This is a genomic window from Flavihumibacter fluminis, assembly GCF_021491375.1.
GTDB classification, from domain to species: domain Bacteria; phylum Bacteroidota; class Bacteroidia; order Chitinophagales; family Chitinophagaceae; genus Flavihumibacter; species Flavihumibacter fluminis.
In genome coordinates, this window is the sequence record NZ_JAKEVY010000001.1 from 172,724 (window position 1) to 230,394 (window position 57,671).

The 57,671-nt window shown below is 45.0% G+C and carries 45 protein-coding genes and 3 tRNA genes (1 of these 48 cut by a window edge); 23 read left to right on the forward strand and 25 right to left on the reverse strand.

Annotated elements, in window-relative coordinates:
• Window positions 1–76 precede the first annotated feature (76 nt).
• The 3 genes from L0U88_RS00775 to galK all read right to left on the reverse strand — a co-directional run bounded on the left by L0U88_RS00775 (window position 77) and on the right by galK (window position 3,786).
• The gene (locus L0U88_RS00775; RefSeq protein WP_234863597.1) at window positions 77–1,933 is read right to left on the reverse strand and encodes an assimilatory sulfite reductase (NADPH) flavoprotein subunit; all 1,857 of its coding nucleotides are present in this window, start codon (window positions 1,931–1,933) and stop codon (window positions 77–79) included.
• Window positions 1,934–2,108: 175 nt separating this feature from the next.
• Window positions 2,109–2,555, reverse strand: a complete 447-nt coding sequence (locus L0U88_RS00780) for an RrF2 family transcriptional regulator (protein ID WP_234863598.1) — start codon at window positions 2,553–2,555, stop codon at window positions 2,109–2,111.
• Between the two features lie 31 nt (window positions 2,556–2,586).
• Window positions 2,587–3,786, reverse strand: coding sequence for a galactokinase (gene galK / locus L0U88_RS00785; protein WP_234863599.1), 1,200 nt, complete (start codon window positions 3,784–3,786; stop codon window positions 2,587–2,589).
• Between the two features lie 180 nt (window positions 3,787–3,966).
• Here galK and L0U88_RS21200 point away from each other — a divergent pair, with 180 nt between their 5' ends.
• Entirely contained in the window at window positions 3,967–4,857 is an 891-nt protein-coding gene (locus L0U88_RS21200; RefSeq protein ID WP_234863602.1) for an AraC family transcriptional regulator, read from the forward strand.
• 31 nt (window positions 4,858–4,888) lie between these two features.
• Here L0U88_RS21200 and L0U88_RS00795 read toward each other — a convergent pair whose 3' ends face one another.
• The 3 genes from L0U88_RS00795 to L0U88_RS00805 all read right to left on the reverse strand — a co-directional run bounded on the left by L0U88_RS00795 (window position 4,889) and on the right by L0U88_RS00805 (window position 7,027).
• A complete protein-coding gene (locus tag L0U88_RS00795; RefSeq protein ID WP_234863603.1) occupies window positions 4,889–5,716 on the reverse strand; it encodes a hypothetical protein in 828 nt (275 codons plus the stop codon).
• A gap of 692 nt (window positions 5,717–6,408) precedes the next feature.
• On the reverse strand, window positions 6,409–6,771 hold the full coding sequence (locus tag L0U88_RS00800) for a type II toxin-antitoxin system HicB family antitoxin (RefSeq protein ID WP_234863605.1): 363 nt from the start codon (window positions 6,769–6,771) through the stop codon (window positions 6,409–6,411).
• On the reverse strand, window positions 6,764–7,027 hold the full coding sequence (locus L0U88_RS00805) for a type II toxin-antitoxin system HicA family toxin (protein ID WP_234863607.1): 264 nt from the start codon (window positions 7,025–7,027) through the stop codon (window positions 6,764–6,766). Before L0U88_RS00805 ends, L0U88_RS00800 begins: the two co-directional genes overlap by 8 nt.
• A gap of 159 nt (window positions 7,028–7,186) precedes the next feature.
• Between L0U88_RS00805 and L0U88_RS00810 the strand changes: the two genes are divergently transcribed.
• From L0U88_RS00810 to L0U88_RS00830, 5 genes are read left to right on the forward strand one after another with little or no spacing between them, the layout of a single operon-like run.
• On the forward strand, window positions 7,187–7,540 hold the full coding sequence (locus L0U88_RS00810; RefSeq protein WP_234863609.1) for a dihydrofolate reductase family protein: 354 nt from the start codon (window positions 7,187–7,189) through the stop codon (window positions 7,538–7,540).
• A 25-nt stretch (window positions 7,541–7,565) separates the two neighbouring features.
• Window positions 7,566–8,162, forward strand: coding sequence for a TetR/AcrR family transcriptional regulator (locus L0U88_RS00815; RefSeq protein WP_234863611.1), 597 nt, complete (start codon window positions 7,566–7,568; stop codon window positions 8,160–8,162).
• 13 nt (window positions 8,163–8,175) lie between these two features.
• The gene (locus tag L0U88_RS00820) at window positions 8,176–9,501 is read left to right on the forward strand and encodes a TolC family protein (protein WP_234863613.1); all 1,326 of its coding nucleotides are present in this window, start codon (window positions 8,176–8,178) and stop codon (window positions 9,499–9,501) included.
• A 27-nt stretch (window positions 9,502–9,528) separates the two neighbouring features.
• Window positions 9,529–10,584: an efflux RND transporter periplasmic adaptor subunit gene (locus L0U88_RS00825; RefSeq protein WP_234863615.1), complete on the forward strand. Its 1,056-nt coding sequence runs from the start codon at window positions 9,529–9,531 to the stop codon at window positions 10,582–10,584.
• Between the two features lie 11 nt (window positions 10,585–10,595).
• Window positions 10,596–13,709, forward strand: a complete 3,114-nt coding sequence (locus L0U88_RS00830; RefSeq protein ID WP_234863618.1) for an efflux RND transporter permease subunit — start codon at window positions 10,596–10,598, stop codon at window positions 13,707–13,709.
• Between the two features lie 11 nt (window positions 13,710–13,720).
• On the opposite strand, the gene L0U88_RS00835 is transcribed toward L0U88_RS00830, so the two are convergent.
• From L0U88_RS00835 to L0U88_RS00865, 7 genes are all read right to left on the reverse strand, one after another.
• On the reverse strand, window positions 13,721–14,404 hold the full coding sequence (locus L0U88_RS00835; RefSeq protein ID WP_234863620.1) for a M48 family metallopeptidase: 684 nt from the start codon (window positions 14,402–14,404) through the stop codon (window positions 13,721–13,723).
• Window positions 14,397–17,567, reverse strand: coding sequence for a type I restriction endonuclease subunit R (locus L0U88_RS00840; protein ID WP_234863621.1), 3,171 nt, complete (start codon window positions 17,565–17,567; stop codon window positions 14,397–14,399). The genes L0U88_RS00835 and L0U88_RS00840 overlap by 8 nt, the downstream gene beginning before the upstream one ends.
• Window positions 17,551–18,174, reverse strand: coding sequence for a hypothetical protein (locus tag L0U88_RS00845; RefSeq protein WP_234863622.1), 624 nt, complete (start codon window positions 18,172–18,174; stop codon window positions 17,551–17,553). Before L0U88_RS00845 ends, L0U88_RS00840 begins: the two co-directional genes overlap by 17 nt.
• Window positions 18,137–19,378, reverse strand: a complete 1,242-nt coding sequence (locus L0U88_RS00850; RefSeq protein ID WP_234863623.1) for a restriction endonuclease subunit S — start codon at window positions 19,376–19,378, stop codon at window positions 18,137–18,139. The genes L0U88_RS00845 and L0U88_RS00850 overlap by 38 nt, the downstream gene beginning before the upstream one ends.
• The gene (locus L0U88_RS00855; RefSeq protein WP_234863624.1) at window positions 19,375–20,952 is read right to left on the reverse strand and encodes a type I restriction-modification system subunit M; all 1,578 of its coding nucleotides are present in this window, start codon (window positions 20,950–20,952) and stop codon (window positions 19,375–19,377) included. Before L0U88_RS00855 ends, L0U88_RS00850 begins: the two co-directional genes overlap by 4 nt.
• Window positions 20,953–20,987: 35 nt before the next feature.
• Window positions 20,988–22,862: a DUF8451 domain-containing protein gene (locus L0U88_RS00860; protein WP_234863625.1), complete on the reverse strand. Its 1,875-nt coding sequence runs from the start codon at window positions 22,860–22,862 to the stop codon at window positions 20,988–20,990.
• Between the two features lie 134 nt (window positions 22,863–22,996).
• Window positions 22,997–23,069 (reverse strand) — tRNA-Lys (locus L0U88_RS00865).
• Window positions 23,070–23,257: 188 nt separating this feature from the next.
• Between L0U88_RS00865 and L0U88_RS00870 the strand changes: the two genes are divergently transcribed.
• From L0U88_RS00870 to L0U88_RS00890, 5 genes are all read left to right on the forward strand, one after another.
• The gene (locus L0U88_RS00870) at window positions 23,258–24,067 is read left to right on the forward strand and encodes an SDR family oxidoreductase (RefSeq protein WP_234863626.1); all 810 of its coding nucleotides are present in this window, start codon (window positions 23,258–23,260) and stop codon (window positions 24,065–24,067) included.
• 18 nt (window positions 24,068–24,085) lie between these two features.
• Window positions 24,086–24,907 carry an SAM hydrolase/SAM-dependent halogenase family protein gene (locus L0U88_RS00875; RefSeq protein ID WP_234863628.1) on the forward strand — a complete coding sequence of 274 codons (822 nt, stop codon included), beginning with the start codon at window positions 24,086–24,088 and terminating at the stop codon, window positions 24,905–24,907.
• A gap of 85 nt (window positions 24,908–24,992) precedes the next feature.
• Window positions 24,993–28,031 (forward strand): glycosyltransferase family 117 protein, encoded by a 3,039-nt coding sequence (locus L0U88_RS00880; RefSeq protein ID WP_234863630.1) that lies wholly within the window; start codon window positions 24,993–24,995, stop codon window positions 28,029–28,031.
• Between the two features lie 120 nt (window positions 28,032–28,151).
• Window positions 28,152–29,249, forward strand: a complete 1,098-nt coding sequence (locus tag L0U88_RS00885; protein ID WP_234863631.1) for a vWA domain-containing protein — start codon at window positions 28,152–28,154, stop codon at window positions 29,247–29,249.
• 63 nt (window positions 29,250–29,312) lie between these two features.
• The gene (locus L0U88_RS00890) at window positions 29,313–30,851 is read left to right on the forward strand and encodes a sigma 54-interacting transcriptional regulator (protein ID WP_234863633.1); all 1,539 of its coding nucleotides are present in this window, start codon (window positions 29,313–29,315) and stop codon (window positions 30,849–30,851) included.
• Here L0U88_RS00890 and L0U88_RS00895 read toward each other — a convergent pair.
• Window positions 30,812–31,723, reverse strand: coding sequence for a hypothetical protein (locus L0U88_RS00895; RefSeq protein ID WP_234863635.1), 912 nt, complete (start codon window positions 31,721–31,723; stop codon window positions 30,812–30,814). The genes L0U88_RS00890 and L0U88_RS00895 overlap by 40 nt on opposite strands.
• Window positions 31,724–31,771: 48 nt before the next feature.
• On the reverse strand, window positions 31,772–32,797 hold the full coding sequence (murB, locus tag L0U88_RS00900; protein ID WP_234863637.1) for a UDP-N-acetylmuramate dehydrogenase: 1,026 nt from the start codon (window positions 32,795–32,797) through the stop codon (window positions 31,772–31,774).
• A 22-nt stretch (window positions 32,798–32,819) separates the two neighbouring features.
• Between murB and L0U88_RS00905 the strand changes: the two genes are divergently transcribed.
• Window positions 32,820–33,503, forward strand: a complete 684-nt coding sequence (locus L0U88_RS00905) for an NAD(P)H-binding protein (protein WP_234863639.1) — start codon at window positions 32,820–32,822, stop codon at window positions 33,501–33,503.
• Here L0U88_RS00905 and priA read toward each other — a convergent pair.
• From priA to L0U88_RS00920, 3 genes are read right to left on the reverse strand one after another with little or no spacing between them, the layout of a single operon-like run.
• Window positions 33,478–35,970 carry a replication restart helicase PriA gene (priA, locus tag L0U88_RS00910; RefSeq protein WP_234863641.1) on the reverse strand — a complete coding sequence of 831 codons (2,493 nt, stop codon included), beginning with the start codon at window positions 35,968–35,970 and terminating at the stop codon, window positions 33,478–33,480. The genes L0U88_RS00905 and priA overlap by 26 nt on opposite strands.
• Window positions 35,970–36,719, reverse strand: coding sequence for a lysophospholipid acyltransferase family protein (locus L0U88_RS00915; protein WP_234863642.1), 750 nt, complete (start codon window positions 36,717–36,719; stop codon window positions 35,970–35,972). The genes priA and L0U88_RS00915 overlap by 1 nt, the downstream gene beginning before the upstream one ends.
• Before the next feature lie 12 nt (window positions 36,720–36,731).
• Window positions 36,732–37,115 carry a DUF4258 domain-containing protein gene (locus L0U88_RS00920; RefSeq protein ID WP_234863643.1) on the reverse strand — a complete coding sequence of 128 codons (384 nt, stop codon included), beginning with the start codon at window positions 37,113–37,115 and terminating at the stop codon, window positions 36,732–36,734.
• A gap of 30 nt (window positions 37,116–37,145) precedes the next feature.
• Here L0U88_RS00920 and mtaB point away from each other — a divergent pair, with 30 nt between their 5' ends.
• From mtaB to aat, 5 genes are all read left to right on the forward strand, one after another.
• A complete protein-coding gene (gene mtaB, locus L0U88_RS00925; RefSeq protein WP_234863644.1) occupies window positions 37,146–38,420 on the forward strand; it encodes a tRNA (N(6)-L-threonylcarbamoyladenosine(37)-C(2))-methylthiotransferase MtaB in 1,275 nt (424 codons plus the stop codon).
• Between the two features lie 89 nt (window positions 38,421–38,509).
• Window positions 38,510–38,584, forward strand: a tRNA-Val gene (locus tag L0U88_RS00930).
• Window positions 38,585–38,594: 10 nt separating this feature from the next.
• Window positions 38,595–38,669 (forward strand) — tRNA-Val (locus L0U88_RS00935).
• Window positions 38,670–38,727: 58 nt separating this feature from the next.
• Window positions 38,728–39,027 (forward strand): ATP-dependent Clp protease adaptor ClpS, encoded by a 300-nt coding sequence (locus tag L0U88_RS00940; protein ID WP_234863645.1) that lies wholly within the window; start codon window positions 38,728–38,730, stop codon window positions 39,025–39,027.
• Between the two features lies 1 nt (window position 39,028).
• Complete coding sequence (aat, locus tag L0U88_RS00945; RefSeq protein ID WP_234863646.1) at window positions 39,029–39,679, forward strand: leucyl/phenylalanyl-tRNA--protein transferase; 651 nt, start codon at window positions 39,029–39,031, stop codon at window positions 39,677–39,679.
• 1 nt (window position 39,680) lies between these two features.
• On the opposite strand, the gene L0U88_RS00950 is transcribed toward aat, so the two are convergent.
• Together L0U88_RS00950 and L0U88_RS00955 are read right to left on the reverse strand one after the other, a co-directional pair.
• Window positions 39,681–40,412: an esterase family protein gene (locus L0U88_RS00950; protein WP_234863648.1), complete on the reverse strand. Its 732-nt coding sequence runs from the start codon at window positions 40,410–40,412 to the stop codon at window positions 39,681–39,683.
• 297 nt (window positions 40,413–40,709) lie between these two features.
• Window positions 40,710–42,020 (reverse strand): exonuclease domain-containing protein, encoded by a 1,311-nt coding sequence (locus L0U88_RS00955; RefSeq protein WP_234863650.1) that lies wholly within the window; start codon window positions 42,018–42,020, stop codon window positions 40,710–40,712.
• Between the two features lie 191 nt (window positions 42,021–42,211).
• On the opposite strand from L0U88_RS00955, the gene L0U88_RS00960 reads away from it, so the two are divergent.
• Both L0U88_RS00960 and L0U88_RS20980 read left to right on the forward strand, forming a co-directional pair.
• A complete protein-coding gene (locus tag L0U88_RS00960; RefSeq protein ID WP_234863651.1) occupies window positions 42,212–44,914 on the forward strand; it encodes a valine--tRNA ligase in 2,703 nt (900 codons plus the stop codon).
• 31 nt (window positions 44,915–44,945) lie between these two features.
• The gene (locus L0U88_RS20980) at window positions 44,946–45,581 is read left to right on the forward strand and encodes a phosphatase PAP2 family protein (protein WP_289623297.1); all 636 of its coding nucleotides are present in this window, start codon (window positions 44,946–44,948) and stop codon (window positions 45,579–45,581) included.
• Between the two features lie 2 nt (window positions 45,582–45,583).
• Here L0U88_RS20980 and L0U88_RS00970 read toward each other — a convergent pair whose 3' ends face one another.
• Window positions 45,584–47,353, reverse strand: coding sequence for a glycoside hydrolase family 9 protein (locus L0U88_RS00970; protein WP_234863653.1), 1,770 nt, complete (start codon window positions 47,351–47,353; stop codon window positions 45,584–45,586).
• Window positions 47,354–47,387: 34 nt separating this feature from the next.
• Complete coding sequence (locus tag L0U88_RS00975) at window positions 47,388–50,189, reverse strand: TolB-like translocation protein (protein WP_234863655.1); 2,802 nt, start codon at window positions 50,187–50,189, stop codon at window positions 47,388–47,390.
• 56 nt (window positions 50,190–50,245) lie between these two features.
• Here L0U88_RS00975 and L0U88_RS00980 point away from each other — a divergent pair, with 56 nt between their 5' ends.
• Together L0U88_RS00980 and L0U88_RS00985 are read left to right on the forward strand one after the other, a co-directional pair.
• On the forward strand, window positions 50,246–50,953 hold the full coding sequence (locus L0U88_RS00980; protein ID WP_234863656.1) for a PrsW family glutamic-type intramembrane protease: 708 nt from the start codon (window positions 50,246–50,248) through the stop codon (window positions 50,951–50,953).
• Window positions 50,946–51,446, forward strand: coding sequence for a GNAT family N-acetyltransferase (locus tag L0U88_RS00985; RefSeq protein ID WP_234863658.1), 501 nt, complete (start codon window positions 50,946–50,948; stop codon window positions 51,444–51,446). Before L0U88_RS00980 ends, L0U88_RS00985 begins: the two co-directional genes overlap by 8 nt.
• Here L0U88_RS00985 and L0U88_RS00990 read toward each other — a convergent pair.
• The 3 genes from L0U88_RS00990 to L0U88_RS01000 form a co-directional block, all read right to left on the reverse strand.
• Complete coding sequence (locus L0U88_RS00990) at window positions 51,443–53,773, reverse strand: hypothetical protein (RefSeq protein ID WP_234864729.1); 2,331 nt, start codon at window positions 53,771–53,773, stop codon at window positions 51,443–51,445. The genes L0U88_RS00985 and L0U88_RS00990 overlap by 4 nt on opposite strands.
• Before the next feature lie 87 nt (window positions 53,774–53,860).
• Complete coding sequence (locus tag L0U88_RS00995) at window positions 53,861–54,634, reverse strand: queuosine precursor transporter (RefSeq protein ID WP_234863659.1); 774 nt, start codon at window positions 54,632–54,634, stop codon at window positions 53,861–53,863.
• The gene (locus L0U88_RS01000) at window positions 54,631–54,903 is read right to left on the reverse strand and encodes a hypothetical protein (protein WP_234863660.1); all 273 of its coding nucleotides are present in this window, start codon (window positions 54,901–54,903) and stop codon (window positions 54,631–54,633) included. The genes L0U88_RS00995 and L0U88_RS01000 overlap by 4 nt, the downstream gene beginning before the upstream one ends.
• A 29-nt stretch (window positions 54,904–54,932) precedes the next feature.
• On the opposite strand from L0U88_RS01000, the gene L0U88_RS01005 reads away from it, so the two are divergent.
• Both L0U88_RS01005 and L0U88_RS01010 read left to right on the forward strand, forming a co-directional pair.
• Window positions 54,933–55,850 (forward strand): glycosyltransferase family 2 protein, encoded by a 918-nt coding sequence (locus tag L0U88_RS01005; RefSeq protein ID WP_234863661.1) that lies wholly within the window; start codon window positions 54,933–54,935, stop codon window positions 55,848–55,850.
• 41 nt (window positions 55,851–55,891) lie between these two features.
• Window positions 55,892–57,671: the 5' portion of a YfhO family protein gene (locus L0U88_RS01010; protein WP_234863662.1), read on the forward strand. It continues 764 nt past the right edge of the window; 1,780 of the gene's 2,544 nt are visible here — the first part of the coding sequence; its start codon is at window positions 55,892–55,894; the stop codon falls past the right edge of the window.

A 57,671-nucleotide genomic window follows, 5' to 3' on the forward strand; every position in this document is an offset into this window, starting at 1 on the left:
ATTATGAATTATGAATTATGAATTTTGAATTGGGTCTCACTTCCTACTTCTCACGTCTCACGTCTGACGTCTCACTTTAATAGGTGTCCTCCTGGTAGCGGCCAGTTTTCACCAGTTGTTTGACGTAGTCCTGAGCTGCTTCGGGTTCGAGTTGGCCCTGTTCCTGCACAATCTGGATGAGAGTTTGTTTCACATCTTTCGCCATGCGTTTGGCATCCCCGCAGACATAAAAATGAGCCCCTTCCTGCAGCCACTGGTATAGCTCCTGCGCATGTTGCTGCATCCTATGCTGTACATAGATTTTTTTATCGGTATCTCTTGAGAAGGCAGTATTCATGTGCGTCAGGCTACCCTGCTTGAGGAAACGTTGCCACTCTGTCTGATAGAGAAAATCGGTAGTGAAATGCTGATCCCCAAAGAAGAGCCAGCTTTTTCCGGAAGCGCCGGTTTCAGCACGCTGCTCTACAAAAGCGCGGAAGGGAGCAATACCGGTTCCGGGTCCCACCATAATAATGGGGGTATCCTGGTTTTCCGGAAGGCGGAAGGATTCATTGGTATCAATGAAAACGGAAACCTGCTGTCCGGGTTGCAACACATCTGCAATGAAATTGGAAGCTACTCCCCTGTGTTCGCGGTTGTTGTTGCTATAAACTACCCGCCCAACAGTCAGATGTACTTCTTCGGGATGTGCTTCCAGTGAACTTGCGATGGAATAGAGCCTGGGCTGCAGGGGCAATAAAATAGCAGCAAACTGTTCTTCATTCAGTGTGCTGGGGAATTCCTGTAAAACGTCCCAGATATCCTTTCCATATACAAAAGATGAAAGCGCCTGTTTGTCTGCCAGAATGGAATTTAACTGATGCGCCTGGGCCGGATCATCTACGAACGCTGAATAGGCTGCCAGGAAGGAGCCACTCACCGTCGTAAGTTCTGCCTGTTTTTGCAGGAACTCAAAAAGGCTGATATCCGTGTCTTTTATTTGCAGGCGGGTATCGGGATTGAATTTCTTAAACGCGAGCAGTCCTTCCACCAGACTGGAATGATTTTCCACCCAAACACCCAGGGTATCTCCCGGCTGGTACTGCAGTCCGCTACCTTCGAGTGATAATTCGAGGTGATAGGTTTGTTTCGCGGAGCCGCGCCCATTTAGCTGAATATTCTCCAGCACAGTGGCAGCAAAAGGATTTTTTCGGTTATAGGTAACAGTTGCTTCTTTTAATTGTCCGTTACCATTCACATGCGTAATAGCGCTGACTGCAGGTTGTGCTGTACCAAAGCTTTCCTGTACCTTATTAATTACGGCTTCAATCCAGGCTTCGGCTGTTTCTTCATAATCCACGTCTGCTTCAAAGCGATCCAGCAGGCGGGTTGCTTTCAAGGCACCAAGGCGACTATCAAAATCGCGGCCCGTTTGGCAATAGCTGGCATAACTTTTATCTCCTAAAGCGAGCACGGCAAATTTGGTATTGGGCAGTGCGGGAGCCTTTCTGTTATTAATAAATGCATGCAGGTCTTCTGCTGCGGGGGGAGGATCTCCTTCGCCGTGGGTGCTGACTACCACGAGCAGCCATTTTTCGTCCTTCAGGCGATTGCCCTGGTAGGCGTTCATGTCCTGCAAAACGGTGGTAAATCCACGTGCAATCAGTTTATCGTGCAGATTTTTAGCTACTTTCTTGGAGTTGCCACTTTTGGAACCATACAAAACGGTAATACTATCCTGTGCTGCGATGGGTTCGGTGGTAATGGATTCCTGTGGTACCGGGATCCGGTTGATCAGTTGAAGCAGTTGCTGGTTGCTGTGCTGGAGTCCCGTCAGATAACCTGCCAGCCATTGCAATTGTTGGGAATTGAAATGCTGAATAATTTCCTGCACCTGTTTTTGTTCCTGGGAGGAAAATAAGTTCGACGGAAGGGCTACGCTCGCATTACTCATAGTTCAGAGGTGTTTTTCTGCTAAGCAGTTCCACTTAAACGCTGAAGAACTGCTCAGATTGTTTAACGGACCAAAATTATACACTAAAAACGATAATTCCTATAGTTTTAATAGATGTTTTAGACTAATGGAAAAAATAGAAGTAATTGAATGTTTAATAAGCACTTACAAATTGTTAAATAACAAAATCCGAAGGATCCTGGTAATCATTCTGCATGAGGTGCTGGAGGGTTTTACCCTCAATTACCTGCAGCGTGGCATCTCTGACTTCAAGGAAAATCAGGCGGATATTACAGGTGGCTTCCGGGTAAGGACAAAGCCTGCAGGGTTCATAAAATTTCTTACTCACGCAGGGAAGTAGTGCAATGGGACCATCCATCAGCCGCAAGATGGTAACCATGGGAATCTCTCTTGGGGGCTTCAGCAGGTAGTAGCCACCATTTTTGCCAGCCTTACTGCCAAGTATACCCGCTTTTCTAAGTTCCAGTAAGATGGCTTCCAGAAATTTGGCAGGGATTTTTCTTTTCTCGGCAATCTGGTTAATAGGAATAAAGCCCTGCTGGTAATGTTCTCCCAGGTAGGTTAGGGCATGAATGGCATATTGAGCTTTTGCAGACAGCATGATCTGGCAGCAAAATACTATTTCTTTTCAATTAGGAAGAAACAGTAGCCGTTCCGTTGGAAAGCTGGCAGATGATGGGCGTAGGAGTTTTTGAAAATTTCTGCTGATAGGCATTCGAAATCCTCTCCACCACTTCATTGATAAAGGATTTGCGGATCAGGTTGATGGTGCAGCCACCAAAGCCTCCTCCCATCATCCGGGAGCCAATGATGCTGTGTTCGAGTCGCGCCAGTTCTACCAGGTAATCCAGTTCGGGACAGGAAACTTCGTACAGTTTACTCAAACCAACATGGGAAGCAAACATTTTCTTTCCAAAGGAAACGAGGTCGTTTCTCCGGAGGGCTTCACAACCCACCTGCAGACGAAGATTTTCTTCCACCACATATTTGCAACGATGGTAAACCAGGTCAGGAACCTGGTCTTTGAGGGTATATTCAATCATCGCGCGATTGGCATCGCGCAGGCTATTCACATGCGGATATACTTTACGAAGTGCCTTCACTCCCATTTCACATTGTTCCCGGCGCACATTGTATTCACTGCTGGCCAGGCTGTGTTTTACCTGTGAATCCAGCAGGAGAATAGCATACTGGTCTAGTGCAAGGGGAATGTATTCGTATTTAAGATTGCGGCAGTCGAGCAGGATGGCTTTGTCCTTCATTCCAAACATGGAGGCAAACTGGTCCATTATTCCGCACTGTACGCCAACAAATCTATTTTCTGCTGCCTGGGACAATTGCACCAGTTCAATTTTTGGCCAGCTTAATTGCTTGAGCTCATTAATTGCGTGTGCCAGTCCGCATTCAATAGCCGCAGAAGAAGAGAGTCCGGCTCCTGAGGGGATATCACCCCCAAAGCAGAGATCCATCCCAAAAAGCTCCACTCCACGTTCATCAAATTCCCTGAGCACACCCAGTAGAAAATCCGGCCATTGCAGTTGGCTTTTTTCCCATTTTCCCAGCTTACCGGTATAGGAGCTGGCAAAATCTGCGGCAAAAAAATGCAATTCTTTGTCTTTGCGTTTCCGGATCGCGATATGAATGTATTTATCAATAGCGGCGGGCAAAACAAATCCCAGGTTATAATCGGTATGTTCGCCAATCAGGTTAATCCGGCCAGGAGAACTGACCAATATATCGGGAGAATGGCCAAACCGGGTAGAAAATTCCCTTGCAATATGGGTATGGGCCGCCAATGAGCTAGTTGTTCGGGTAGTACTCGAAGAATCCATGAATCGTTGATTGCAGTAAACCTCCTAAATTAATACAAAAGGGCAAGACCGGATTGGTTTCTTTTTATTCCCTGTTTCTTCCTCTATTTTAACCTCCTGTAGTGCTAATAGGTGAAAATTCAGTAAGTTTAAAGTGAATATTTAAGAAGGCTCTTATTTCTCACCCCGATTGTTTGCAACATGAAAATTCTACAGACTGAAATTGCACCGAAGATAAATAGTATGTTCTCGGTGATGGAAAGAAAAGAATCATTTTTCAGTGCTCCCCTGCATGTACACCCGGAATTTGAGTTGGTGTACATCAAAGAGAGTTATGGAAAGCGGATTGTTGGAAACCAGATAGAACGGTTTGAAGCTGGAGATATGGTGCTGATTGGTCCTTCCCTCCCCCATATCTGGATCAATGACGACAGTTTTATCAATGGGCAGGCCGGCACTACGGCAACTTCTATTGTACTGTATTTTCATCCCCAGTTATTTGAGTGCGGGTTATTTGATTTACCGGAAGCGGAGAGCCTGAAAAATATGCTTCGGGTATCGAAACTGGGAATTGCCATCCAGCATGAAACCCGCGATAAGGTGGCAGCAAAAATAGAACAGATATTGCATGCGCAGGGATTCCAGCGGATCCTGCTCTTATTGGAAATTCTGCAGTTATTATCAGAATCTACCGAATTGGCACAGATTAATGCAACTGAATTTGTGCATTATGATAACAAGAGTGAAAAAGATCGCCTCTGTGAAGTGTACCGGTATGTGCATGAAAATTTCCGTTCGGATATTCAGTTGAAAGATGTGGCACGACTCACCAATCTTACTCCCCAGAGTTTCTGCCGACTGTTCAAAAAAAGAAACAACCTGCATTTTGTAGAATATCTCAACCAGGTGCGTATCAGCAATGCCTGCCGGTTGTTGCTTGACAGCGACTGGACCATTTCAGAGATCGCTTACAACTGTGGTTACAAAACAATTTCCAACTTCAATAAACTCTTCAAGGAAACCACCGGTCTATCGCCTAAGCGTTACCGTGAGCAGGCCATCGTAAATGTGCCCCTGCAGGAAGCAAGCTGATCAGGGTGAAATAACAATACGACTGATTTTGTTAATCGTAAGTAAACACCGCTTCCAGTGAACTGTTGTATTGTGGATTTGACGGATAATTGGAATGGGAAGTGATTTTATTGATCCGGCGGTTTGTGATGTCGCAAACATGTTCCACAATTCTATCGACATAAGCGGCATTGGTACCTGTTTTAATGGTGCGGGTAATTTTAGCCGGATATTTTTTCAGGCTGCTGAAAACCGCCAGGTTATAAAGGGTATAATATTCGTAGAGTCCGACTTCGATGAACAACAGCGGATTAAAATCCGCAGAATCGGAATAACTGTCAATGGTATGCGTAATGATGGAATTGCCGGAACTGGTGATTGCTTTACTAAGTTCTCCTGAAGCATTGTATTCATAGGTAGTGGCAGTCTTTAATGTTGAACCAGCTTCATTGGAACTATAGTAATTAAGCTTTGACACTTGTCCATTGGCGTTATAGTGATATTCCATTTTATAGGAAGTGGCTGAAACAAAATCGCGGGTGGTGTTGATGTAATAAGATACGCGATTGCCATCGTAGTGATAGGTGTTTTTATAAAGAGAACGGTTGTCGTACATACCCTTCATCTTTCCTCCCTCCCATTCAAAAATGGTGGAACCAACCGAATTCAGCAAGCTGTAATTTATTTGCTTAAGCGAGCTGTCTGCATTGTATTGCAACAGGGCGAGGGTTCCATTGCTCCATTGAATGGAACGGACGAGTTCACCGGTATTCGGGATTGGGAAATCCTGGGGTTGTGGTGCAGGAACCGGATCGTCCTTCTGGCAGGCAGAAACGGTGATCAGTACAAACAGGCAAAGAAAGAGCGGCAATTTTTTCATAAGAACGGTTTTGTTGGTGAAGTAGTGACCTCCAGGGGTACTAAATCGTTGTACCGGCTTGGAAGAAAATCGCAGTTACTTATCAAGAGTGGATAACTGCGCTGAGGAGCCTATATAGAATCTTACGCAGCTGTAATTTAATTTCTACAGGAAATGTCAAGTTTGTCTATTGTCCAGGGTTTGATAAGTAGGGATCTTTGTGGTGTTAGCAGCTCAAAAATACACTTCGATCCAATCACCTGAAAAACCCGTATCATCCAATTATCCAGGTTGAAATAACCAGGTCCGACTCTCATGAAACAGAAACCGGAAATCAAAAATTTGTCGGTAGAATTGGTTTAATGGTAGGTTAATGAGGCAAAGGGTGCGAAACTTGTTGAAAGGAACAGGTTTTGCGCCCATTTGTTTTTTTGGCAATTCATACCATTCAGGTACTTTTCATCGTCCATTCGGGTACTTTGGTCTATCTATTCAGTCAACAAGTATCGTTCGGGCACTACTGTTTGACCACTCCTGGACTATTATTGAACCGTCAGTGAATCGTTCATGAACCGTTTGGGAGATAATTTGAGAAGTTGTTAATGCTTCCTGAAAGAATGATAGAAGCAAAGTGAGTTGAAGTTGAAAGTACAAAAAATAGCTGGAATAAAAATATTCGTTTGATACTGAAGAACTCAATTAAGTATGGTAGATCAATTTGCCGTATTTATTGATTTTGTCTGTGTAGAAACCATATTAGCAATCGCTTGTTTAACAAAATCATTAAGAGACATTTTCTTTATTGAGGCATAGAGTGCAGCCTGCCGATGTAATTCGGAAGGAATTCGAATATTAAATGTGCCTTTGTAAGCTTTTTCGGGTTCTTTCCCTAATTCTTGGCAAGTTTGGAGATAGTCATTTACGGCTTCCTGAAATGCTTTTTTCAATTCTTTTACCGTATGACCTTCAAAGTTTACAAGGTCATTGATACCCAGCAATTTTCCAAAGAAGACTTCATCTTCACTGCTAAAGTGCACTTCTGCGAAATATCCTTTATATTCTAAGATATCATTCATCTTTTAAATGCCCTCTTTCTTTTAATGTTGAAATAACCTGATCTATTGCATAACGTTTTAAAATATTACCAGGATGAGGTTTATGCAGGTTAATAATTTGATTCTCTTTGTCTGCATATTTCCTTCTTGATCCACCTGTTTTTCCATACTTCATTTCAAAATATCCAAAATGATTTAATATTCTAATGAGTTCATCCCATGTAAAATCAGCTGGCCTGGATAATAACCGTTCTAATAATTTCCCAATTTTTGACATCGAAACGAGTTAAAAATGTTTTTTTCATAGTGTTAATGTGGCAATTTATTAGTGATCTTAACTGATTGTGTGCAACTGAAATATAGTTGCAAATTAGTCCATTTTCATGTTCTTTCAAAAATATTTCCCAAATCCTGAAATAATAAAAATGTTTGTTTTATGAGCAAAGTCAGAGTAGCCGCTTTTTCCATTTCATTGGATGGATTTGGAGCAGGCCCCAATCAAAGTATACAACAACCTTTAGGTGTGAGGGGTGAAGAATTGCACAAATGGGTATTTCCAACCAGGAGATTTCAGCGGATGATGGGCAAGGCTGATGGTACGCTGGGCATCGACAACGATTTTGCTGAACGGTCCTTTGAAAATATCGGAGCCTGGATACTGGGCAGAAATATGTTCGGACCTGTTCGTGGTCCCTGGCCAGATGAAGAATGGAAAGGCTGGTGGGGAGAAGAACTGCACTATCAGGTGGCGATTATAACTAAAACTACTATATTTGTTAGCGAATACTAACTAACTAAATATAGAATCTAGATAAATGACGAAATATTCAACCAGGCAGATTGAGATCATGGAAGCTGCAACGGAGCGGATTGATAAATATGGTATCCAAAACCTGACCATTAAAACGCTGGCAGCTGATATTGGCTTATCGGAACCTGCTTTATACCGACATTTTAATAGTAAAAACGATATTTTACTGAGTATTCTTGATTACTTTATAACGGAAATAAAAAAGAGGAATACTGAAGTTTCCTTTAAATCAGGCAAAACAGCGCGAGCAGAACTAACCGCCATTTTGAAAGTGCTATTAAAATTACTTATCAGTAAGCCTGCCATTGCAAGTGTAATATTTGCGGAATCAATTTTTCACTTTGATACCCAGCTAACCCAAAAAATTAAAGAGATCGTTGACCTGATGCACAAATTGGTGGGAGAAAACATCAATAGGGGGCAACAGAATGGTCAATATTCCAAAATTTGTACAGCTTCCATCCTGACTACGCTATTATTGGGAGGGATTCGTATGACAGTTTTGAAATGGAAATTATCAGGACACCAATCCAATCTGCTGAAAGATGGACTGGCAGTGCTGGATGGTATGTTTAAAATGATTGTAATTAAAGAAAAATAAAATTTTTTGCATCATGAAGTTAGTGAACACTCACAAACTATTGCTGTTTCTGCTGTTACAAGTAGTTAGCATGGTTGCCTTGGCGCAACCAAAATGGAGTCTACAGCAGTGTTTGGACACCGCCTTGATTCTGAACAAACAACTCCGGATGGCGAAAAACAATGTTGCGCAAAGAGAGCAATTGCTGAAGGAAGCAAAAGCACAACTACTTCCAAAGCTAAGCCTCAATGCCGATTACCGGTATTACATGGACTTACCCACCCAGTTGCTTCCCCTGAATATTTTTAATCCCCAGGTGCCTGCCGGAGAATTCAAAGAAGCCCAATTTGGAGTACCCCATACCATCAATGCAAACCTGCAGTTACAACTGCCCCTGTATTCACCTCAAGCTTACGGGGCGATTAAACAGGCTGGTTTATTTACAGAACTGGCTGATCTGCAGGTGTTAAAATCCGAAGAACAGCTTTTATATGAAATAACCGGACTTTACTACAATGCACAAATTTTGCAGCACCAATTACTTTTTCTCGATAGCAACCTGCTTAATTCTTCCAAATTGATTCAGAACATAACCCTCCTCAAAGAACAGTTATTGGCAACCGGAACAGATTTGCGGAAGGTATATTTACAGAATACGCAACTTCAAACACAACGCGAATTAATTCAGGCAAAATTGTTCCAGGTACTGGAATACTTAAAATTGTCGATAGGTATTCCAGAGGACATCTCATTTAGGGTTGATCCTATTCAGGAGCCTGTACCTGCACCTGCATATGATGTGCAGATTCCACTCGATGTTCAAATCATTCAACAGGAAAAAAAACTGCTTGAAATGGAGCTCAACACCTTACATAGGTCTGGAAAACTCCCAAGTGTCAACTTCCAGGCTTTCTATGGCAGTACCGGATTTGGTTACCATCAGCAACCCTCCCCTTTTCTCAAATTCTATCCGCTTGGATATGCCGGGATTCAGTTCAGCTATCCCATTTTTAATGGAACCATTACTAAAAGAAAAATCACAAAAAAACAATTGGAGATTAGCAATAACCAACTGCAGGAACAATTCCTTACTGATAAAATGCAAGCAGAACTAAAAAATACCAACAGACAAAAACAAGTGCTGCAAAAAGCAATAATGACCAGTCGCGAGCAACTGGATCTGGCGAAAGCTATCTATGACCAAACCTTATTACAGCACAAACAGGGGCTTGCGAATCTGACGGATATTCTCCTGGCTGATAATGCGGTCCGGGATGCTCAGCAACAGCTACTTACTTCCTGGATTGACTTATTGAAAGCGGACCTGGAATTGAAAAAAATAACCTCCAATTTGAACTAATTACACCCACTTACTTAAATGATCAATATGAAACGTACTAAACTGCTGGTGCTACTTTCAATAGTAATTATAGTTGCGCTGGTAATATTCAAACTAAGAACGAATAAGCAGGTGGCTGAAAGCAAGGTTTATACCTATGATAAGGATAAACCGATACTGGTAGAAACTGATACCATTCAACAAGTTGAAAGACTGTCCACAAAAATTTTTCCGGGCAGTTTTGAGCCCGAAAAAGAAAGTCGGATTAGTTCGGATGTTCCAGGTAAAATTGTAGCTGTTTGGGCAGATCAGGGTTCCTTCGTAACAAAAGGGCAACCCTTGGTTCAGTTGGATACTACTCTCTTGTCCTTGCAATTAAAATCAGTTGAAGTTCAGTTGGGAGGATTGCAAGCAGATGTAAATCGCTATACCATATTAACGAAAGCAGATGCTGTTCAGGGCATTCAACTCGAAAAGGCAAGCCTGGGACTGGCAGCAGCCAAAGTTCAGCAGGCAACCATAATGGCCCAAATTGAAAAAGCTACTGTCAGGGCTCCTTTCAGTGGAGTTATTACTGCCAAGTTAACAGAAGCCGGGGCTTATGCAGCACCTGGTGTTCCGCTTATGCAGCTCACGGATCTAAAGCAGTTAAGGTTTACCCTGAATGTTTCAGAACAGGATTTGCCAGAATTCAGTATCGGTAGATCCTATCGAATTACTGCTGATGTTTTTCCTGATTTACCCTTGATCGGAAGGATCCTTCTGATTGGCAGCAAAGCCAGTCAGGGTAATAGCTTCCCCATCCAGCTCGCGGTTTCCAATTCACCTGAGTTGAACCTGAAATCAGGTATGTTCGGAAAAGTACATATTGATAAAGTTGCTACGGAAAAGCAGATTTATATACCCAGTGCTGCCATTCAGGGAACTGCTGATTCTGCACGCGTTTTTGTAGTTAAAAATGGAAAAGCAGTGAGCAAACCTGTATCGGTAGGTGGCATTACTGAAAACCAAACTATTGTAACAGCGGGCCTGGAAGAAGGCGAGATCATAATCACCAGTGGCTTTATCAACCTGGTTGAAAATGCAACCATTCAAATCAAATAAAGCAAAGAATCATGAATATTACGGAGTTATCCATCAGGCGTCCTTCGCTGATTATTGTATTATTCAGCGTGCTTGCCTTATTGGGGTTTATCGGATATAAAAACCTGGCATATGAACTAATGCCAGATTTTAATCAACCTGTTGTTGTTATCAAAACTGCTTATCCGGGAGCAGAGCCTTCCGAAGTAGAGACTTCAGTATCCCGAAAAATTGAAGATGCACTTTCCAACCTGGAAGGTGTGGACTACCTCGTTACGAAATCATTGCCAAATGCTTCCATTGTTATTGCCAATCTGGAATATGGAACCGATTTGGATCAAACCATGCAGGATGCGCAGCGCTACATTGATAATATTCGAAAGGAGTTGCCGGAAGATGTAGAAACACCTGTGATGAGCAAAGTATCTCCTAATGATTTGCCTATTATTTCCATTAATGCAACCAGTGACCTGGAGGCAACGGATTTTTACCAACTCATGAAAGATGATTTTTTACCACAGCTTCAGCAATTAAAAGGAGTTGCTGAAATAACGCTGTTGGGTGGAGAGGAAAGAGAAATACAGGTAAAAGCTGATAAGGACAAACTGAGGTTACACAATATTTCATTGTACCAGTTGGTAGAAGCCATTAAGCGTTCTGGCCTGGATTTGCCAGCGGGACTGGTTAAAACGGATAAAGAGAGCAACGCGGTTCGGTTGGTTGGGAAATATACTCAGTTGGAGGATATCAGGATGGTTCAGGTTGCCATGCCGAAACCTGGAAATCCGGTTTATGTAAAAGACCTGGCTATCGTTGCTGCGGGAGTAAAAGAAAAAACATCTGTTAGCCGGTACAATGGAAAGGATGGTATTGGACTTTTATTGAAAAAGCAGGGGGATGCCAATTCCGTAAATGTATCAAAGCTCGTACGTGAAAAGCTTATCCAAATTGAAAACCAGAATCAGGCGGCTGGTGTACACTTTATCATTGCAGATGACAGTACAGATAATACACTTGCAGCTGTTGACTCGGTGCTTGTGGACCTCTTACTGGCAGTGTTGCTGGTGGCACTGGTGATGTTGTTATTTCTCCGCAGTTTCAGAAATGCACTAATTGTACTCGTAGCCATTCCCACTTCCCTGATCACCGCGTTTGCCATCATGTGGCTCTTGGGCTATACGCTTAACCTGATGACATTATTGGCAATGAGTCTGATCATTGGGATTCTGGTGGATGATGCTACCGTTGTTTTAGAAAATATCCAGCGCCACCTGGATATGGGAAAAGAAAAAAGAACGGCCTCTCTGGATGGCAGGATGGAAATTGGCTTCTCTGCATTGTCCATTACGCTTGTTGATGTTGTGGTTTTTTTCCCTATCCTTTTTTTACAGGTATTTGTAGCGGATATGTTGAAACAATTTTCTGTAGTAGTGATAACCTCTACGCTTACCAGTTTGCTGGTAGGATTCACACTTACCCCCTGGCTGGCCTCGAGGTTTGGGAAAAAGGAAGAGCTGTCACCTACCAATTTATTCAATCGCTTCCTGATGTCATTTGAACACCAACTGAACCGGTTTATTGAATGGTATGGTAAGGCATTAAATTGGGTACTAGGGCATAAAATAATATTTACCCTAATCGTGTTGTTGTTGCTGGTAGGTACTGCCGGTATGATGAAGCAAGGTATCATAGGGAAAGAATTAATCGCGACTGGTGATCAGGGTAAATTTCGCCTGTCACTTGAATTCGACAAATCCACTGCAATTGAACAAACCAACCTGGTAGCGCTGAAAATTGAAAATGAGATTCTAAAGCAACCAGAAATAGCCAACCTATTTAGCAATGTAGGAGGGCCTAGTACCGGGATAGGTAGTTTGGGTGTTGGTGCTTCTTATGAAGCTGAATTTACCATTCAATTAAAGCCCAAAAAAGAAATCGGGGGAATTTCAACAGAAAATTTCATGCGAAGCCTGCGGGAAAAATTGCAGTTGGCTTATCCCGGTGTCAATTTTTCTATTGCTGCTTTGGGATTGATACCCCGAACTGCCCCCATTGAAATCATGTTGAGTGGTAGTTCGGCTGAACAGGTGATGCACACAGCCGGTAATTTAAAAACTGTTATAGAACGTATTCCCGGAGCAGACAATGTTCGTTTATCAGTTGAAAGCGGAAGTCCGGAACTACAGGTAATTCCGGATGCAGACAAAATGCAGCGACTCGGATTAAACGCTGCCTATGTCGGTATGAACCTTCGTACAGCCTTCAGTGGAAACGATGAGGTTACATTAACTGAAAATGGTACGGAATATCCGGTACGCATCTGGCTGGATAATTTCAGTCGCCAGCATGCAGAAGATGTACAGGAGCTAACCATACAGAATCCGGCGGGCATACCTGTTAAAGTCTCCCAGTTTGCCGGTTTGGAAAGGAGTTTATCAGCCTCCCTGTTGGAAAGAAAAGACAGGCAACCGGCTGTAACACTAACAGCCGATGCCTTAGGGCGCCCTTCCGGAACTGTAGCTGATGAAGTTGTAGCGTATATTAAAAACAATCCTCTACCGGCAGGTATACAAATGACCTGGGGAAGTGATATTAAAAGGCAGAATGATAGTTTTGGGGCCCTTGGATCTGTATTGCTGATTTCATTTTTATTGATTTACCTGATTATGGTAGCACTCTACGACAGCTTTATCTATCCTATGGTAGCACTGTTTGCAATTCCGGTAGCTGCAATCGGGGCTTTTCTTGCACTGAATTTATCGATGAATCATCTAAGCCTGTTTGCGTTGTTAGGACTCATCATGTTAATGGGATTGGTGACCAAAAATTCGATATTGTTAGTGGATTTCACAAATCAGTTAAAAGCAGAAGGGAAATCCTACAGAGATGCAATCTTGTTAAGTGGAAAAGAACGAATGCGTCCTATTTTAATGACAACTTTATCTATGGCAATTGGTATGTTACCTATTGCAATGGCTAGTGGAACCGCCGCAGAATGGAAAAACGGGTTAGCCTGGGTGATCATTGGAGGATTGTTGTCGTCATTGATCTTAACACTTTTCCTGGTACCTATGATGTATTATTTAGTGGACAGGCTGAAGGAAAAAATAACGGTTAGGACAACCTTAAAAATTGCAAGAAAATAGGATATAAAATGCTACTTGTTCAACCGGGCATCTAATGTCTTCCAGTTACGCATATGCCTGCCCAATAGGGACCAATAGGCCCTGGAATGATCCTTCACCCTGGTATGGACCAGTTCATGTACAATTACATAATCAATCAGGCTGTAGGGTAATTTAATGGTTTCAATATTCAGGATGATCCGGTTGGTTGCAGTGCAACTCCCCCATCGCTTGTTCATTTTGCGGAATTGCAGTCCCTGGTATGTAAGGCCGGTTCGCTGGCTTAACTGCTCTACCCGCGGACCAATTTTCTCTATTGCTTTCTGCTTGTAGAAGTCTAGCAAGGCCGACTGGATTTCAGCCTGGCTGATAGATAAATTGTTTACCGTGATGATAAACCTGGAATAGGTAAACTCAATTTGTATTCGGTCATTTCGTTTGTTTACCACCACCTGTACATAATAGCTCCTGCCCAGATAAGGTAATCGTGAGCCCGAGACAATATCACCTGCCGCTACTGAACGAACCAGTTCCAGTTTATCTATAATCCAACGGGCTTTTTTCAGAATGAGTTTATCCGCTATTTCCGGGGGTACCGACTTCCCTTTGAGGATAACACCATCCACATTGTCAACGCTGATATAATGCCCCTTAAGTCCCTCCCGTTCCTGGATGGCATAATTAATCAACCTCGATCCATATCGCACACTAGGCATCTTTGTTACGCTTTAGCACATCAATCAATTCCAGGGCCTTGAGTTTGGCTTCCGGACGCAGCATTTTAGTGGTTAAAAATCGGGTCAGTTTATTTTCGATGTCTTTTTGCACCATGCTTTTTTCCTCCCATCCAACAATATTGAGTTCACCCCGCACCAGATCAAAGAGTGTCCGGGTGGCATCTTCTGCGTCTCCGTCAAAGATCAGCTTCATGGAGTCGTAAATGGCTCTCTCCCGCTCAGTGGTGAATCCTTTTGCCTCCCCTTCTTTCTGGTGATTGATAATTTCATCCTGGATATCAGCATAGGCTTTTAAGAGTGCCGTTTGAGAAATACGTTTCTCTTTATCCAACCGGAGCAGTTCTTCCAGGCGCTCTGCCAGGGGCTTATAGAAATCCGGATTTTTATCCAGTCCCACGTTGATCACATGCTTGAGGTTATTACGCATTTTCAATTCACGTGTTTGAGGCGAAGCATGCTGAATCTCCTGCCTGAATTTGTCTTTATCAATAATGGAAACCGGCTCTTCCAACAGGTGCTCCACTCCCTGTGATTTTAGGTGTTCATCAATCAGCTCCTGCAATAATTGACTCTCTTCTCTTGTTACTTTCAATTCTTCATCATCCGGAAATGCATTGCGTGCCCTTAGGCGGATTTCATTGAACAATTTGAAATCGCTGGAATATTTCATCGCTTTCGTATCTGGCAATACTATGGAGATGGATGTATTGAACGCTTTTAGTAATTCTTTGAACTGATCGCGGAGGTCGATGGGTTCAATAAACAAAACCGCTTCTTCCATAAACTTCTCGCGTTCGTAATTACGATCCACTTTGATAGGCTTGAAAAACTCTACCAGTTTGTGGTGATGTGTTTCCAATCGGGGTAATTCCTCACTTAAATTCTTGACGATATCAGAGCGTTTCAGGTCTCCGCTGAAGATTTCAAGGGCCTGGATCAGGTATTCTGTAATCCCATAATAGTCCATAATGAAACCTGCCTTCTTGCCCTTGCCACTTCTATTTACCCGGGCGATCGCCTGGAGTAGGCTGTGTTCTTTCAACGGCTTATCCAGGTACAAACAGGAGGCGATGGGGGCATCATAGCCAGTCAGCAACATATCTGACACTATCAGGATGGCTGTATTATCGTATTGCTTTCTGCCTGATTTCTCTTTGTCCTGCTCATTGCCATAAGGCAATTTGAAATCCTCGGTTACGGTTTTGACGGACTCCGGTGCCACAACCCAAACAGGGCGACGAGCATCCGGATTTTGCTTATTCCATTCCAGGGTTTCATAATAGTCGCGGGCGATTTCATCCGACTTAGGCGAGCCTATACTTACGACCACTTTTGTTTCAAAAGAGTGAAACCCTTCGTTTCGCAATTGTTCAATGATCTGTTTGTACCGGATGGCGGCATGACGGCCATCACAAACTAGCATCGCTTTGTGTTTATTCGGATAAATCTTCTCTGCAAAATGTTTCAGCAGGTGCTGGGCGATATCGGTAAGGCGACTGGTAGATGTCTGGTATTTCTTAAGCGCTTTTTGCTTGAGCAGGTTTTGTTTTTCCTCTGATTCATGACCGAATTTAGCTTCGAACTCAGCATCCAGTTCAGCCTTTTTGATATCCAATCGCGCTATACCTTCATCGTATAATAACTCCACCGTAGCGCCATCGGCAACAGATTCTTTAATCGTATATACATCCAGGTAATCACCTCCATAAAACTCCGCCAGGGTGGATTTCTCCTCTTTGGATAAAGGCGTACCGGTGAAGGCGACAAATTTTGCATGGGGTAATACCGAACGCATGAATGCAGCAAGGAATCCATACTGCGACCGGTGGGCTTCATCCACCAGCACGTAGATATTTTGTTTTGAGGATAATTGTTCCAGTACGATTTCCTCCCGCTCCTTAATTTCCCATACACCATCCACCTTTACCTTGGTGGTTTTGATCAGGATATTATTCCGGATTTCCTTGGTGATGAGGGTATGCTCCTGTTCTTCCTCCAGGGACTTATCCTGCGGCTCCTCTTCTTCTTCCCGGGGTTCCTGGAATTTTTGCAGGGTGGTGGTTATGATGCCACCGTAATCATTTCGGAGCAGGATATCCAGGTTTTTAACGGAGCCGGCTCTTTGTACATTCTTAAAACCGATATCCACAAATGTATCGGTAATCTGCTGATCCAGGTCTTTTCGGTCGGTCAGGATCAGGACGGTAGGATTTTCAAAGCCATATTCCGGCGACTGCAATTTCCGCGTTACATAGGCCATGGTAATAGACTTGCCGGAGCCCTGGGTATGCCAAACTACACCACCTTCTCCACTTTGTAGTTTAGCGATGGTTTTATTGGTAGCGCGGATTTGCTGGTAGCGGGGCAGCTTTTTAATCGTAACCCCTTCCTCCCGTTGATAGATGACAAAATGCCGGATGATATCCAGCAGGTGTTCTTTTTTAAAGAGGCTGTAAAGTAATTTATCCTGTTCGGATTTCAGTCCGGGTATAGGTTGTTTGGGATCGGTTTTAAAGACTGAATAAAAAGTTGATTTGGCATTGATCGCGCCATATTTGCCACCTACACCATAGATACAGGCGATCAGTTGATTGTAGTGAAACAGTTTTTCGGAGTTCTCCTGGTAAAAGCAGCAATCACTATAGGCTTTATCGAAGGCATTTTGCGTACCGGGGGCTTTACATTCCAGCACTGCGAGGGGTAAACCATTCACAAATAGAATGAGATCAGGAATGGAATTGCGGCTCTTGCCGTGGATGCGCAACTGGTTTACGACCAGGAAATCATTGTTTTCCGGTTGTGCATAGTCGATATAGTGAATAGCATGGAAAGCCTCCTGGTTGTTGATCGTTTGTTTAACAGTGAAAGTGCCTCCTTTGATCAGTTCCCAGATTTGCTGGTTGATTTCCATCAGGGAGCTACCCTGGACAGTGGTGATTTTGGTAATCGCCTTATCGAGGTTGGCTTCATTGAGCCAGGGATTGATACGTTGGAGGGCTGTGCGTAAGCGATGCAGCAGAACCACATCAGTGATATCGTTTCGTTCATCCTGCAGTTTACCGTCGTAGTATTGATAGCCCAGCGACTGTAGCAGGGCGATAGCAGGGGCTTCGCTGTATTCGTATTCAGGAGATAAGGCCATGTTTCGGGTTCAAAGCAATTCCCAGTTCAAAAAACGCCCATTCCAGATCACGCAGGGAAAAACTTGCATTAGAATTTACTACCCAAGATAATAAGGTTTCTCTGTATTTGAGATAGTTGGAAAGTTGTTTGATGGTAAGGGCATTGGAATAAGTTGGAAATTTTTTAATATTATCTGTCGGGTATGTTGAAAAGAATTCATTCCAACCTCGGGTAACATTGCTGTCGATAATGGGGACAGTATCTGGTGCGATAAAATGCAGGGTTTTGGAAACACCTACCAGGCTGTTGTTGATAACGGGGATGAGCAGGGTAAATAAAGCTTCCAGGTGCTGATCCTCTCCCTTCTTTAGTGACTTTAAGTCAGTAAGCAATTGTTTTTCGTCCGAAATAAGGTGACTGTTGATGGTTGGAATAGTAGGCATCCAGGAATAGGTGTAGGCAACTAGCCGCCAGAAATCCTGGAGGTTATTGAGGGGTGAATCCAGGAATATGGAATAAGTGAGCGCATACCAGTCGGGCACTGTGTTATCTTCTTTTGTAGGCCTTTTCTGTTTTGAATTGGTGTAATTAAGAAGTTGGTTGTAGCTCTCCTGATTTAGCTGCATGGGTGTTAGAGTTAAGGTTTACGCGTAGTTTTCCAGTGAGGAGTTGCTGCATGAGGCCTTTTTTAAAGTTCTCAAATCTTTCTTTTTTTGAAGTCAGGCAAATTAGTTTATCATCAATCAAAGAAAGGATTGAAGAAATCTTTCTTTGTTCCTTCAATGGAGGCAAGGCTAAATAATATTTTTTAATAATTGCCCATGATGTACGAGGCATTTTTGTTCCAAATGATTTCGATACTGAGTGAAGTATAAAAGACTCTAGCTGTACTAAATAAAAAAGAAATTTAGAATCGACGTTATCCTTTGATCTAAATACCATTAACTCTGTAGTACAGCAACCTTCAAATTCTGAATACCAGAATTTGCGCAAGTATGGCCTTAATTTTCCAAATAGAATGTCCGATTTTTGAAAATGGGTTTTTAAACTAGATTTATTTTCATAATCATCATAGCCTATTAATTTCCCAGTATTTTGTTCTAAATGTTCAAGCTCAACACATTTGCCATTGCGTTCCTTGTATTTTGTTGATACATTTAAAGCAATATCCTCGAAATATTTACAATCCCAACACTTCGGAATTTTACCCAGAGGAGAATCTTTGAACTTTGTATGGCCGATACCTTTGGTAAGCAATTGCTGCATCAGGCCTTTTTTCAACTCTGTTGTTTGGTTTATTTGCGCTTCAATTACTTCAATCTTTTCATCTACTGTGGAGAGGATTTCAGCTATTTTTTGTTGTTCGGGAAGAGGGGGTAAAGCAACTTTCAAAGATTCCATCCCACTTTTTGTAACATGTAACATTGTTGAACCGTGGGATTGATTTTTCATCCGAATGGTAATTTCATCCAATAGGTAATAATGAAATTCTTTCAATAACTTTTTTGCATTTACTTCAATTTTCCAGATATGGTAATGGTAAATTGCTTTTGTTCCTTTCCACCATACAGGTCCAAATGTTGCGGACCACATATAAAGAAGATCTCCTGAATAACAATATTGATGTTCCGGTAGTTTTAAATTAGAATAATAATATTCTGTACCAGATCCAGTTAGATTTTGTAGTCTAATAACAGGAATTCCAGTCTGTTCCCATTCAGTTAATTTATACGCTCGACCATTAAAAAAAGTTGCAATCTCACCTTGCTTCAAGATTTTCCAATTACTTGGGATTAGGCCTAGTTCAGTCACTTTATAATCATCACTCATATCCCCAACTCCTTTAAAAAGTTAACCAATCTCGCATCAATCTCTTTTTCCTTTGCTTCAAGCTTCTCCAGCTCCAGTTTCACCTCGTGTAAATTGATTTCCGGTTCTTCTTCACTGGTATCGATGTAGCGAGAAATATTCAGGTTGTAATCATTGGAGGCGATCTCTTCCCGATCTACCAGTCGCGCGAATTTTTCACTTACCTCAGTTTGTTTAATCTGCAGCGCGAAGTGATCGTAGGCCTCTACAATCTTCTTAATATGCGGCTCTAACAGTTCATTCTGATTCTTACCTTCCTTATAATCTCCACTGGCATCAATTATGATCACCTTATTGCGCAGGTGTTTTGGTTTGGATTTACTAATTACCCAGATACTGGCTGGAATGCCGGTATTATAGAATAAAGCTGGAGGAAGTCCAATAATCCCTTCAATCAGATCGGCTTGCAGTAATTTTTCCCTTATGGCTCCCTCACTACCACTACGGAACAGAGTTCCATGCGGAAGCACCACACCCGCTTTGCCATCCTGCTTTAAAACAGCAATCATGTGCTGCAGAAAAGCCAGATCAGCATATCCGCGTGGTGGAATTCCATATTGAAAACGCCCAAAAGTATCTACCACTACTTTGTTATAGTTGGGAGTTACTTTCTTCTCTTTTCCATTTCTGTCCAGATTCTGGTCCTGCCCAATTTCTGCAGGAGTCCACCATGCATCCTGGCTGAATGGCGGATTGGCGATCACCCGGTCGAATAACATCAACTCTCCTTTATCATTTTTGTGTTTTGGATAAACCAGGGTATCACCCTTCTCCAAACTTGCGTCCAGGTGGTTGTGCAGGATCATATTCATTTTACCGATAGCCCAGGTACCAATGTTTTTCTCCTGACCGTATAATGAGACATTGATATTATTACCCTCTCTCCCGCCTGGTTGTTCTGCCACGTATTTGGCGGATTCAATCAACATACCCCCAGATCCGCAGGTTGGGTCATACACTTTATGTTTTGGTTGAGGTTTGATCAACCGAACAATTGTGGTAACCACACCTCTTGGAGAATAGAACTCTCCTCCCTTTTTGCCACTGTCATCCGCGAACTGTTTGATCAGGTATTCATAGGCATCACCTAAGATATCAGGGGTATAGAGATCACTGTTTTTGAGAGAGTATTGATTGAAGTGGCGCAGGAGACGTTGTAACACGGCATCACTCAGTTTATCCTTATCGCCAAATTTGGTGGCGGTCATAACCCCTTCCAGAGAAGTATTATCACGTTCAATGGCTGCAAAAGCTTTGTCCAGGGCAATGCCGATATTCTCAGTGATCTTTTTTATGGATTCCCAGCGGGCTTCGGCAGGGACTTTAAAATAGGTTTCCTCCTCTGCTTCCTTTCTGCTGATGCCATCGCGCTCCATGATGAGCTGGACTTCCTCTTCGAAAACGTCATTGGTTCTTTTTAAGAAGAGGAGACCAAAAATATAGTTCTTGAAATCGGAGCTATCGATACTACCTCTAAGAATATTGGCAGAATCCCAGAGCCAGGATTCAAGGGTGGAAAGGTCGAGTTTGGGCATTGTAAGTGGTGATTAGGTAACCAAAAAATCATTTGTTATACAGCTGTATATGCCTGATTCGGGTGATTTGGCATTTCAGGTAAGGTAAACTTCAATAAACCTTCTTGACGTAAGGGAATAATAAACTCCTCTAAGAGATATTTATCTTTTCTCTGAAGAAGAATACTTAGTTCTTCAAGTGAGTGAGGTCTGAATTTGCATAATTCAATTATTATGTTTTTCAGTACGTCCGGATTTGAAATTCTTTTACCCAGGCTAATTATTCGGTTGCGAAGATTCTCTGGAATTTCTTCCAACAAAGCGTCAAAAGTCACTTCTGAGGAAGCCTGAGGTGGTCCACTAAGAGCAGAAGGTGGTCCACTAAGAGCAGGAGGTGGTCCACTATGGGCAGGAGGTGGTCCACTAAGGCTTGTTTTAATGTCAAGTCCCTGATTCATAAGTGATCCAGCAATTAAATAGGTATACCTGCCTTTGCCTTTCATTTCCAGCAAATCCAACTCTTTAAGTTGCCTTAATTCACCACTGGACCTGAAAACATCACAGCCATTCAACTGGCGATATGTTGGGTTATCTACAGCACCAGCTTCCCGGGTAAAAATCAGGGCTCTTTTCTGGTTGTCATTTAAATTAAGACTGTTAAATTGGTTTAACCAATCCAAATCTTCTTCACTTAGAAAATGGTGCAAAAGTAAACGTAGAGTAAATTTATTGGCACCATGGTCAGACTCAAAAGTTGGTGGGGCCATACCTGCTCTTTCCATTAATCTCCTCATGGTTCTAATACCACTTCCCTTGGTTTCTGCCAGGTTTGTTTCATGAAAAATGGCAGCAATAAACTGATTCCGGCTTTGTGATCCAGGTTCACCTAACTGATCTGCAGGCTTTAAAGAGAAGCCCGGATTCCTTAATTCTATTCTATTACCATATCTTATTAATTGAATAGGTTCATTTACCCGGTAAGATCGATGCATAAAAGCATTGACTAGGGCTTCCCGGAGCACCCTTCCAGGTAGGCCTACCGATTCAGCATGTAATTCTCCTTCTGGCAAAAGAAAGCCTTTGGGGAGATCATCAGATACAGCAGAATATGCTCTTGAAACTAACTCCAATAATGGGCCCCTCATGTCAATTGTGGTAAATCTGTTCTCTGGATCAGCCACCCATTCATTGCCTGGTACTCTAATATAATCCACCCTCATCATAGGAATGAGTCTACGGTGGGCGGCACGCGAACCAAAAACTAAAAGTCCAGCATAGGTTAATTTCCAATCACCAGACTGAGTTTTTACTGCGCAACCTAATGCTTGCAGCAACTCTTTATCATTATATTGGAGTTCTTCTGCATAGGTATTTACGTTTTTCCTTAATTGCCGATATAGAGATATTGCATTTTCGTCAATGTCATCTAATGAACTACCCTGAACGATTGCGGAATCGAAGGTTTCTGTTTGATTGTAAAACAATATCATATCATCATCACTGCATCGCTGATCGCTTGATCCAATGCGACGATAGGCACCTCTTGGGAGTCCTTCATTTTTAAAGTAAAGCGGTTTTTGGCTGATATGAAGTTCCGGTATGAAAACCTTTAAAACATTAAGATTGTTGGAGGTCTCTATTTCAATTTCAGGTCTAACTGGAATATTGAACAAACTTGCACATTGCGAAGCAAGATCAAGCTGTAGCTTATCCATATCTTTAACACCTACGACTTCATACTGAGGAAACAAAAGAAGTTCTTTTCTTTCAATACCCAATACAAGGGTGCCTCCTCCTAAGTCAGGTTCATTCGAAAATGCGCAAATGGTTTCCATTATAGAACGGTCAATAGCGCTGCCACGTTTTACTTCAATGGTTGTGGACTCATCACTATTATTTAATCGTTCAATAATATCCTTCAGCATTTCCATAATTCAAGCAGTATTTGCAGCGATAATAACAATGCAAACAAGATAATCAAAATATAGAGGTGTCAAGTTCCAGAAATAAGAAACAATTAAAATAAAGCACATAAAAAAACCCCTCAATTTTGAGGGGCTTCCAGTGATCCCGCTGGGACTCGAACCCAGGACCCATACATTAAAAGTGTATTGCTCTACCAACTGAGCTACAGGATCTTATCCCGTTTTTAACAACTGTGTTGTTTGATTTGGGAGTGCAAAAATAGGGATTAATCGTTTCGCCCCAAATTTTTTTTATTTTTTTTCTGTTCTTTTTTTTCCTGCTAACAAATTGGCTGCAAACCATTTGCCTCTCCATCAAAGGTGCTTTTTTTTAGATAGGTTTGCAAAAGATAGTTCAACCCATGAGTGAATTTTTTAAAAATAAAGTGATTGCCATCACAGGTGGCAGCGAAGGAATCGGAAAAGCCCTTATTGATCAACTCATCCCCCTCGGTGCTAAAGTTGCCACCTGCGGACGCAGTTATGATAAACTGTATAACCTGCAGATGGAATATACCAATGTGATGCTCCACACCGTTGTGGCGGATGTCAGCAAAGAAGAAGACTGTAAAAAATTCATCCAGTCCACGCTTGACACCTTCGGCAAAATTGATATCCTGATCAACAATGCCGGTATCTCCATGCGCGCCCTTTTTAAAGATGCCGACCTGGATGTATTCCGCCAGGTAATGGAGATCAATTTCTTCGGTTCCGTCTATTGCACCAAATACGCAATGCCCAGCCTGATTGAAAACCAGGGTATGATCCTCGGCATCTCCAGCATCGCCGGGTACCGCGGACTGCCAGGCAGAAGTGCCTACTCCGCTTCCAAGTTTGCCTTGCAGGGCTGGCTGGAAGCACTGCGCACCGAAATGCTGGATCACAATGTCCACGTGATGTGGATCGCGCCCGGATTCACAGCCAGCAATATCCGAAATGCCGCCCTCACCGCGGAGGCCAAAGCACAGGGCTCCTCTCCCATGGATGAGAGCAAACTCATGACTGCCGAAGAATGCGCCCATCATATCCTGGATGCCATGGAAAAAAAGAAACGCACACTGGTACTAACGTACACGGGTAAACGCGCCGTGTTCATGAACCGTTTCTTCCCTTCACTGGCAGATAAACTGACACACAAGTTTTTTTTCAAAGAAGGCAAACTGGTGAAGTAGTACCTTCGTAAACTGTTCATGGCCGTTCTCACGCTCACATCCGATTTTGGCACCCAGGATTACCTGGCAGGCGCAGTCAAGGGGTTGCTCCTACGGATAGATCCTTCGTTCAATCTGGTGGATATCAGTCACGGTATTCGACCTTTCAACTATCCGCAGGCAGCTTATATCTGCAGAAATGCCATCCGTCATTTTCCTGAATTGTCGTACCACTTAATACTGGTCAATCTTTTTGAGCGCAGGAACAGTCACCTTTTGCTGGCGTATCATAAGAACCAGTATTATCTCTGTGCCGACAATGGCCTGCTGCCCATGATCCTGGAAGAAAAGCCGGAACTGGTGATCGGTCTGCCGATGGATCCGCAGGTACAGGGACATACCCTGCACTGCATCGAAGTGTTTGGCAAAGCCATCGCGGCACTGAACCGGGGCGAACGAATTACAGATATTGGAGAACCTGATTTTCCTTACCTGGAGAAGAATCCGCTTAAGCCTTTGCTACAGGAAAACACTATCGAGGGACAAATTATCTATATTGATCAGTTCGAAAATGTGGTGGTCAATATCACCCGGGAGCAGTTTGAAGCCCAGCGAAAAGGAAGGGGATTCACTATCCTTTTCAAACGCAATGAAACCATTGAACGCCTCTCCAATAACTATGCAGATGTGCCGGAGGGAGAAAAGCTGGCGCATTTTAATGCGGCGGGTTACCTGGAGATATCTATCAATAAAGGCAATGCAGCCGGGCTCTTTGGTTTGCAGGGCTATGGTGAGCAAAGCCAGAATACCTACCTGCAAAACCGCCTTTTTTACCAGACAGTCAGGATTTTCTTCCAATAACAACTATTTTCACAAATTTTTGGGCCGTGGCGGCTTTTAAAAGCATTTACTTTAATTTGCCACGCCTTGTATAAACCAATGCTGTATGAATTTTAAGAAAGTGAACAACCTTGCCGGCTGGGTCATCTGCGCAATCGCCTGCACCGTGTACCTGCTGACAATGGAAGCCACCGCCAGTTTATGGGATACCGGTGAATTTATTTCGAGCGTTTATAAGTTACAGATCCCGCACCCGCCAGGAGCTCCTCTCTTTGTATTGTTGGGTCGCATTTTCGTGGTGATCTTTGGCGGCAGCAATCCTGCCATCGCGGTAAACATCATGAGTGCCCTTGCCAGTGGATTTACCATTCTCTTTCTTTTCTGGACCATCACCCATTTTGCGCGCAAACTGGTGGTAACCAACAACGCTGAACCTACCGGTCAGCAGATCTTTGCGATCATCAGCGCCGGTGCTGTAGGTGCCCTGGCTTATACTTTTTCTGATTCATTCTGGTACAGCGCCGTGGAAGGGGAAGTATATGCCCTCTCCTCCCTGTTCACTGCCCTGGTATTCTGGGCCATCCTGAAATGGGAACACAGTGCCGATCAGCCTGGATCTGATAAATGGATTGTATTCATCTTTTTCATGATGGGTCTCTCTATTGGTGTACACCTGCTGAACCTCCTCACCATCCCTGCAATTGTGATGGTATATTATTTCAAGCGCTACCAGCCAACTGCCTGGGGAACATTCTGGGCCTTCATAGTAGGCTGTCTGATCACCGGTTTTGTACAGGTGGTAGTTATCCAGTGGTCGGTGAAAGCTGCCGGCTGGTTTGATATCCAGTTTGTAAACGGACTGGGTATGCCCTTCTTCTCTGGTTTCATTGCCTTCTTTATACTCCTGAGTGTATTATTTTATTATGGTCTTTACACCGCGAAGAAGAACCATTGGAACTTCCTGCGCCTCGGTATCTGGTGTGCGATTTTCATGTTACTGGGTTACAGCAGTTATGTAACTACCATGATTCGCTCCAATGCCAACCCTGCAGTGGATATGTACAATGTGGACAACCCGCATTCACTGGTAGGTTACCTGGGCCGTGATCAATATGGTGATTTCCCTCTTTTATATGGACAAATGTTCACCGCTTCTCCAAAGGATTACGCGGAGACCAAGAAGAAATATTCCAAAGGAAAAGACAAATATGAATTCATTGGATATGATATCAAACCGGTATATGCCAATGAAGACAAGATGTTGTTCCCGCGTGTGTGGGATGCAAGTAACGACCAGGGACATGCGGATTTCTACCGCGACTGGTTAGGACTGGCAGATGGTGAAAAACCCAATATGGCCGACAACGTCAGTTTCTTTATGGGTTACCAGATGAACTGGATGTACTGGCGTTATTTCATGTGGAATTTTGCCGGTAAACAAAATGATGTGCAGGGCTTCACGCCAACCAATGTGCGTGATGGCAACTGGATTTCGGGTGTATCCTTCATTGATAACTGGCGCCTTGGCAACCAGGATGCCATGCCAGAAGCCTTGAAAAACAACAAAGCCAACAATAAACTTTACTTCCTTCCCCTGATCCTCGGTATCATGGGATTGATCTACCAGTATTTCGCCAACCGCAGAGATTTCATTGTGGTGGGATTGCTGTTCTTCTTTACCGGCATTGCCATTGTACTCTACCTAAACCAGGCGGGCAATCAGCCTAGGGAGCGGGATTATGCTTATGTGGGATCCTTCTATGCCTTTGCGATCTGGATAGGCCTGGGCGTATTGCAGGTGCGTGAGTGGCTGATGAAAAAATCCGGTGAGCGCATTGCAAATATGAGTGCTGCCCTGGTATGTTTGCTGGCAGTACCTGTACTGATGGGCTTTCAGGAGTGGGATGACCATGATCGTAGCAAAAAAGTATTGGCCCGCGACCTGGCGAAGGATTACCTGGAAAGCTGTCCGCCTAACGCGATTCTCTTTACCTATGGCGATAACGATACCTATCCCCTCTGGTATGCCCAGGAAGTGGAAGGCATTCGTCCGGATATCAGGGTAATCAACAACAGCCTGTTGGGCATCGACTGGTATATCAACCAGCTTCGCTATAAAGTGAATGAAAGTGATCCGATTGATGTGATCTGGTCAGAAGATCAGATCAGAGGCCGCAATCGTGATTATGTTATCTATAATCCACGTCCGGATGTAAACCAGGAGCGTTTCTACGACCTGTATGATGTAATGAAGAATGTGGTAGGAAGTGAGGATCCGGCATTCAAAGTTGCCCTTACCGGAGGAGAAAACATCAATTACCTGCCTGCCAAGAAATATGTATTACCGGTGGATGAGCAGGTGGTACGTTCCAATGGAACTGTGAATCCGGGCGACAGTGTGGTAACAGCAGTACCGGTGATTATTCCCGAGAACAAGAATACCCTGCTGAAAAATGACCTGGCTATCCTGAATATCATTGCTGCGAACAAATGGAAGCGCCCGATCTGTTTTACAGCACCGTATACAGCTTCTGAGCTGGGCTTTGGTAATTTCATGCGCAAGGATGGATTGACCTATCGACTGGTGCCGATCTCCAACAATACCGGTTTCAATACCGATTGGATGGTAGACAAGTTGAAGAACAAGTTTGGATTTGGAAGCGCGGATATTGCCGGGGTGTATTTTGATGAAGAAAACCGTCGCCATTTGAATACCATCCGTGCTGCATATGCAGATGGAGCAGGTGCATTGGCAGATGCCAACCGCAAAGACGAAGCCAAGCAGTTGCTGGATATGGCGGATAAGGGAATTCTGCTGGAAAATATGCCTTATGCTATGCCAAGCAGAAGCAATCAGCACAACTATTTCACCTTCCGTTTCCTGGAAGCGGCCTACAAAGCCGGACATACAGCACTTGCTGATAAAGTATCCAAGGCGCTGCACAGGGATTTCGATCAGCAGTTGAAATACTATGCACAATTGCCGGATCGCAAACAGGAAAGCATGCGTAATGAGATTGCCGGTACACAGCAACTGGTTCAGATGCTGCAAATGCTGGAGAACAATTACAAACAGGGTTCTACTGTTCAGCCATCCATTGAATCTGGTGGTACAATTGGACAGCCGCAGGACAGTTCAAAGTAATACATACAACTATCTTTGCATACGAAGGCCGCCTGGATTTGGGCGGCTTTCTTTTTTAGACGGCTTTGCTAACTTTTTAGGTTATAAGTTGTAATTTATACTGGAGGAGATCAGATAACTATGAAAGGATTTAAGTTTAGTGGGTTCCGACCTGACGAACAAGGCAAAACTACCTTCGACACACTCTTAAAATTATTTCTGGAGCTGTTGACCTATACCAGTGGTGATGTAGGCGAAGCATTGCAATGGCTCAATCAACTCGACCGGCAATACGAACTCACAAGTGAAGAATATGGAATGGGTGATTTTATTGAGGACCTGAAAGCGAAAGGATATATCGATGAAGACCCCGCGAATGGCAATATCAAAATCACGCCTAAAACAGAACAGGGAATTCGCAAGAAATCACTGGAAGAAATCTTTGGTAAGCTGAAGAAAACGCGACAGGGCAATCACAACAGTTTCAAAACCGGTGCAGGAGATGAAGTGAGTCCGGATACCCGCCCCTTCCAGTTTGGCGATATGCTGGAGCAAATCGATTTCACAGAAAGCATCCGCAATGCCCAGATCAATCACGGGGTGGAATCTTTCCAGATGAGGGAGGATGACCTGCAGATCCGCGAAACGGATTTCAAAACACAGACCTCTACGGTGCTGATGATTGATATCTCGCACTCTATGATATTGTATGGAGAGGATCGCATTACGCCTGCTAAAAAAGTGGCGATGGCACTCAGCGAGCTCATAACTACGAGGTATCCTAAAGACACCCTGGATATTGTGGTGTTTGGAAATGATGCCTGGCCGGTAGAGATCAAGGACCTGCCCTATCTGCAGGTGGGACCCTATCATACCAATACAGTAGCTGGATTGGAACTGGCGATGGATCTATTGCGACGCAGAAGAAATCCGAATAAGCAGATCTTTATGATCACAGATGGTAAGCCAACCTGTTTGAAGGTGGGCAGGCGTTATTATAAGAACAGCTTTGGGTTGGACAGAAAGATTACAACTCGCTGTCTGAACCTGGCTGCGCAGTGTAAGAAATTGAAAATTCCGATCACCACATTTATGATTGCTTCGGATCCTTATTTACAGCGTTTTGTCAATGAGTTTACAGAAACCAACCAGGGGAAAGCGTTTTTTGCTTCGCTGGATCATTTGGGAGCGTTTTTATTTAAGGATTTTGAGAGTGGGAAGAGAAGCATCTTGAAGTGAGAAGTATGAAGTGAGAATTAAGAAGTAAAAAAAGAGCAATCAAGAACATTGAATTAAGGAAAGATGAAAAATATTACAAGCATAGCAACATTAGGAGAATTGAGGAAGTCGGGGTATAAGGCGAGGTCGGTGAAGGAGGAGATCAGGGAGAACCTGATCAAACATATCCAGGCGGGTACACAGCCATTTGAAGGCATTATCGGTTATGAGGATACGGTAATACCGGATACGGAGAGAGCATTGTTGAGTCGCCATAATATCCTGTTCCTGGGCTTACGCGGACAGGCCAAAACCCGGATGGCGCGGCAGATGGTGAACCTGCTGGATGAATACATACCCACCATTGCGGGATCTGAAATCAATGATGATCCATTCGCGCCCATCTCCAAACATGCAAAGGATCTGATCGCGCAGCATGGTGATGAAACTCCGATTCACTGGGTGCATCGCTCTGAGCGGTATGGTGAGAAACTGGCCACGCCAGATGTAAGTGTAGCCGACCTGATTGGAGATATTGATCCGATTAAAGCTGCTAACCTGCGACTCAATTTCGCGGATGAACAGGTGATCCATTATGGTATCATTCCCAGGAGCAACCGGGGCATTTTTGTGATCAATGAAATCCCGGATCTGCAGGCAAGAATCCAGGTAGCGCTCTTTAACATCCTGGAAGAAGGAGATATTCAGATACGTGGATTTAAACTGCGTATGCCACTGGATATCGTATTTGTATTCACAGCTAACCCAGAGGACTATACGAACAGGGGCTCTATTGTAACCCCCTTGAAAGACCGGATTGAAAGCCAGATCCTGACCCACTATCCGAAATCCATCGAAACTTCCATGGCCATTACAGAGCAGGAAGCGGACGTGAAAGAAGAGCAACTGAAGAAAGTGGAGATCAGTGATATGGTAAAGCGGATCATTGAGCAGGTGGCATTTGAAGCAAGGAACAATGAGTATGTAGATAAAAAAAGCGGGGTGTCAGCACGACTCACCATCAGTGCCTTTGAAAACGCGATCAGTGCTGCTGAATTAAGAGCCCTGGTGAACCAGGAGAAAAAGACGCAGGTCTGGATGAGTGACTTGCTGGGCATCATTCCCTCGCTCACCGGAAAAATCGAACTGGTGTATGAAGGAGAGCAGGAAGGTCCCTTCCAGGTGGCAATGAACTTATTGGATAAATCCATCCGTACCCTATTTGTTCAGTATTTCCCTAACCCGGAAACAATGAAGAAGAGAAGGAATACTGGCAAGGAATCCATGAAAGAGGAAGAGAATCCGTATAAAGCTATAACGCGCTGGTTTGATAATGGTAACCAGCTGGATCTGTTTTTCCAACAGAAAGATGCAGACAAACTGTTACGGTTATACGCAGTAGACGGGCTGCATGCACTGGTGAAAAAATTCTATCCCAAGGCGAATGAAAAAGAAAGCGCCTTACTGATGGAATTTGTATTACACGGATTATCTGCCTATTCACTCATCAGCAAAAAGATCATTGAAAACAAAATAGAATTCAAGGATCTGATTGGTTCCATGGTGAACCTGGGAAGTGGATCTTATCGTGATGATGAACTGGACAGTGAAGATTTCTCCTGACCTAGTAAGATACCAATCCGGAACCCGGTGTTGAGTGCCAATGCCGGGGCTTTTCCAAGCTTGATATTGGTATAATGGTACGCAGCATATTCATCTGCGTAGGAGTTGTAGCTGCCGTTGTCATTGACATTGTCAAACCCATAACCAACACCAAAAAACATATCCAGCACAACCCGGTCAGCAACTACCCACTGTTTGCCAAATTCCATCATCAAAGTGCCATAAACAAGTGTGCGGCGATCTTTTTCAACACTGTTGTTTTTCTGGACAATAATGTTTTCACTGTATGTTCCGAGATAGGCAACCGGTTTGAAATAGGAACCCTGAAGAATATGCGCGTAGCGAATGTTACGGTTGAGGAAATCCGGAGTTTTGATGAATTTGTAACCAAATCCGACTGCAGCACCAACTGCACCGCGGCGGTATTCCATACTTAGACCGGTAACAGGATCATAGTAATAATCATCGAAGGAAATATTTTTACCAAGACCAATTAAAGACAAACTCATTTCAATGGAGCGCCCAGGTGCCTGGCTTTTTTCATAGGTCAGTAAAGTGTGACCAAAAAGCGGGGAGAGAAAATTCAGTTTGAGGGCGGATTTTTTCTGATCCGCATAGAGGGAGGGATCTTTCAATTGCTGGTGATAGGACTCTACCCTGCCGTTGGCAAAAACAATCTTTATCAGTTGGATTTTTTCAATGGCATACACTGGTCCGGTTGGATCTTCTTCCAGCAGGTATTTAACTTCGTCTACACCTACTTCTGTAACCTTAGCGGCTATAATCTTACCATCTTTTTTGTAAATGCGGTCCTGGGCTTGCAGGGCAAGGCTTCCCATTAAAAAAGCGAAAAGGATAAGGCAGGTTCTCATCGTTTTTCTTTGATTGACCAAAGAACCTGTTTGACTGCTGCATGCGGTTTAAATTATATTTACTTCTCTTTCGAGGGTAACACCGAACTTGAATTGTACGCTTTCCAGGATTTCCTGGCTGAGGGTAAATATTTCATCACCTTTGGCCGCACCATGATTTACGAGTACCAGGGCTTGCTTCTCATGACAACCGGCATCCCCTTTACGATAACCTTTCCAGCCACATTGTTCAATCAACCAGCCGGCCGCCAGTTTTACAAAGCCCTCTTTAGCGGGATAGGAAACGATTTGGGGGTAATGGCCTCTTAATTCTTCATATTTTTCCTGGCTGATCACAGGGTTTTTGAAGAAGGAACCTGCATTGCCGATCTGTGCCGGATCGGGTAATTTGGAACGCCGGATATTCATAACGGCCTGGGCTACCCGCTGAATGGCAACTTCGTGTGCGCCCATTTTTTCCAGTTCCTGTTTGATGGCTCCGTATTCCAGGTGAAAGATGGGATGTTTGCGTAAGCGAAAGGTGACAGACAAGATAATGAACTGATCGCGGTAGCGGTTTTTAAAAACACTATCACGGTATCCAAATTCGCAATCCAATGCAGTGAACGTATGAACTGCTTTATCCTGTTTGTGATAGGCTTCGAGATCCCAGAACACATCTCTCAACTCCACACCATAAGCGCCGATATTCTGCATGGGAGAAGCTCCCACTTTACCCGGAATGAGGGAAAGGTTTTCCAGTCCCGCCCAGCCTTTGTTAATGCAATACTGCGTAAACTCGTGCCAGTTCTCCCCTGCTCCTGCCTTGATGTAAACATATTCAGCATCTTCGTGTACTTCCTCAATGCCTCGGATCTCATTGCGCAGCACCCAGCCCGGCCAGTTATTGGTGAAGAGAATATTGCTGCCACCTCCCAGTACCAGTAAGGACTGTTGGGAGACCGGAGTTTGTTGAACCGCATGAAGGATTTCTTCCAGGCTTTCGGTATCTTCAAAGGACGCGAGCCACCGGGCGCTGGCATCGATTCCGAAGGTATTGTATGGTTTCAGCGAACTGTTTTCAAGGACTTTCATATAACAATAATACACCAAAGGTATGAGCAGAAAAGCCTGTTTGTTAGGAGCAACCGGATTAATTGGCCAACATCTTTTGCAGCTCCTGCTGGAAGACCCTTATTATTCGGAAGTGCATTTGCTGGTTCGCAGGTCGCTCAACCAGCAGCATCCCAAACTGGTGGAGCATGTGATAGATTTCAGTGTGGTGGCGGAGTACCGGCCTGCGATCCAGGGAGCCGAGACCATCTTTTGTGCGGTGGGGACTACCCTGAAAAAAGTGAAAGGAGATCGGGAGGCATATCGTAAAGTAGATTATGATATCCCGGTGACGGCGGCTACAGTGGCTGCGGAATCGGGCGTGTATGGATTCATCCTGGTTTCTTCTATAGGGGCAGATGCCAATAACAACAATAATTTTTACCTCAAGTTAAAGGGAGTGGTAGAGGAAGCTGTTTCCAGGCTGATGATTCCCCAGGTACATATCTTCCGGCCCTCTTTGCTATTGGGCCAACGAAAGGAGAACAGACTGGGGGAAAAAATAGCGCAGGTGTTGGCGCCGGTATATTCTCTTTTTATGGTAGGAAGCTGGAAGAAATACAAACCCATCAATGCATCGGTAGTAGCATTGGCTATGCTGGAGTCGGCCAAGTCTGGTGGTAAGGGAATATTCATTCACGAGTATGAAAGCATCCTGAACTTTACAAAGGATCTACATCCGGAATAACGGTAACCGATTTAAACGGAGGCTGCTGGTGCAGGTGTGCAGTTAAGAGTTCAATCTGTTCCTTGCAGTGTTGCAGCAATCCCGCTTCCTTGGGTAATTTGATCACCAGTTCCATGCGATATTGATTGCGTACACGGTTTACAACCGGGGCAGCAGGGCCAACGAGGTACTGTCCAAAATGAGGGTTGAGCCAGTTGGCCATTTGGTGGGCAGCCTGTCTGACTGTATTTTGATCTTTGTGCCGGAAGCTGAGCTGGATCATGCGACTGAAAGGTGGATATCCAAACTGATGGCGGTTGTTCAGTTCAAATTCCGCAAAGGCTTTGTAATCGTGTTGCTGAACCAGCAATAAAACAGGATGCTGCAGGTTACGTACCTGGATCAGCACCAAACCCTGCGCGCCCTTTCTGCCAGCTCTCCCACTCACCTGTTCCATTAACTGGAAACCTCTTTCATTAACGCGGAAATCAGCAAAACCGAGGATGGCATCTGCATCCAGGATACCTACCAGGGCCACCTTATCGAAATCCAATCCTTTCACTACCATTTGGGTGCCAACCAGGATATCGAGTCGGTGTTGTTCGAAAAGCTGGATGAGTGCATCATGCGCATGTTTGCCCTTGACGGCATCTACATCCATTCTTGCAATTCTTGCTTTGGGAAAAAGTTCCTGTAATGTTTCTTCAATACGTTCGGTGCCAAAATTCTGCTGGGTGAACTGGTGATTGCCACAGGCTTCGCAAACCGAAACCGTTGGATAAGAAGTACCGCAATAGTGGCAGACCAGTTTGTTTTGAATTTTATGAAAGGTCAGGGAGACATCACAGTTTTTACAATGCGGAATCCAGCCACAGGTTTGGCAAACCTGGTAGGGCGAATACCCTCTCCGGTTTTGAAAGAGGATGACCTGTTTGTTTTGCTGGATGGCCAGTTCGATGGCTTCCTGCAACTGGGGAGTGATAATCGGTTTGGAGCGATCCGGGGTATACACAAGTTTGGTATCCACCAGCTGGATTTCTGGTAGCTGGATATCACCGTATCGTTGGGAAAGTTCTACCAGTCCGTATTTGCCATGCATGGCATTGAACCAGGATTCCAAAGAAGGGGTGGCAGAACCCAGCAAAACGCGGGCATTAAAAAGTGAGGCGAGATAAATGGCTGCGTCTCTTGCATTGTAGCGAGGGGCAGGATCCTGTTGTTTATAGGAAGGATCATGTTCTTCATCACAGATAACGAGTCCCAGTTCCCGGAAAGGCAGGAAGATGGCGGAGCGTGCCCCCAGGATAATCCTGGCTTCTCCTGATTTCACTTTGTTCCAGAGTTCAAGGCGTTCACTGGAATTGAACTTACTGTGATAGATCACAATATAACCGCCGAAATAACTTTGTAATCTGCGTATGACCTGGGCCGTTAGTGCGATCTCCGGCAGCATGTACAGTACCTGTTTGCCCTGAAGCAGCATCTCTTCCATCAGTTTGGTGTAGAGCAGGGTTTTACCGCTGGAAGTTATGCCTCTTAACAGGCAGACCTGTTTATGATTGAACTGTTCGCGTATGGAATGCAGGGCGGTTTCCTGTTGTTCGCTAAGGGTAAAAGGAATCTGGATGTTCTTAGGAAGAGTTGCGAGTCTGTCTACGGACCGGCTTTCTGTCCAGAGCACGTTTTTTTCAATGAGTCCCTTTAGCTGTGCACTGCTGGCTCCGGATTTTTTCAGGAGTTCCGATTGCTTCACCTCTCCTTCTGTTTTCAGCAGGTGGAGATAGGCAAGCAGGAGTTCCAGTTGTTTGGGAGCGCGGCTCCAGGAATTCATCAGTTCAGCCAGTTGTTCTTCCTGCTGGAATTGAGGCTGCAGGTGAACATAGGTTTCTTTCTTTTCTTTGTAGGTATGTTTGAGTTCTTCCCACACAAAACAAACCTGTTTTTCGAGCAGGCGTTTGATAACGGGATACACATGAGTGGCATCCAGAATTTGCTGAACTTCCAGCAGTTTTAATTCCTTGCGCAGCAGCAGGGCTTCGGCTACGAGGAATTCTTCATCATCCAGGTCCAGGTGGGAGAAGTCCTCTCCGATGGTTTCATTAAAGAGCAGGATGGTTTCACTGCTGAGTTTGAAATGCGTGGGCAAGGCGGCCTGCATTACTTCTCCTTCGGAGCACATATAATAGTCCGCGATCCATTCCCAGAAAGCCAGTTCTTGTAGAAATACAATGGGCGCATCATCCAGTACATTCAGGATGGGTTTGGGGTCAAAGGAGGCAGGCGCTTCCTGGTGAACCCTTTTTACAATGCCGGCATATTTCTTGTTTTTTCCAAACACCACTTCTACCCTCACACCAGGTTGTACTGCGGAAACCAGTTCCGGCGGCACTTTCCAGGTAAAGTTTTTGGGCAGGGCAAGCGGAATCAGCACCTCAACGAAGTGCGTGGGTGTGGAGGAAGGATCTATGTCTGTGAAAAGAGAATCCACTAGCTAGCATTATTGGTATAACGAAGCAAACCTGCTTCCATCTGGTTGTACACAGCCTGCTTCAACGCTTCCTGGTCTTGTTGTGAGTAGGCACTTACATCAACCATGGGCAAATATACAGCGCGGCATTTACCCGGACTCAGGGAAAACACCGACTTATGATGCAGTCTTTTCACGGTATCCGGAAAGATCAGGGGCTGGATGGGTGTGTTGGTTTCCAGGGCGATGCGAAAAGCTCCATCGTAGAAGGATTTGAGGGGAGCATCGGTTTCATTAAAAGTACCTTCCGGAAAAATAAAAATGGAGATGCCCTGGCGCAGCACTGCTTTTAATCGATTTACTGATTTCTGTCTTTGTTCGGGATTTTTTCGGTTAACCATGACTACCGCGTTCCTATAAACGAAACCGAAAATAGGGATGCCTGCCATCTCCTGTTTACCCAATACCCGGATAGGTTCCCGGAGGATTTTAACAATCATCGGGATATCCATATAGGAAATATGATTGGCTACAAAAATGCAGGGGCGAATTTCTGATTGTTGTTGTTCATGAATGATTTTGGTATGAATACCGATGAGGAAAAGCCAGGCATCAGCCCACCAGCTGCAGACTTTATAAATCATATTCCCGCCCTTGATCTCTCCCAAAAGGGAAGCAATAAAAAACAGGGGCAGCAACAAGAGCAGGAGGATAACAAAAAGCAAAAAACCGTAGACACTATAAATGGTTTGCAGGATCTTTTTAAGCATGGGGTTCAGGCATTAATAACAGGAACAGCGGTGATCTTTATCCAGGTCGATGCAGGTAACCAGTTTGAGCGCAGACTGACAATCGGCCACTACTACGCGGATATGTTGGTTATCCTGGCTGGAATAACCTTCAATGGCGTAAGTGGGACAAGGTTTATCAGCAGGGTCTGATTTCTGTTGGTTGATCCTGCCCTGTAGGATGATTTCCTTCACTTCAGCTTCTGTGATCTGGCGGCAATCCATCCGGCAACGGCCATGTTTGGTATAAACCAGTTTGGAAACCTTATCCGCAAAGCGGTTATTTTCAGTGGGTTGTGAGTTGTTTGTCCGGGTGAGGAACCAGCCGGCCAGCAGCAGTAAAACAAGGAGGAAATAAAGGATCGGGGCTTTCCGCATGGGGCCAAATCTACGTATCTTTGCGGCCCTATGGCCGAAAAAAGATCAGTGGCATTTCATACACTCGGGTGTAAACTTAATTTTTCAGAGACCTCAGCGATCAGCCGGTTGATGGAGAAGGAAGGCTTTGTCAAAAAAAACTTTGATGAGGCGGCCGACGTGTATGTGATCAATACCTGTTCTGTAACGGATAATGCGGATAAGGAATGTCGCCAGTTGGTGCGCCGGATCCAGCGCAGGGCGCCAGAGAGCATGGTTGTGATTACAGGCTGTTATGCACAGTTAAAGCCAAAAGAAATTGCACAGATACCCGGGGTGGATTTGGTTTTGGGAGCAGCTGAGAAATTCAATATTGCGCAGCACTTAGAAGCGCTCACTAAATCTGATCAGGCAAAAATCTGCAGTTGTGATATAGAGGAAGTAAGTGGATTCAATGCCTCCTGGTCGGTCAATGATCGCACGAGGACCTTTTTGAAAGTGCAGGATGGATGTGATTACAGTTGTTCTTTCTGTACCATACCCATGGCAAGAGGAAAAAGCAGGAGTGATTCGATTCAGAATGTATTGGAAAATGCAAAGAAGATTGCATCGGAAGGAGTGAAAGAAATCGTGTTAACAGGTGTGAACCTGGGTGATTTTGGAAAAGGACCGGATGGCAATAAAAAACACGAAGAAAGTTTTTATGAACTGGTTCGGGTGCTGGATGAAGTAGAAGGAATTGAACGGTACAGAATCTCCTCCATTGAGCCGAATCTGCTGACCAATGAGATCATTGAATTTGTGGCAGGCAGTAAAAAGTTTATGCCGCATTTTCATATACCCCTGCAAAGTGGCAGCAATACCTTGTTAGCACTTATGCGTAGGCGTTATAAGCGGGAGTTGTATGCAGACCGTGTGCAGCGAATCAAGACCCTGATGCCAGCTGCATCGATTGGGGTGGATGTGATTGTTGGGTTTCCGGGAGAAACAGAAAGCGAGTTTCAGGAAACATTTGATTTCCTGCATGAACTGGAAGTAAGTTACCTGCATGTATTTACCTATTCAGAAAGGCCCAATACAGTTGCATTGGATATAAAACCGGTGGTGCCTGTGCAGGTGCGCAATGAACGGAATAAAACCCTGCGCAACCTGAGTTACATGAAGCAGCAATATTTCCAGCAGCAGTTCATCGGACAAAAAAGAAAAGTGTTGTTCGAGGGGCATGCAAAAAATGGAATGATGGAAGGATACACAGATAATTATATCCGCATATCAACACCGTATCGGGAGGAATGGGTGAATCAATTGGTGGAATGGTCGCTTTGATTTTATAAAAACTGCGAAAAAAATTTTGCGGAAATCATTCAGCCCTTATCTTTGCAATCCCGTTAAACGACGGGTTGATCTTTTCAGAAGGAAGCATAGCTCAGCTGGTTCAGAGCATCTGCCTTACAAGCAGAGGGTCCGCGGTTCGAATCCGTGTGCTTCCACTTCCCTTTCGGGAGCATAGCTCAGCTGGTTCAGAGCATCTGCCTTACAAGCAGAGGGTCCGCGGTTCGAATCCGTGTGCTCCCACAAAAGAAGCCTCGCATTTTTGCGGGGCTTTTTTATTTTTACAGTAAAGAATCGATTTATGTTCAATTACAAAGAAGGTCAGGAACATGAGTTCCAGGTAGAAGTGGATGTATTAACAGATACCGGAACGCCCTACCAGCTGATTGTATGGAACGATGAAGTAAACACCTTCGACTGGGTGATTGAAACCCTTATTTCGGTATGTGGCCATACACCTGAGCAGGCCGAACAGTGTGCCCTTTTTATTCATACCAAAGGCAAATACGCAGTGAAAAATGGTGAATACGAAGAATTGAAAACCATGTGTGATGCCATTACTGAAAGAGGCATTGGTGCTACTGTAGAAATCACAGCCTGATATGCCTGTTTTCCTGCTGGAAGAAGCACTACTATTTCCCCCTGTGGAGTTGGCAAATGAAGATGGCCTGTTGGCGGTTGGGGGTGATTTATCAGTAGAACGATTGCTGCTCGCCTATCGTTCCGGCATCTTTCCCTGGTATGATGAAGGCCCGATACTGTGGTGGAGTCCGGATCCGCGATTTGTGTTATTTCCAGATGAATTAAGGATTCACAAAAGCATGCGGCCCTACCTGAACCAGCCCAAATATGACTATCGGTACAATACTGCTTTTCGCCGGGTAATTGAATCCTGTGGGAAAGTGCCACGCAGGGACCAGCCGGGAACCTGGATACAGCCTGAATTAATTGAAGCGTATACGCGACTGCACGAACTGGGTTTTGTTATAAGTGCAGAAGCCTGGGAGCAGGGAGAACTCGTAGGTGGCCTGTATGGCGTGCGATTAGGTCACTTTTTCTTTGGGGAAAGTATGTTCTCGTTGAAACCCAATGCCAGCAAATTTGCCTTTATCAAACTGGTGCAGCAATTGGCATCTGAAGGCGTAGAGCTGATCGATTGCCAGGTGTATACGGAACACCTGGAGTCTTTGGGTGCACGAATGATCCCCCGGGCTGAATTTATTCAACTCCTGAACCGGGGACTCTCCTCCTGAATTAAAACCGGGTACCCAGGTAATGGGGCAGCATTTTGCGCCAGGTAGGCCAGTCGTGGGTCATGTCTGATCCCCAGATATCCAGTTCATACCAGATACCTTTGTTATACAGGATGGAAGCCATGCTACGCGCTGCATCCGGTGCTTCATGTGCTCCACTGCCGGAGAGCAGGTGGATATGATGACTGGCCCGGATTTGTTCTAGGATGGCATGGTCGCTGAGGTTGGGCATATAATGAGCCGGACTGTTATAATAAACATCCTCATCAAAATAACCTTTGGTGTATTCTGTGAGGTCGTATACCCCGCTCATGGCAATAATACCATTGATTAGATCGGGCCGCTTGAAAAATAGGTTGGCGCTGTGCAGGGCGCCGAAAGAAGCACCACAAGCGATGATGGGGGTATCATAGGAAGTGTTCATCTTAATAAAAGGAACCACTTCATTGTAGACATAATCATTCCATTGCTGGTGGCGAATAGATTTATGGCGGGGATCCATCTGATCATTCATCCAGCTTTCGCGGTTGATACTATCGATGGAAAAAACTTTCACTTTGCCTGATTCAATAAAAGGGGCGATAGCATCAATCAGTTGGAAACGTTCGTACTCGAGGTAATCGGCTGCCGCGGTGGGAATCAGCAACAAGGCAAAACCATAATGGCCATAACTGGCGATGGGCATATCTTTTTGAAGCGCCGGACTGTACCAGGAGCTGAGCTCTCGATTCATAACCTGTATTGTTTAAATGAAAATAAGCTAAAAATTTTCTGCCTGGATGGGGTTACACAAAAATTGGATAAATCTGTTTAATTTATTATATTTAAAGGTCGCAATTAATTAAGCGATGCTTACCCCGTCCCGTTGAAACCTGAATCCACATCTAACATTTTTTGAAGGACTAAACGGTTAATTATGAAACGATTGTTCGATTTGTCACAGGCAAGCACTGCTAAACTGGTGGTAATCGTTCTTGCTCTTTACGCAGCCATAGCAGTGGTTACTTTTGTGGTTTGGAGCAGCTAAAAATCACTCTTCCAACGGAATACTGATTCGCGATCCGGAAGAGAGCGACTGATAGAGTAGCCCCCTGATAAAGTCATTATCAGGAGAGGGGGAGATCTTTTCCTTAAAGGAATCCAACCGGTTTCCTAGTGCATAGGGATCTTCCAGGTAACCCATTCCCCAAAACTTTCCTTTTACCAGCAGGTAGACCGCATAGCGTTTGGTGAAATAATGATCTTTTTCAACCAGGGCAACGGTGGGAAATTGTTGCTGGTATTCTTCTATGGCACGGGTCAGGTATTGATTGTATAGAACGGGCTCCTGAAATTCCAGGTTGCCTCCCTGTTCCACTTTTTCTTTTACGCGACGAATAAACTGGTGGCCTTCCTGCAACCAGTTGAAAGTGTGGAGGGCGGGTAAATTAGTTCGCTTTTTTTCTATCACCAATTGCATGAGGCCATTCCTGTTTTCATAACAATAGAGGCCATAGCGATGGTGGTATTTTTTCTGGCTGCGGTTGAAAGGAGGCCAGAGTTGCCGGATTTCCTGGCTTTCCAGGATCAGTGCCATGAGTTCACTGGCACAGGGCGTGAACCGGATATGATGCACCTGGCGCATCAGGTCCTGCTTTCGTTTGCTTTTATCGTTGTTGGAAAAATGCGTGCGTACTCTTTTGTTCAGGTTCACTGCCTTACCTACATAAAGCACCAGCTTTTTGGCTGATTCAAAATAATAGACCCCAGGTCCCTGCGGCAATTGGTCCAGTTCTTCCACCGGTAAATTGGGAGGTAAAAACTGTTCCGCATTTTTTCCCTTAGTCATAGCCGTTAGGATCTTTCCTTCATCGGCTTCTACCATACGCGCAAATAGAATACTGGTGGCAGCTGCGTCACCTTCTGCCCTATGCCGGTTTTCAATCGGGATGGACAATGACCTGCAGAGATTACCTAAACTATAACTGGCGAGACCTGGAAACACCTGCCTAGCCAACCGGACGGTACAGAGTTTTTTAGATCGCAGTGGGAAGCCGGCTTCAGCCAGGTGGCTTTGTACAAAGGAATAATCAAAGTTCACATGATGTGCAACGAAAATCCGGTTCTGCAGCAGGTTGTGAATATGAGGCGCAATGCTATCAAAAGAGGGCGCATCAATCACCATCTCATCTGATATACCAGTAAGTGCTGTAATGGCGCGGGGAATAGGGCTGCCGGGATTAATCAGGGTACTATACCTTCCCTCCTCCTCCCTGCCATTGTGCAGGATGATGGCAATTTCGGTGATGGCATTGCTGGAGGCAAAGCCGCCGGTGGTTTCTATGTCGACGATAGCAAACATGTGAGACGTGAGATGTGAGATGTGAGACGTCAAAAGTGAAACGTGAGACGTCAAATGAACACTCAAATTTAGTATGGACACCAAACATAAACAAATTAAATACTAAGTATTTTAGCAGGATGCAGGTGGGCTTAGGTAGCACGGGTAGCTTTTCTTATTTTTGCGGCCCTGCACGAAAGCAAGGCAAGCATATGGAATTGACTAAGAATTTTATGACCGCGGAAGCGGAGGCCAAATGGACACAAATTTGGAAGGATAAGGCGTATTTCACCAGCAAACCAGATGAACGTCCGGCCTTTACGGTGGTCATCCCCCCTCCTAATGTAACGGGCGTATTACACATGGGTCATACGCTGAATGAAACTGTGCAGGATATCCTGGTGCGCAAAGCCCGGATGAGTGGTTTCAATGCCTGCTGGGTACCAGGTAGCGATCATGCTTCCATCGCCACAGAAGCCAAAGTGGTACAGATGCTCGAAAAAGAAAAAGGCATCAAAAAGGCAGATCTGAGCCGGGAGGAATTCCTTCGTTATGCTTTTGAATGGAAAGAAAAATATGGTGGCATCATCTATAACCAGATCGAGCGACTGGGATGCAGTGTTGATTGGAACCGGGTGAGTTTCACCATGGATGATCATTATTATAAAGCTGTTATTGAAGTATTTGTTGATCTCTATAAAAAGGGACTGATCTATCGTGGCGCGCGCATGATCAACTGGGATCCATCTGCTAAAACAGCATTGAGTGATGAAGAAGTTGAATACAAGGATATCCAGGGCAAACTATATCATGTATGTTACCGGCTGGAAGCTGCAGACGGTCAGCCTTTGGAGACCTTTGCCGGTAAAGGAATTGTAATCGCAACCCAACGACCTGAAACCATCATGGGTGATACGGCGATTTGTGTAAACCCTAACGATGAACGTTATGCGCATCTGAAAGGAGCTTTTGCATATGTACCCCTGATCAACCGCAGGATCCCGATCATCTTTGATGACTATGTAGATACAGCTTTTGGAACCGGTGCTTTAAAAGTGACGCCGGCCCATGATATCAACGATTACAACCTGGGATTGAAACACCAGTTGGAAGTAGTTGACACTCTGAATGCAGATGGTACGTTAAGTGAAGCTGCACAGATTCATATAGGTGTGGATCGCTTCAAGGCACGTAAACTGGTGGTGGAAGCATTGCGTGAAAACGGACAGTTGGTGAAGGAAGAAGAATACAGTACCAGGCTGGGTTACAGTCAGCGTACAGGTGTGGTAGTGGAGCCGCGGATCTCCACCCAATGGTTTGTGCGCATGAAAGAACTCGCTGAACCTGCTTTGAATGCAGTAGTTAGTGGTGATATCCGGATACATCCAGGCGATAAGTTTTTAGCTACCTATAAATACTGGCTGGAAAATGTGAAGGATTGGTGTATCAGTCGCCAGTTGTGGTGGGGACAACAAATCCCGGCTTTCTATGCGCCTGATGGAAGTTTCCAGGTGGCAGCAACAAGAGAAGAAGCCTACCAGGCATTTGTACAATCCAATGGTGCTGTAAGTTTCAGTGCGGAAGATTTGAAACAGGACGAAGACGTACTGGATACCTGGTTCTCATCCTGGTTGTGGCCAATTGAAGTATTCAATGGAATTACAGAACCCGGTAATAAAGAAATCCGGTATTACTATCCGACATCTGTGTTGGTAACCGGGCAGGATATTATTTTCTTCTGGGTAGCGCGCATGGTGATGGCAGGTATGGAATACGAGAAGCAGATTCCTTTCCGCGATGTGTATTTCACCGGCATGGTGCGTGACAAGCAGGGACGTAAGATGAGCAAGAGTCTGGGTAACTCACCTGATCTGCTGGAACTGATTGATAAGTATGGAGCAGATGCCGTTCGCTTTGGAATCATGATCTCCTCTCCTGCCGGAAATGATTTGCTATTTGATGAAGCGGCGCTGGAGCAGGGAAGGAATTTCAACAACAAAATGTGGAATGCGCTCAAGCTCATCACGATGTGGAAAGAGCGGGAGAGTTTCCATCCGGATAAACAAACTGAGCAGTTTGCAAGCATGAACTGGCCCAATGCCTGGTTCCGCAGCCGGTTAAACCAGGTGCGTGCGGAGGTGGATCAGTTGATGCAGCAATTCCGCCTGAGTGAAGCATTGAAAACCATTTATTCACTGGTATGGGATGATTATTGCAGCTGGTACCTGGAGTGGATCAAACCTGGAGTGGATGAGCCGGTGAATGCATGGCACCTGCAACAGGCCATTGCATTTTATGAAGAGCTGGTGCAGTTGCTGCATCCATATATGCCATTCATTACGGAAGAAATTTATCATCTGCTGGCGGATCGAAAAGGGGGAGATGAACTTTGTGTGCGACAGTTTATTCCGGTAGACGCATTGCCAACAGCAGCAGCAACTAAATCGGAGGAAAGTTTCCTGGCGGAAGGCGAATTACTGAAGCAGGTAATCAGTGGCATCCGGGACCAGCGTAACAAGGCACAGCTCAAGCCAAAGGAAAGCATCCGGTTGTTTGTGAATACGCCCCAGACTGAATTGTATAATACCATACAATCGATTTTACTGAAGCAGGTGAATGCTGCATCCATTGGGTATGTTTCAGAAGCCGTACCACAAACCATTGCTGCGGTAATTGGAAAGGATCAGTTTTATATTGAATCAGAAAAACCAGTGGATACCGGTTTGCAGAAAGAAGACCTGCAGAAAGAACTGGATTACCTGAAGGGTTTTGTTGCCAGTTGCGATAAGAAACTGACCAATGAACGCTTTGTGCAGAATGCGAAACCCGAAGTAGTGGAAATGGAGAAGAAGAAAAGAGCCGACGCGGTTGCCAAGATTGAAGTATTGGAAACCAGTCTGGCGAATTTAACATAGGGTTATCCGGAATTTTGGTAATTTTTCCGGCATGAATAATCGTATTTGGAAACAGGTGGTACTGCAACTGGGTTGCTTGCTGCCTGTTTGTCTTTTTGCCCAAGCGCCTGCCTTCGATCGATCCACCCTGGTGGAACTGGCTGAACATCGCAGGCATGAACCTCTCGAATTCCAGCAATTCATTTCAAATACAACCAACTGGATCAGTTTGGGAGTGCCGGCGGGATTGTTGATAGGCGGACAACTATCCGGAAATAAAGACATGAAGCTGGCTGCCTGGAATGTGGGCAAAACAATCCTGATTTCAACCGGTATTACGGCTGCTTTGAAGTTTTCAGTCAATCGCAACCGCCCCTTTGCTGATTACCCTGTGGATATACCAAAAGCCGGGGCAGGTGGCAGTCCCTCTTTTCCATCCGGACATACCTCCCAGGCATTTGCAACTGCTACAGCGCTGTACCTCGAGTATCCCAAATGGTATGTGGCAGTACCAGCCTTCGGTTGGGCATCCGCGGTAGGTTATTCGAGGATGTATTTAGGTGTACATTATCCTTCGGATGTGCTGGCAGGTGCCCTGGTAGGCAGTGGATCCGCATTACTCAACCGGCAGATCAATCGATGGATTCACAAGAAGCCGCACCACACAGAACATGTTGTTCACTTTTAAAATCAGGGTTTTGCAAATTTCAACTGCGATTCAAGCGCTGCTAACAAATAGATAAGAGAGGCGGTTCCATCCATGGTAGGTTCATTGGTGGAATAATCACCATAATCATCATGATACACTACCAGGGAGCTCTGGAAGGGCGCATATTCATCTTCGTTAAATAATTTGATACCGATCAGGTTGCCATATATGGACCCATAAACCGGTCCGTCTACCAGTCCGCCATCTATGGGATAATTTTTCAGATGCGTAAACGCGGAGTGCGGATCCACGGGTGTATCACCCCAGGAAGGCAATCCATACACCATGCTGGTGCCCCAGGGATTCATGCCAAAGAGCCAGTCGATATTGGCTTGCGTTAGCGCATCGTACCTGGTATCACCGGTCAGTTGTTTGTACCAGATACCCTGGATGGCGAGTGAAGTAGTGAGGTTGTTACTGCACCAGATAAAAGGCACACCGCGGTGGAAAGCGTTTTGTTTGGCTTTCTGCCAAACTGCTTCAAGTCCCTGTTGGTAATAAGATAAAACAGTTGCACGTTCTGTTCCGGTTGCTCTTTTGGCGAGTTCAAAATGTCCCAGGTTGATAAAAGGATACCACTGGTAATGATGCGCAGTATCTTTTCCCAGCCAGGGAGTGATGGGTTCCTGTTGCGCATAGGATAACGCATCAGAAAGTTTATTGAGTTGGGCTGCAGCGAGTTCCATATCATCCACCCAGTTGTCTTCTGCATAGATATAAGGAGCTTTTACAGAAGCAGTTTGTGTAACCCCAGGTTTGATCAGCGCGTATTGGTAGGCGGTAGTAGCTTTTTCTGAAAGCAACTGGCTATAAGATTGATTCGATTGCTTTAAAAGGGTGGCACCTAATGAAAAAGCAGAAGAAAGTTTAGCAGCTGTGGAGGAAGTGCCCTTGGTATTATTCAGGAACTTTCCTCTTTGTTGTGGTTCACCATTGATAAAATAAACCGGGCGTTCATATCCTCTGCCATACTGGCTGTCGAGTGCCGGCATACGAAGAGAAATATGATCGCGGTCATCTGCGATCTGGTTAAACATCCAGTCTGGCCGGGGATGCATTTTCAGCAACCAGTCGAGCCCCCATTTAGCTTCATCCATCACATCAGCAATACCATTTTTGCCATCGAGTCCGTTTGCCTGTTTGGTATCAGTGAAGGCAGTTGGAAAATCGCGATAGGCCATCAGGAGATGATAGGTAGCATTGGCGGAAGTGGTAGCATATTGCAGGTAATCCGTGGCATCATGCCAACCGCCGACAACATCGATATGGGTGCTGTCGGGCATGGGACCATACAGCGTATAACCATCCCTGGTATGGCAACTGTCTTTCAGGAAGGGATTGAAACCGGTACGTTGCTGGCGCATGTAACGCAGGCAAAAATCAGCGCTTCCTTTATACGCCGTATCGGAAATGACAAATTCCGGAGAGCGGGCCTGCCCTGCTTCGAGGTAATAGCGGCCTGGTTTTTTGAACGCAGAAAAGTTCAGGCGATAGGATTGTTGAAAGGGGCCATAGGCACCGAATGCAGTGCCAGCTTTACCGGTAAAGACTTTTTTTCCGGTAGACACATCCACCAGTTGAAAAGTGGAAATCGACATATTTTCTTTTGACCCCCACACAGCAGCCTTGGTCCCCTGGGGAAGATAACCAAGTTGGTTGATCCGGATCCAGCTGGTAGGATTGGCCTGTTGGGTGGCCATCCAGCCAATAAAAAGCAGTGCAAGGGGTAATAGAAAAAACAATCGTTTCATATTGGAATCTTTGGGGTAATGGGCAAAAGAAGGACTAAAATACTGAAAATTGCTTCTTTTTCTCCTGCGCTGATTTGCCTGCCCCGGATGGGATCAGGTTAACAGGCAGAATAAACTGCCAGCGATTGGAGCCCATACCACCCATGCGATCCGGATCTAACAGGTAGGCATAGCGGATACCAAAGCTCACAGGTAACTGGTTCCACCACCGGGTATCAAAATAACATTCGATTCCGGTTGATCTGAAATTGACCCAGCCGGATTGACTGAACAGTTGCGGATCTTTTGCCCTTGCCCAGTCGAAGTAGGCAGCTGCCCGCACGCGAAGCAAGTAGACAATTTGTGCGAGTCCGGCATCCGGATAAGCAATCGGGAAATGGTAACTGATTCCACTGCGCTGCATGCGGAACAGGTTGAGGGTTTCATATCCCCGTGCAAAAGGGAAATTATTGCTGAATCGAATACCTGGCAGACTATCGCGACCACCAACTGCCCAACCCAGCACCAGGCTGTGATTACGTGCGAATCCCGGGAAGTACTGATTACCGGCAGCTAACCATTGCCGTGAGGAGTACCGGTTGATGGCATTTCTGAATTGTACGCGAATGGTACCGGCCCATTTTGGAAATATCTGCTGGCGGGCTTGCTGCGATTGAATGGCAAAAACCAACTGGTTATTCAGGTAGGAATAGGAACGATTGCCCAGGGAATCTTTTTCCGGCAATCTGAAATAAGGTTGGTTGTAAACAAAATCGGATGAAAGAGTAAGGGAACTGAACTGCCTGCCGCTGCTCAGGTTCAGGGGCAGTTGTAAACCGGTGGTAAGCTCCAGTTCATTAAAACGAATGCTTCGATTGCGAAAAATTGCCTGCCGGTTGAAGGTGTAATCAAAACCTGCCTGGATATAAGGAAAGAAACCACCAAAGACCGACTGGACCCCCAACCTGGTAAAGCCTTCATTTCGGTTGTAGGTAGCAGATAGATTGGTCTGGAAATTATTCAGCAGGTTTTGCGAGTGAGCAGTCAGGCTGAATTCAGGTTCCTCGTACCAGGGTGTCCAACTATGAAAATTTAAAAAACCACTGATATTTTTATAGGGTTTGATTTTCAGGGATGTATCTGTTTGATAACTTAGAAAGGATACAGGTGCCTCATTATATTGAGAACCTTTCTGCTGTATCATGGGCAGGGCCAGGACTTGTTCTGCAGGAATCCATTCCTTTACTGTAACAGGATTTGTATTTAGCTTATAGCCATGCGCTGTAAACTGCATGCTGGTGTAGGCGTGATTAAGTACAGCTGGCTGGTAGTTGCCCGTAAGCCGGTTGACGGTTTCCAGTAAAGCCAGTTTGTTATCATGGTAAAGCACTGTCTGATCGCGGTTATTGACCGACATCGTGAAGAACACAGAGTCGCCTACCGGCATTGGATAACCGATAATATGGTTGGACCAGTTAAAGAGGGCTTTGTGTTCACCGGTAACCATGTCAATGGCATGAAGAGTCATTTCTCCTTTTCGGTTCCTGCTTGCCGTTAGCAGGGCATTTTTAGCGAATCGGGGGAAGGAATAGATATAACCGGAATCATTGGGAAATTCTTTAAGCAGTTTTCCTTCGGCAGTCAATAAATGAAGGAAGGATTTGCCGGTCGCATCCTGCAGAATAGCAATGATGGAATCTCCGGAGGAGGAAAGCGCCGGAGTGAAATAGGTAGCGTGGGTGGTAATGCGCTTCTGTTTGCCGGATTGAATATCCAGCAATTTCAAATCTGAATAATCTCTCCATCCCCAACGGGTATCAGGCTGGTATGCCGCATAGAGGATCTTACCATTGGCATAGGAAAAATAGGAATCCAGGCTTTGATCGCGCACGCGGATCTTTTTCTCCTCTCCTGTTTTTAACCGCAAATAAAATGCAGGTAATTCGGAATAACTCGAACGCAGATAGAGCAGGTCGCCCGTTTCTGTATACACCGGATTTTCTTCATTGACAACCGGCTGAAACTTTCCGGTGTCCTGATTCAGTTCCAAGGCTTTCTTCCGAAACTCTTTGAATTTTATACCGCTATACTGATTTATCGCTTTTTGAAAAGGATAAAATAGACCTTTCATGGCAGCAGCATCATTGCTTACTTTATCCCAGAAAGAAAGTCCGTATTGTTGTTGTCCATATTGCAGCAGCAGGTAACCCAACTGGTAATGATTGGGGGTAAAATCGCGCAGGGATCCATTGCGAAGTTTCTGATACGAATACTGTTTACCTGCTTCCTGAAGTGCATTCCAGGCATTGAAGAAAGAAGGCATACGACCCCTGCCCTGTTCACTTAACAGGGTTTCCTGAAACACGGCATCGCCTTCAAAAAACCAGTCGGGGATGGTAAGAGCATTCGCGAGTGCCTGTCCCTGTTGCCCTAACAGGAACCTGAAAACTTTTGCCCCGCCCCGGTTAAACCGAAGGTATTGTTGAAAATGTCGTTGCTCGTGTAGGGCCAGCTGTTCCGGCCAGTTCAGACTACCCAACTCAAAACCATTGATGGGGGCTGTCATATACCATTCACTTCGTAAGGGTGCCAAAGCCACATACCCGTTTGATTGGGTGGTATGGTGTTGTAGTAGAACGGGAACTCTCCTGGTTAATGGAAAAGCAGCAGCACTGTCAATCTTATCCATGATGGAGGCCACGCGCAAGGCAGTGGAATCCCATCCGGTTGGGAAGATGACTTGTGTTCGGGGCGACTTAATCTGTTTCCAGCGTTGGTTAAGGGGATGGCCACCGAATTGCTGGGCCTCAGCAGTAAGGAAAATAAATCCGAATAAAAAAAACAGTAGCCCTCGCATGTTGTAAATTCTATCTCAATATTAATTCACTAATTTCAGCAGAGCAAACCTCTTCTATGGAATTGTTGGCCCTGGCATTGGCTCCCGGTATCGCGATCATGTGGTTTATCTATTCAGCAGATAAACTGGAAAAAGAACCACTGAAAGCGTTGATTATTTCATTTCTACTAGGCATGCTGGCTATTTTGCCCACTTTGCTGGCTGAAACTGCCGGGGTTCACCTGCTGAATCAGCTCCTGCCCAAAGAGGGATGGCTCTATTACAGTTTGCTCGCTTTTGTAGTGGTTGCATTTACAGAAGAACTGATGAAATGGTTAATGGTTCGTGTATATGCCTACAAGCGAGCTTTTTTCAATGAACCCTTTGATGGAATTGTTTATGGCGTGATGGTATCTATGGGATTTGCCACGCTTGAGAATATCGGTTATGTATTCCAGTTTGGCTGGCAAACCGGTTTGATGCGCATGATGCTGGCGGTTCCGGCACATGCCACATTTGGCGTATTGATGGGTTATTATTTTGGCCTGGCGAGGTTTGTAGGAAAGGAACGGGAATGGGGCCTCAAGATCAGGGGACTGCTCTTAGCTGTTCTTTTTCATGGCCTGTATGATCTGTTTCTGCTGGTGCAGCAGGATAATACGATTACCGACAAGGTCTCATCCGGCCTGCTTTTTGGAACTGCGGTACTTTCCTTTTTGGTGGCAGTAAAACTTTCCTGGCAAGCCATTAAATTGCATCAGGAAATTGCGTTGAAAAATGAGTGAAGCATTAGTAATCAGAAGTGCAGACCAGGATGACATTCCAACCATCGGTTACCTGGCACATACCATCTGGCCGGAAGTATATAGTTCCATCATTCCGCAAGAGCAGATTCAATACATGCTAAAGCTGATGTATAGTCCAGATTCGCTGGAGCAGCAGATGGGAACCCAGGAACACCAGTTTATCATTGCTGAAATTGAAGGCCAGGAAGTTGGCTTTGCAGCCTATAGTAAATTGAAGGACGCAACCTGGAAATTACACAAGCTCTATGTACTGCCCTCCATGCATGGGAAAGGAATTGGTCGCGCTTTACTGGATATGGTAGAAGAAGAAGTGCGCACCCATCAGGGCGCGCACCTGGTTCTGAATGTGAACAAACAAAACAAAGCTGTTCGGTTTTATACTTCCATGGGCTTCGAAATTGAAGATGAAGTTGTCCTTGATATTGGCCATGGGTTCGTCATGGATGATTATATCATGGGTAAGGATGTTTAGTTTCCTCTGCGCTCCGGTCTGGAGTTTCCGCCTCCACTTCTTTGTCCGCCACCACCATTCGGCCGGCCCTGGTTCCCACCAGATGGACGAGATGGTGCTTCTCTTCTAACTTCCGGCCTGCGTTGTTGAGGTTCATTCCGGCTGATCTGCGGGCGACCTGAACGTTCCATTCTCTCTGGACCACTTGGCCGGGTGATTGGAGCTCTTTGTCCCGGTTGATTCTGTGGCCGGTTTCCTGTATTACCCTGGTTACCCGGACGATAGGTTCTGTCGGGCCGGTTGGTATTACCATAACTGTTGTTGCGGTTCGGATTCACCCTGCCAGGTTCATTGTTGCGGTTGGGTGTATTGTTCCGGTTATTGTATTCGCGATCTCTGTTGCTTCCATAATAATTCCGGTTGGGCCTTACACCTGGATTGGTGTTTCCATTGTAGCGATCATTGTTGTTCCTGTTATTGTAATTACCGGAATAATTATTGCCATAATATCTACGGTTATCCCTGGTAGTTATAGCAGGCCTCGAATGATAAACATTGTTGTACCGGTAGTTACGGTAATTATTTCCATAATAATTGTTTACAATCAGGGTGTTGTTTCGGTATCCATAATAGCCATAGTGACGATATCGGGGTGCGCAATAAGCGGGGCGATATACTGAAGGTCCCCACCAGCCACCATGCCAGTAATTCCAGGGGCGATGGTAACCATATCCCACATTAAACCAGCCGGTACGGAAACCAAAACCAATTGACCAGCCATACCAGGGAGTGTAGTGCATATTGAAACCCCAGGTAAATGGTCTTGGATAATAATAGCGGCGGTACCAGGGACGATAATAAAATCCGGTACCATATACTACAGTAGGACCATAAACAAAGGTATTCAGGTAGCCCGGGGTGTATCCCATGTATATGAAATCGGGATGCACATCATAGATATACACATACTTAACAGGATAAACCGGGTAACGGGCAGGGATCAGGTCTACTTCATCGGGACGAACTGTACTAACCACCCAGGGACCATTGGGAGCACCTGACTGGAACCATACTCCATTGTCCACCAGGTAATACCTGCGTTTATAGCGAATTACAGTTGCGTTTGTGTTGACTGCATAATCCATGCGGGTTCCTTCAATAGACTGGAACTCCGGATCACCATCGTAATCAACAGAAGCGGTAGCAGTTCTTCGGTCAACCTTAGCCGTTTGAGGAAGTTCGGCATCCATCAATGCATTGCGGGATGCCGGTGTATTCGGCACACTGGCCAGCACATTGTCTTTGGGAGAGCCAACCGGAATATTGGCAAAATCCTGTGGCAACTGTTCTGCCGGAATGTATTGCCAGTTTCCTTTCAGGGAAGCAGCACGATACCAACGGCCTGATAAGAGCACATAGTATTGTTGCGAATTCACATCCATGAACAGTTCATTTGGTGAATTCTCTACATATAATAAATTGGTATTGGAGATAGGACTAAAACTTGCTTCTCCCCTGCTTTGGATCAATTCAGCCGGTTCGGTACTCACTAGCACTTCTGCAACCGGACCCTTGTATTCATCTTCATCAAACTCTGATTCAAATTCGGATTTGTCAGTTTCCTCCTGGCTCTTTTCTGCGTTTGCTTTAACATCCGCAGCAATGCGATCCAGGTTGGAAGGAGGATTGGCAGTATAGGTAAAGGACTGATCCATCCGGTTGGCTGAATACCAGTAATTGCCTCCGTAGATATAGATTTTTCCATTGCTTTTCACAATGGTATTAGGTGAGTTCACCACTGCTTCAACGCCCCAGTTCTCATTCTTTTGCCAGATGGGATTGCCATCCACGATCACCAGCAAACTGGGTTTATCCCGGTAGATCAGTTTGGGAGGTTTGTTATTGAAATCGCCGGCCAGTTTTTCTTTCTGCTGTTGTAATTCCAATCCTTTTTTCAGCTGGTCTATGGAAAACAGTACCCGCTGTTCAGGAATTGCCTGTTCGAGATCCCTGGAGAGACGGCCAGTTGTAGCTTCGTCTATTTCGGCGGGGAATTTCAAAGCGGAGATGGTCATCCGCATAAAACGCTCATAAGAACCTTGTTCCTGGGTGTAGGCAGTTGCCCATAAGGTCCCAAAAACAGGTTCGCCGGATTCATTGCGATAGTAGGCTACCGCAGATTGAAAGACCAGTTCACCGGAGTTGTGCCGGGTGGGCTGAGGTTCATACACTTTAAGGCGATCGCCCCCTGAAAGGTCAAAGCTGACCGGCCAGGACTGGGCAAAACTCCCGGTTGCAGTCACGAGGAAGGCAAACAGGAAGCCGGAGAATAGGTAAAGCTGACGCATAATTGAAGCTTTAGGTTAACCAATGTACTTCAATAGACCATCATTGAAGGCCAGCGTTTAAGAGCAAATGACGCTTTAACGTAGATTTTACAAACCCAGGGCGGCCTGCTTCATGCTGGCAGCTCTTTCCCGGCCCAGGTAGCGTTCAATCAGGTAATGAATCAGGTAAATCAGCGGCGTGCAAAGAATAGCGATGGTAAACTTGTAAGTGTAGCCAACCATCGCGATAGCGGTAACTCTTGGAAAACTGAAACCCAAAGAAAAATACAAGTATATATAAGAAACAACAACTGTATCAATGAGTTGAGAAAACAGTGTGGAGACGGTGGCGCGCATCCAGATTCTTCTTTCACCTGTGAATCTTTTGATCTGGCGAAAAACAGTAGCGTCGGTTAATTGTCCCACCAGGAAAGCTGTTAAAGACGCGATGATAATATTCATGCCCTGGCCCAGGATCTGGGTATAGGCAGCCTGCATATCGGGTACGCCTTTATCGGTTTGAGACACCTGCCACCAATCAGCGGGCGCCATGGAAATGGAGAAATAAAAAACAAAAAAGGCAAAGCTGATGAGTCCGGCTGTAAGTACAGAGAGAAACCGCACTCCCCTGACCCCATAATATTCATTGATAATATCGGTCATGATGAACACCACCGGCCAGGGCAGCACTCCCACTGAAAGGTCAAACGCAAGGCCTGATTCCCCCAGCAGTGTGAAATTGGCCTTTTCAATACCCAGGGTGGATTCGAGTGAAAAGATTTTCACTCCGATGATTTCAGCAATCACGGCATTGGCGATGAAGAAGCCTGCCAGGATGATGAACAATCGGGAGGATTTATCTTTAACAATGTGGTGGATCATACGAGGAGTAAATACAATTGAACTAAAATAACGATTACATTCAGTATGCTGATTATGTTTATTTCGGGGCGGGATTTCTTAACCAGTCCCAAATAAACAAAACTGACCATCCAGGCCAGATTAAGTGCGACAGATACAACCAATCCGGTTATCAGAATCATTGATTCGGTTACACTTCCCTGTAAGAGGGGGAAATAGCGCATCAGGAAGGAGATCAGGAAAGCCAGGTTGCCAATCGCCGCTAATTTGTTCAATTGAGAAAAAGCCATACGGCAAAAATCAGTTTAATTTGTGTTTCATGTTGGGATTCAGCATAATAATTATAACGTATAATCGTCCGGGTGATACCCTGGAGCTGTTGGACAGCCTGTTGCGGCTGGATCAACGGGAACGGTTTTTATCAGATATTGTTTTGCTGAACAATGCATCCACAGAAGATTATGGTTTAGTGCACAGGTATTTGCAGGAACATCCGGAACTGCCTGTACAGTTTATAGATGCACCGGGGAATTTGGGTGTGGCGGGTGGACGAAATTATGCAGTGCCGCATAGCAAAGCAGATTGGATGTTGTTCCTGGACGATGATGTGGTGGTGGAAGATCCGCAGTTCCTGGTTAAACTTTGGGAAGCAGTGAACCAACCCTTTTCGGCAGATCGTGCATTAGGAGCCATGGGTTGTAAAGTGCGGTATTATGATAACCGTGAAATCCAGGTAACCGCCTTTCCGCATAAGAATTTTGAGAAGTATAGAGAGAGTGATCGGTTTTTAACAGCCTATTATGTAGGCTGCGCACATGTAATAAAGAAGGAAGCCTGGCAGGCGGCGGGTGATTATCCCACTGATTTTTTTTATGGGATGGAAGAATATGATTTGAGTTACCGGATCCTGGATGCAGGCTATTGTATCGGTTATGATGGGCGCGCAGAGCTGTTTCACAAGGAATCACCGCTTGGCCGGAAACCAAGGCCTGTACAGCTATCCATGATGTGGGTGAACAAATCCAAAGTTGCCTGGAAATACCTGCCGGTTGGTTATTTTATCACAACAGCCTTTTTATGGTCAGGATTTTACCTTCGGAAATCCGGCTTTGATTTCAGGTTTTTCTTTTCGAGTATCGCGGCTATTTTAAAAATACCCTTCCGGATAAAGAAAACACCCGTGAGCCGGTTGGTCAGGAACTATCTCAAAGCTGTGGAAGCGCGGTTATGGTTCTGAAAATATGTCTTATTTTGCCGGCTTAAAACTGAAAAGCTCGTATGAATTCAGCCTGGTTCAAAAAAGCCGCCCCACATCTGTACGCTGTCCTTGCCTTTCTTGTAATTGCAATCATCTATTGCCAGCCTGCCCTGATGGGAAAGGTAGTAGAGCAGCATGATACCCTGGGATGGAGGGGTATGGCACAACAGTCGTTTGAATTCAAAGAGAAGTATGGCTATTTTCCCTTGTGGACCAATAGTATGTTTGGTGGCATGCCGGCCTTTGCAATTGCATTTGAAGGCACGGTGATCCAAACCATTTATTTACAGAATTTGCTAACGCTCTGGATGCCGGTGCCGGTAAGTTTTTTCTTCCTGGCCTGTATCAGTTTTTATTTCATGGGGATTGTGTTTAGGCTGAAGCCGCTGATCGCAGCAATGGCAGCCATCGCATTTGCGTGGGCTACCTATGATCCGGTGATCATTGCGGTGGGACATAATACTAAAATGTGGGCGATTGCCTATATGCCAGCAGTAATAGCCTCGCTGGTGCTGATTTTCCAGGGCAGGTATTTGCTGGGTGCGGGATTGCTGGCCTTGTTTTTCGGCTTGCAAACCAGTACACAGCACGTTCAGGTAGTGTATTATACAGCAATAATCATGGCCTGTATGAGTGTGGCTTACCTCGTTCATTCCATACGCGCAAAGAATGTTAAGCCGGTAATCATAAGCGGACTGGTAGCACTGGGCGCAGGATTGCTGGGGATTGCTTCGTATGCGATCAGCTGGTATCCCCTGCAGGACTATGCGAAGGAAACCATGCGTGGCGGAAGGTCAGAGATCACCATTGGAAAAGATTCAACCAACCTTACAAAAGGCGGGCTTGATAAGGATTATGCATTTGGCTGGAGTTACGGGATCAGTGAAACCATGACCTTTATGGTGCCGAGAGTATACGGAGGCAGTTCCTCCACGGTGGTAGCAGGAAAACCGCGCAGTGAATTTGGGGAAGACACCAAAGTATCGCAAGTGATCCAGGAGAAAACAGGTATGTCTGAAGATCAGGCGGATGGATTTGCTCAACAGCTACCTGCTTATTGGGGAGATCAGCCTGGCACATCGGGACCTGTATATTTGGGTGCGATCATCTGCGCGTTGTTTATATTGGGTTTGATCAATGTAAAATCCTGGCATAAAGGATGGATCATAGCTGCAACGATAATTGGAATCTTCTTAGCCTGGGGAAAGAATTTTTCCAGCCTGAATTATTTTCTGTTTGATTATTTGCCCTTGTATAATAAATTCAGGGCTCCTTCTATGGCACTGATCATTCCGCAGTTGACTTTCCCATTGCTGGCGGGACTTGGTTTACAGCAATTTATTGAAGCCAAAGAAGCAGGAACACTTGACTGGAAGAAGCTGAAACTGGCAGGTTATGTATTGGGTGGCGTACTTGTGCTTTTCATAGGTTTTTATGTGATGGCGGATTTCACCTCCCCAAATGATAGCCAGTTGAAACAGCAATTGACCAGCATGATGGCGCAAGGGCAGCAGAATCCGGAAATACAGCAACAGGCTCAATCCTTTGCGCAATCTGTGGTATCAGCCTTGCAGGATGACAGGCAAACAATTTATGGCAAGGATTTGCTACGCGCGCTTGCCTTGATATTATTAGCGGTTGGCTTGTTGTATTATTATGCGAAAGGCAGTATTAAGTTATCCTTTGTGTTGCTGGGCCTGGTGGCATTATCATCCCTGGATCTGATTACAGTGGGTCGCAGGTATTTGAACGCTGATAATTTTGTAGACAAGGAAGAGTTTGAAGCAGGATTGAGTCCGA

Excerpts from the sequence above, each read along its gene's own strand:
- L0U88_RS00970 (WP_234863653.1), bottom strand. The coding sequence starts at position 47,353 with ATGAAACGATTGTTTTTTCTATTACCCCTTGCACTGCTTTTTATTGGC.
- L0U88_RS00820 (WP_234863613.1), top strand. The coding sequence starts at position 8,176 with ATGAAGTTAGTGAACACTCACAAACTATTGCTGTTTCTGCTGTTACAA.
- galK (WP_234863599.1), bottom strand. The coding sequence starts at position 3,786 with ATGGATTCTTCGAGTACTACCCGAACAACTAGCTCATTGGCGGCCCAT.
- L0U88_RS00835 (WP_234863620.1), bottom strand. The coding sequence starts at position 14,404 with ATGCCTAGTGTGCGATATGGATCGAGGTTGATTAATTATGCCATCCAG.
- murB (WP_234863637.1), bottom strand. The coding sequence starts at position 32,797 with ATGAAAGTCCTTGAAAACAGTTCGCTGAAACCATACAATACCTTCGGA.
- L0U88_RS21200 (WP_234863602.1), top strand. The coding sequence starts at position 3,967 with ATGAAAATTCTACAGACTGAAATTGCACCGAAGATAAATAGTATGTTC.
- L0U88_RS00855 (WP_234863624.1), bottom strand. The coding sequence starts at position 20,952 with ATGCCCAAACTCGACCTTTCCACCCTTGAATCCTGGCTCTGGGATTCT.
- L0U88_RS00885 (WP_234863631.1), top strand. The coding sequence starts at position 28,152 with ATGAAAGGATTTAAGTTTAGTGGGTTCCGACCTGACGAACAAGGCAAA.
- L0U88_RS00815 (WP_234863611.1), top strand. The coding sequence starts at position 7,566 with ATGACGAAATATTCAACCAGGCAGATTGAGATCATGGAAGCTGCAACG.
- L0U88_RS00890 (WP_234863633.1), top strand. The coding sequence starts at position 29,313 with ATGAAAAATATTACAAGCATAGCAACATTAGGAGAATTGAGGAAGTCG.
- L0U88_RS00880 (WP_234863630.1), top strand. The coding sequence starts at position 24,993 with ATGAATTTTAAGAAAGTGAACAACCTTGCCGGCTGGGTCATCTGCGCA.
- L0U88_RS01005 (WP_234863661.1), top strand. The coding sequence starts at position 54,933 with ATGTTGGGATTCAGCATAATAATTATAACGTATAATCGTCCGGGTGAT.
- L0U88_RS00975 (WP_234863655.1), bottom strand. The coding sequence starts at position 50,189 with ATGCGAGGGCTACTGTTTTTTTTATTCGGATTTATTTTCCTTACTGCT.
- L0U88_RS00830 (WP_234863618.1), top strand. The coding sequence starts at position 10,596 with ATGAATATTACGGAGTTATCCATCAGGCGTCCTTCGCTGATTATTGTA.
- L0U88_RS00875 (WP_234863628.1), top strand. The coding sequence starts at position 24,086 with ATGGCCGTTCTCACGCTCACATCCGATTTTGGCACCCAGGATTACCTG.
- mtaB (WP_234863644.1), top strand. The coding sequence starts at position 37,146 with ATGGCCGAAAAAAGATCAGTGGCATTTCATACACTCGGGTGTAAACTT.
- L0U88_RS00940 (WP_234863645.1), top strand. The coding sequence starts at position 38,728 with ATGTTCAATTACAAAGAAGGTCAGGAACATGAGTTCCAGGTAGAAGTG.
- L0U88_RS00800 (WP_234863605.1), bottom strand. The coding sequence starts at position 6,771 with ATGAATGATATCTTAGAATATAAAGGATATTTCGCAGAAGTGCACTTT.
- L0U88_RS00780 (WP_234863598.1), bottom strand. The coding sequence starts at position 2,555 with ATGCTGTCTGCAAAAGCTCAATATGCCATTCATGCCCTAACCTACCTG.
- L0U88_RS01000 (WP_234863660.1), bottom strand. The coding sequence starts at position 54,903 with ATGGCTTTTTCTCAATTGAACAAATTAGCGGCGATTGGCAACCTGGCT.
- L0U88_RS00915 (WP_234863642.1), bottom strand. The coding sequence starts at position 36,719 with ATGCTTAAAAAGATCCTGCAAACCATTTATAGTGTCTACGGTTTTTTG.
- L0U88_RS00840 (WP_234863621.1), bottom strand. The coding sequence starts at position 17,567 with ATGGCCTTATCTCCTGAATACGAATACAGCGAAGCCCCTGCTATCGCC.
- L0U88_RS00895 (WP_234863635.1), bottom strand. The coding sequence starts at position 31,723 with ATGAGAACCTGCCTTATCCTTTTCGCTTTTTTAATGGGAAGCCTTGCC.
- L0U88_RS00955 (WP_234863650.1), bottom strand. The coding sequence starts at position 42,020 with ATGTTTGCTATCGTCGACATAGAAACCACCGGCGGCTTTGCCTCCAGC.
- L0U88_RS00920 (WP_234863643.1), bottom strand. The coding sequence starts at position 37,115 with ATGCGGAAAGCCCCGATCCTTTATTTCCTCCTTGTTTTACTGCTGCTG.
- L0U88_RS00950 (WP_234863648.1), bottom strand. The coding sequence starts at position 40,412 with ATGAATCGAGAGCTCAGCTCCTGGTACAGTCCGGCGCTTCAAAAAGAT.
- L0U88_RS00825 (WP_234863615.1), top strand. The coding sequence starts at position 9,529 with ATGAAACGTACTAAACTGCTGGTGCTACTTTCAATAGTAATTATAGTT.
- L0U88_RS00995 (WP_234863659.1), bottom strand. The coding sequence starts at position 54,634 with ATGATCCACCACATTGTTAAAGATAAATCCTCCCGATTGTTCATCATC.
- L0U88_RS00795 (WP_234863603.1), bottom strand. The coding sequence starts at position 5,716 with ATGAAAAAATTGCCGCTCTTTCTTTGCCTGTTTGTACTGATCACCGTT.
- L0U88_RS00805 (WP_234863607.1), bottom strand. The coding sequence starts at position 7,027 with ATGTCAAAAATTGGGAAATTATTAGAACGGTTATTATCCAGGCCAGCT.
- L0U88_RS00905 (WP_234863639.1), top strand. The coding sequence starts at position 32,820 with ATGAGCAGAAAAGCCTGTTTGTTAGGAGCAACCGGATTAATTGGCCAA.
- aat (WP_234863646.1), top strand. The coding sequence starts at position 39,029 with ATGCCTGTTTTCCTGCTGGAAGAAGCACTACTATTTCCCCCTGTGGAG.
- L0U88_RS00775 (WP_234863597.1), bottom strand. The coding sequence starts at position 1,933 with ATGAGTAATGCGAGCGTAGCCCTTCCGTCGAACTTATTTTCCTCCCAG.
- L0U88_RS00810 (WP_234863609.1), top strand. The coding sequence starts at position 7,187 with ATGAGCAAAGTCAGAGTAGCCGCTTTTTCCATTTCATTGGATGGATTT.
- L0U88_RS00980 (WP_234863656.1), top strand. The coding sequence starts at position 50,246 with ATGGAATTGTTGGCCCTGGCATTGGCTCCCGGTATCGCGATCATGTGG.
- L0U88_RS00985 (WP_234863658.1), top strand. The coding sequence starts at position 50,946 with ATGAGTGAAGCATTAGTAATCAGAAGTGCAGACCAGGATGACATTCCA.
- L0U88_RS00860 (WP_234863625.1), bottom strand. The coding sequence starts at position 22,862 with ATGGAAATGCTGAAGGATATTATTGAACGATTAAATAATAGTGATGAG.
- L0U88_RS20980 (WP_289623297.1), top strand. The coding sequence starts at position 44,946 with ATGAATAATCGTATTTGGAAACAGGTGGTACTGCAACTGGGTTGCTTG.
- L0U88_RS00845 (WP_234863622.1), bottom strand. The coding sequence starts at position 18,174 with ATGCAGCTAAATCAGGAGAGCTACAACCAACTTCTTAATTACACCAAT.
- L0U88_RS00960 (WP_234863651.1), top strand. The coding sequence starts at position 42,212 with ATGGAATTGACTAAGAATTTTATGACCGCGGAAGCGGAGGCCAAATGG.
- L0U88_RS00990 (WP_234864729.1), bottom strand. The coding sequence starts at position 53,773 with ATGCGTCAGCTTTACCTATTCTCCGGCTTCCTGTTTGCCTTCCTCGTG.
- L0U88_RS00850 (WP_234863623.1), bottom strand. The coding sequence starts at position 19,378 with ATGAGTGATGATTATAAAGTGACTGAACTAGGCCTAATCCCAAGTAAT.
- L0U88_RS00870 (WP_234863626.1), top strand. The coding sequence starts at position 23,258 with ATGAGTGAATTTTTTAAAAATAAAGTGATTGCCATCACAGGTGGCAGC.